This is a genomic window from Cytobacillus spartinae, assembly GCF_042865285.1.
In the GTDB taxonomy this organism is placed as follows: domain Bacteria; phylum Bacillota; class Bacilli; order Bacillales; family Cytobacillaceae; genus Robertmurraya_A; species Robertmurraya_A spartinae.
Genome location: NZ_JBIACK010000002.1, coordinates 113,977 through 171,647 on the forward strand (window position 1 = coordinate 113,977; position 57,671 = coordinate 171,647).

A 57,671-nucleotide genomic window follows, 5' to 3' on the forward strand; every position below is an offset into this window, starting at 1 on the left:
TCGGTATGAAAAAAGCAACTCCAGCACCAAAAAACAAGGATAACAAAGCAGAGAAAAAAGGGATTTTTCTGACACCAACCACCGGTTTAGAATCACTTGTTGAGGCTGTTGAGAAAAAGCTTGAGCCTCATTCAGTCATTAAAGGTTACCGAATAGAAAAAGTTAGAAAAACACTAAAAGGGTATGATTTAGAACTTAATAGTGGCGAGGTATTAGAGGCAAATTGTATCGTTTCTACAGTACCTCATCATATTTTACCAAACATGTTTTCAAATCATTTCTTTGATGTATTTAAGGATGTACCTGCGACTTCTGTTGCAACTGTTGCAATGGCATTTCCAAAGGAAGCAATTGAAAAGGATATAGACGGTACTGGTTTTGTTGTGTCAAGAAACAGCGACTATACCATCACTGCTTGCACATGGGGACATAAGAAATGGCCTCATTCATGTCCAGAAGGTAAAGTGTTACTGAGATGTTATGTAGGTCGTGCTGGTGATGAAGCGGTTGTAGATTTGTCAGATGACGAAATCGTTAAGATTGTGCTAGAAGATCTAAACAAAACGATGAATATTACCATGGATCCTGATTTTTCGATTGTTTCTAGGTGGAAAGATTCTATGCCTCAATATACGGTGGGGCATAAAGAGAGAATTGCAAAGGTGAAACAACATGTAAAAGAGGAGCTACCAGGTGTGTTCCTTGCAGGAAGTTCTTTCGAGGGACTAGGACTACCGGATTGTATTGATCAAGGAGAAGCAGCAGTAAAATACGTTTTAGACTACATTAAATAGAACATTTAGGGGACTCTACTTTTTAGTAGAGTTCCTTTTTGGTGAACCGCGGAAAGCAAGCTCTTGGAGTGTATATCTACATCCGAGATAAACAGAACCATAGTAAAAAAAGCAGCCAGTCGTTTATACCTACGACTGGCTTTCAAAGTTGCACTAAAAGTGCGTTGGAAGGGATTTTCATGGGATTAGAAAAAAAGTCTAATCCCATAACAACATGGAAAATATCAAAATTATTAAAATAAGAGATTAGTAAGTTAAATATCTGTTACACCAAGGCAACTATCGCATTTATTTCCATAACATTCATGCTGCTCTTCCATTTTGTTTCCACAATTGACACATTCTTTTGGCGGCAAATTTTTGAAAAACTCAACGATGTTTTGAATCATAGTAAAACCTCCAGTATGTTTGTGTGTTATAAACAGATTTAATATTAATGTAATTGTATTATAACAGATTAATAGTGTCAATCCCTGTTTTTAAAAAAGGGCTTTTCCGTCTTCTTGTTTTAATTTATCTTTTAAAAATGAAAAATTAGGCATAATCTAATACAATGAATGTATGTATTATATTTCTATTTTCGGAGGGATTTTATGAAGCTAACAACAGTTGGTTTTTGGGGAGGATACCCTAAGGTTAACGAAGCGAGCTCAGGCTATTTATTAGAACACGATGGGTTCAATTTATTAATTGATTGTGGGAGTAGTGTATTAGCTAAGCTACAAAATTTTGTTCAACCAGAAGAATTAGATGCCGTTATTCTCTCTCATTACCATCCTGATCATATTGCTGATATTGGAGTCCTACAACATGCAAGATTAATTCAAGGCTTTCTAGGGAAGGAAATGAACACGTTACCGATATACGCTCATTCCTTAGATCAACAAGAGTTCGCAAAATTAACTTATAAAAATATAACGCAAGGCATTGCTTATGATCCTAATCAAACTTTAAAGGTAGGGCCTTTTACCGTTCAATTCTTATTAACCGTGCACCCAGCACCTTGTTATGCCATGAGGTTTGAGGTAGACGGGAAAAGTTTTGTGTATACTGCTGATACTGCCTATAAAGAGGAGTTTATTGGATTCTGCCAAGATGCAGACTTATTATTGTGTGAATGTAATTTCTACAGTAATCAAGATGGCAAAGGGGCTGGGCATATGAATAGTTTTGATGCAGGAAATTTGGCTACACAAGCTAATGTAAAGCAGTTAGTGTTAACCCATCTACCTCACTACGGCGAATTAACAAATTTAGTAAATGAAGCTTCTCAAAAATATGCAGGACCTATCTCATTGGCATCATTTGGACAATCGGTGAATTTGTAAACACAAAAAACTAAGCTGGGGAGAAACTCACATGTTATTTATAGATAACCAAGGTATTACAGACCCAAGGATTAATTTAGCCATAGAAGAATACGCGCTGAAAAATTTAGATATTAATGAAACTTATTTATTATTTTACATAAACGAGCCATCCATCATTATTGGCAAAAATCAAAACACAATAGAAGAAATTAATACAGATTACGTGGAGGGGAATGGCATCCATGTAGTTCGTCGACTATCAGGAGGCGGAGCCGTTTACCATGATTTAGGCAACCTCAACTTTAGTTTTATTACAAAGGATGATGGGGAAAGCTTCCATAACTTTGCGAAATTTACGGAACCTGTTATATCAGCCCTAGAAAAGCTAGGTGTAAATGCTGAGCTAAGTGGGCGAAATGATATTTTAGCTGAGGGTAGAAAAATTTCCGGAAATGCACAATTTTCTACTAGGGGTAGAATGTTCAGTCATGGAACATTGCTTTTTGATTCCGAAATTGAAAGTGTTGTATCTGCACTAAAAGTTAAAAAGGACAAGATTGAGTCAAAGGGAATTAAATCAATTAGAAGTAGGGTAGCCAATATTTCCGAATTTTTATCAGAAAAACTGACCATTGAACAGTTTAGGTCTCTTCTTTTAAAAAGTATCTTTGGGGATGAAGAAAGTATTACCGAGTATAAGCTAACAGATAAGGATTGGGAGAATATACACGCTCTATCAAAAGAGCGCTATCAAAACTGGGACTGGAATTACGGAAAATCTCCAAAGTTTAATCTTCAGCATTCGCACCGCTTTCCTGTTGGTCAAATTGATGTAAGGCTTGAAGTTAATAAAGGTGTAATTGATAACTGCAAAATCTATGGTGATTTCTTTGGAGTAGGAGATATTAGTGAAATAGAACAGAGATTAGTGGGCATTCGCTATGAAAAAGCAGAAATTGAAGCGGCATTAGATAGTGTTCAAATTCCACATTATTTTGGAAACGTAACAAAAGAGGAGTTCATCCAGCTTATCTATTAATTGAAATATGCTATATAAGAAAAACAACAAATATTAAATTGAAATAAAAATGGTACCTTGAAAAGGTACCATTTTTTTACTAAAACACTTGTGTTCAAAAGAAAATTTAGAAAATTCATTAATGTATGCGTTTTCTCTTGAATCCATATCTTTCTTTCAATATAATATATTTAGAAAATATTATATTTTAAAAACTGAATGACTATTCATTCAATACCAAAGGGGATGGCATGATGAATTTATCTTCTCAGTTACACGAGACTGCTAAAAGATTGCCTCAAAAGCCTGCATATTATTTTATGGATCAATCAAGTACATACGCAGAGCTAGATGGAGCAATTACGAAATTTGCATCAGGTCTAGAGCAATTAGGGGTTAAAAAGGGAGATCATGTTGGATTATTATTAGGGAATTCACCTTACTTTATCATTGGAATGTACGGGGCACTTCGTTTAGGTGCAACAGTTATTCCGATTAATCCAATTTATACTCCGGATGAGATTGGGTATATTTTAAATAATGGTGATGTAAAAGTAGTTGTGGCACTTGACTTACTACTACCTTTAGCAGAAAAAATGCATGGGGCATTACCGAGTGTTGAAAACTTTATTGTTTGCGAAACACCTCAAGGAAAAGAGGCTAATACTGACCTTTCTAAGTTAACAGTTGCTCCAAAATTAAAAGCGTTTACACAAGTATTGGTATCTGGTGATTTAAGCTATAAAGGACCGGAATTAGATGAAGATGATGTTGCCGTTATTCTTTATACTTCCGGAACAACAGGAAAACCTAAAGGTGCCATGTTGACACATAAAAATCTGTTTAGCAATGCACGAGATGTAGGTCAATACTTGCACATGAATGAAGATGACCGTGTTATTACAACGTTACCTATGTTCCACGTGTTCTGTTTAACTGTTGCCTTGAATGCACCTTTCATGACTGGTGCGACCATTTTAATCGATCCAAAATTTAGTCCACAAGAGATTTTCAGACTTGCTAAGAAGTTTGAACCAACTGTATTTGCAGGGGTTCCAACGATGTACAATTTCTTGTATCAGTATCCAGAGGGCAATCCGGAAGATTTAAAGTCTCTTAGACTTTGTATCTCGGGCGGAGCATCTATGCCTGTTTCTCTTTTAAAAGCATTTGAGGAAAAATTCAATGTGCTAATTTCTGAGGGATATGGACTTTCTGAAGCTTCTCCAGTTACATGCTTCAATCCACTAGATAAACCAAGAAAGCCTGGCTCAATCGGGCAGTCTATCGTTAATGTTGAAAATAGAGTGGTTAATGAGCTTGGTGAGGAAGTACCAGTAGGTGAAGTAGGAGAATTAATTGTTCGTGGTCCAAATGTTATGAAGGGCTACTATAAATTACCTGAGGAATCAGCAGCGACCATTCGTGATGGTTGGCTTTATACTGGAGACTTAGCAAAGGTTGATGAAGAAGGCTACTTCTATATTGTCGATCGTAAAAAGGATTTAATCCTAGTGGGTGGCTATAATGTGTACCCACGTGAAGTAGAAGAAGTTCTTTATGCGCATCCTGATGTAGTCGAGGCAGCTGTGTTAGGCGTACCAGATCCAAATCTAGGAGAAGCGGTAAGAAGTTATGTGGTTAGTAAAAATCCAGAATTAACAGCTGAGCAACTTCATGAATATTGTAGCGAGCATTTAGCAAAGTACAAGGTTCCTAGTTCAATAGAATTTTTAGAAGAGCTTCCTAAAAATACTACAGGGAAAATTTTAAGAAGAGCACTTAAACAGCAGGTTCTTCAAAACTAATAGATTGAAAGAGCAGACTTTTGTAGGTCTGCTCTTTTTTTAGTAGAAAATTTTAGAATTCTGAAAGGGTTTTCAAGAAGAATAACGAAATTGATATAGAGAGAAGAGAAGTAAGAAAAGTAATGACTTATCGTCTTTATTGAAGGTTATTTACCTAATGCGATAAAAAGGAGAGTTGATCATAAGTGAGTTCAATTTTATTTGAAGTAAGAGATCACATTGGAATTGTAACATTAAACCGACCTGAGGCTTTGAATGCCTTTAATTTCGATACATTGGTGGAGCTACAAGGAATTGTTGAGAAAATCCGAACAGATTCAGAAGTTCGCGTAGTCATTTTTACTGGAGCTGGTGAAAAAGCATATAGTGTTGGTGCAGACTTAAAGGAGAGAAAATCACTAACTCCCGAAGAGGTAAAACGAAATATATTCAAAATAGGTGATGTGTTTACAGCTATTGACCAGCTTCCACAACCGACTATAGCTGCTATTAATGGCTTTGCATTTGGCGGCGGAATGGAATTAGCCCTATCCTGTGACTTTCGAGTTGCAGTCTCTGGAACGTTAATGGGGTTGACGGAAACGAGTCTAGCGATTATTCCAGGAGCAGGTGGAACACAAAGACTTCCAAGATTAATTGGGCAGGCTAAGGCATTGGAATTAATCCTAACTGCCAAACGTCTAACATCAGAAGAAGCGTTAGATTATGGAATTTTAAATAAAGTTGTTGAAAAAAATTCCTTGTTAGAATCTAGTATAGAACTAGCCCAACAAATGCTTGCAAACGGGCCAATTGCATTACAACAAGCAAAATTTGCGGTAAAACATGGGATGAACGTAGATTTGCAAACAGGATTAAATATTGAGCGAAAAGCGTATGAAGTAACGATTCCTACAGAAGATCGAGTGGAAGCCCTAACGGCATTTAGTGAAAAAAGAAAACCTAATTTTAAAGGCAAGTAAGAGCACACGGTGATATTTCACCGTGTTTTTTTAGTTTGGTTAAGAATCAAACTAAAAAAATACTTGATATTCCCCCTAATATAATTATATAATCTTATCTATAGAAAATGTTTTAGTGCATAAAAGCATAAAAGCTTAAAAGTGTAAAAGTGAAGTAGTTACATATAAAGAGGGGGATTTAAATGTTTAAGAAAATGAAATCGGTGGCTATAGTTGGCTTAATGGGGACGATGCTACTAAGTGGTTGTGGAACATCTGAAAGTACAGGTGGAGACGAAGGATCTTCATCAGGAGGAAAAACATATAAAGTGGGTGTCACGCAGATTGTAGAACATCCTTCCCTTGATGCAGCGTTAGAAGGCTTTCAGAAAGCGTTAGAGGATGAAGGGTTAGAGGTAGAATTTGATGTTCAAATCGCTCAAGGAGATCAAAACAACTCAAAATCAATTGCTGATAATTTTGTTGGAGATAAAGTGGATCTAATTTTTGCAAACTCTACTCCAAGTGCTTATAGTGCTTTAAACGCAACAAAGGAAATTCCAATCGTATTTACTTCCGTTACGGACCCAGTTGGGGCAGAACTTGTGAAGTCTATGGAAGAGCCTGGGGCTAATATTACGGGAACAACGGATACACATCCCGATGCTATTCCAAACATGGTGAAGTTTATCGATGAGCAATTTGACGGGAACAATGTAGGAGTTATTTATAACTCAGGAGAACAAAATTCCGTTGCTCAAATTGCCCTTGTAGAAGAAGCTTTAAAAGGAACGGATCTTAACCTAGTTGAAGCAACGGTTTCAACTTCGTCTGAAGTAAAGCAAGCTGCAGAGTCCTTAATTGGCAAAGCTGACTCAATCTACATTATCACAGATAATACCGTTGTATCTGCCTTAGAATCCGTAATCCAAGTTGCAAATGAGAACGATTTACCTCTATTTGTAGGCGAGTTAGATTCTGTTAAGCGTGGAGGATTTGCAGGGTACGGCTTTGATTACGGTGATATTGGTTACGAGGCAGGATTAATGGCTGCACAAATTTTAAAAGGTGAGAAAACTCCAGCAGAGCTTCCAGTTCAATATCCGCAAAACTTAAAACTTTTAATTAACAAAAAAGCAGCAAGTGAAATGGGTGTGGAAGTCAAGGATGAGTGGGCTGACCTTGCTGAGTTTCTAGAATAAAAAGTAGGTAAGGGCTTCTACTTATATAGAGAGGCCCTTATTTTTCCGAGATAGTAGAAAGGAAGTTTTATTATGTTTTTTTCAATTTTTAGTTCTGTTGAAGCGGGTGCTATGTATGCACTGATGGCTTTAGGTGTCTATTTATCTTTTAGAATCTTAGACTTCCCTGATTTAACGGTTGACGGGAGCTTTGTAACGGGTGCATCGGTAGCGGCCATATTAATTGTAGGGGGAACCAATCCTTTTATTGCTACAATAGCGGCGATGATTGCCGGATTTTTAGCAGGATGTATGACTGGATTATTGCATACGAAGGGGAAGATTAATCCTCTTCTCTCAGGGATATTAATGATGATTGCTTTGTACTCTATCAATCTTAGAATCATGGGGAAATCGAATGTTCCTCTCCTTCAGGAGTCAACGGTTATTACAATGATTAATGACTTTTGGCAAAAGATTAAGGTTGATCAATTTCTAGAAACCATACTTACATCGGTCGGGTTGTCAGGCTATATCCCTAAAACATGGGGGATTCTTCTGCTAATGCTTCTTCTAGCTTTAGTCACTAAAGGATTAATTGACTTTTTCTTAAAAACAGACCTTGGATTGGCGATTCGGGCTACTGGTGACAATGAAACGATGATTAGAAGTTTTTCTGCTGATACTGATTTCTTAAAGATACTAGGTCTTGGTTTATCCAATTCTCTTGTAGCTTTTTCCGGAGCTTTAATTGCTCAGTACAATGGTTTTAGTGATGTTGGTATGGGAATTGGAATGATTATTATTGGCTTAGCATCTGTCATTATTGGTGAAGCCATTTTTGGAGCCAAGAATATTGTTCGTGCAACACTTGCTGTAATCGGTGGGGCAATCCTTTACCGAATTATTATTACACTTGCATTAAGAGTCGAGTTTTTGGAAACGGGTGATATGAAACTTATCACAGCATTCATTGTTGTTTCAGCATTAGTTATACCAAAGATCATAGATCAGCAGCGTGAGAAACGGAAAAGGAAGAAGAGGCTCCTCGCAACGAGTCAATTAACTATCAACAAACAGAAGAAAAGTGGTGAAAGCCTTGCTACAATTGAATCAGATTTATAAAGTATTTAACGAAGGTACACCAGACGAGAAGGTGGCTTTAGGGCATGTTAACTTGTCCCTGAGAGCTGGAGACTTTGTTACAGTAATAGGAAGTAATGGTGCCGGAAAATCCACCTTAATGAATATCATATCAGGTAAAATGTTTCCGGATATCGGAGAAGTAGTAATAGATGGTAAAGATGTCAGTCATATAAAAGAACATAAACGGTCGAAGCTAATTGGACGTGTTTTTCAGGATCCAATGGCCGGTACCGCTCCTTCTATGACAATTGAAGAGAATTTAGCAATTGCTTATTCACGAACCCAATCACGTGGGTTGAGCAAAGGTGTTACTAAAAAGAGAAAAGAGCTTTTCCAAGAAAAGTTAGAGTCACTACATCTAGGGCTTGAAAATCGACTCCAGGCGAAAGTAGGGCTTCTTTCTGGGGGAGAGAGGCAAGCACTTTCCTTGTTAATGGCAACATTTACTGAACCAAAAATATTATTACTTGATGAACATACTGCTGCACTAGATCCTTCTAGGGCTGAGTTAATCACAAATTTAACAAAGGAAATCGTTAATGAATACAAATTAACGACACTTATGGTAACGCATAATATGCAACAGGCTCTAGAGCTTGGAAATAGATTAATTATGATGGATAAGGGCCAAATCATATTTGAAGCAAATGAAGACGAGAAAAATGAGTTAACGGTCGAAAAGCTACTACTAGAATTCCAAAGAATTCGTGGAGAGAAGATGAACTCCGACCGTGCTGTTCTTATATAATTGAGATAAAAAAACACATGGTTTAGTAGACCATGTGTTTTCCCTTGTTGTTTAGAAAATTATAAAATGCTAGCCTATGTATAACTCTCAGTTAATTATACACGTCCAGCTCCAGCGCCCAGCGCCTAGTAAACTTCCCCCCCTCTCCTTACGATAAGTCAACATCGAATCGCTAACGCTCTTCGTGTTTCCTTTATCTCATACGAAGGGAGTCCAGTTTATACGTCGCTAAACGGGCGATTGCGCTTTTGGTCTTAAGGATAATACATAACCGCTTGATAGGTTGTTTTTCCGTGACCGGTGTTTCGATAGGTATGAGTCTTATTTGCCAGGAACCTGATAGAATTACCAGTCTCTACTTTAAAGCTTTCGTCACCGATAATCATTTCTAGTTCACCTGTCATGACGGTAATATATTCTTCTACGCCTTCGTTATGTTTCTCAGAAGTGTGTTCACAGCCTAATTCCATTTCAACAGTAAAAATCTCAAACTTTTTTCTAGGATCAAAGGGAAATATGGAATATACACGGTATTCACCATCATTTTCAATGATTGGAATGGTATTTCTCAATTTTACGTAAACAACATCAGTTGCTTCTTCATTAATAAGAGATGAAAAAGAGACTTGAAGCCCTTTAGCTATTTTCCAAAGGGTTGTAACAGTAGGGTTCGACTCACCGCGTTCAATCTGACCGAGCAAGGCTTTGCTTACACCCGTTATTTCACCTGTTTGATCTAGGCTGTAACCTCTTGATTTACGAATGTTTCTTAAGTTTTCTCCAATATTTTTTTGAATATTTTCCATATTTCCTCCAAAAATATTGTGTATTATAGTGCACGGATGTATAATATGTTATATCAAATATCCGTTATGGTATACATTTGTTTATTATATTATACTTTTTTGTTTCGGTTTCTACAAGGTCATTCATAAATGGTTAAGGTGGTGTGTTTGTAATGTCAGAGCTAGCATTAGGGAAGGTTTCCTCAGAGTTTAGGAAAGGTATTCAAGCAGGAATTAGTATCGGGATAGGTTATTTTCCAATTGCTATTACATTCGGTTTACTTGCTAAAACTACAGGACTAACAGTAAGTGAAACGGTTTTGATGAGTTTACTAGTTTTTGCTGGAGCCTCTCAGTATATTTCATTAAGTTTACTAACATTAGGAACTGGGGCTTTTGAAATTATTCTTACAACACTTATTGTTAACATTCGTCATTTCCTCATGTCTGCTTCATTAAATGAGAAGTGTGAGGATGAACATACGCCAGTCAAGATGTTGTATTCATTTGGGATAACAGATGAAACGTTTTCTGTTGCAGCATTAAGGGAAGGAAAGGTATCTACTGGCTTCTTGTTTGGCGTTATCCTCATGGCTTACTCAAGTTGGGTAGTGAATTCTGGCTTAGGACATGTTATTGGAGGCAGTTTACCGAGGATGCTTCAAGAAAGTATGTCAGTGGCGTTGTATGCGATGTTTGTAGGGTTATTAGTACCTTCAATGAAAAAAAGTGTGAAGGTTGTTTATTTAGCTGTGTTAGCTGCTAGCTTCAATACGATTTTTACATTTACTAGCCTATTATCGACAGGTTGGGGAATTGTCGTAGCGACGCTATTATCTGCAGTAATTGTAGAACTTGTTGAAGGGGTAAAACGGAAAAAAGGGGGCGGAGAGTTTGCATAGTGAAATGGTTTGGATGATTATTGGAATGGCCGTTGTAACCTATATCCCGAGAATGCTGCCTTTTGTTCTTTTTAAAGGGAAAGAACTTCCTGCTTTCTTACAAGGGGTATTAAAAAATGTTCCTTACGCAACTTTAGGTGCTCTCATTTTTCCAGGGATCCTCTTTATCCAAGAAGATATATGGTACGGACTGCTTGGCGCTGCAGCAGCATTTATTGCTGCCTTCCTTGGTGCAAATGTAATTGTCGTAGTGTTAGGGTCCATTACTGTATTATCCATTTATTCATTTTTCTTTTAGTTTTTATATAAGTTGACAGTCCTTGGGTTACTTATTGCCTAGCTAAAATATATTTCTCTAAAAGTGCTGGTTCTTTAAGAATCAGTATTTTTTAATGTGGAATCCTTCATTTTGAAGAGTAAACTATAACCGCTAAATTCACACGAAATACTGTCCATATTTGTGAAACCCTTTTTGGGTGGTAACCTTGAATGTAAATAATGAAGAGAGACAAGATATAGTTCTAAATACTAATTTTTTTACTAAACTAAATATAGAGGGGTTGTACAAAAATAGTAGGCAGTTTAGTGGGTTAGACCGTAATAAAGTTAATTCTTAAGGGGGGGTTCGATGGCTAGAAAGATAGGTTTTTATGGGGTATTGGCCTATATTATATACGGATTATTTTTCTACTGGTATTTATTTTACTTTGCAGACACAAGTTTGCCATTTGAATATGATGGCTCTACAGCTGATCCTGCTACATTTTTAAATGGACGAGAGTTAACGCTTAGTGAGGAATATTCTAAAATAAGAAACCTTCTATTTTTCCTGGCAACTCCATTTGAATGGATATTTTATTTATTAATCCTACTATTTGGACTATCTAAAGCTTTCAAGCGTTGGGGTGAGCAATCTTCCAAATATAAGGTCCTTCAAACAGCCATTTATTTAATTTGGTTATCTTTCTTTGCATTTGTGGCAACATTTCCATTAAGCTACATTAGCTTTTCACTATCAAAAACCTATAATATCTCAACACAATCTTTTGCTTCATGGATGAAAGATGAGCTAATTGACTTCTGGGTTAATTATGGAACCATGTTTGTTATTGTTTCAGTATTATATTGGTTGATGAAAAAAAGTACAAAAAGATGGTGGCTCTATGCATGGCTGCTATCAGTACCTTTTACCTTGTTTATGATGTTCCTACAGCCTGTTATCATTGATCCTCTATATAACGATTTTTATCCGTTGAAAAATAAAGAGTTAGAAGCAAAAATTTTAACGCTTGCCGAAGAGGCGAATATTCCAGCTGAACATGTGTTTGAAGTGAATATGGCTGAAAAGACAAATGCCTTAAATGCATATGTAACGGGGATAGGTTCAAACTCAAGAATCGTTCTTTGGGACACTACCTTAAATAAATTAAGTGAAGATCAGATTTTATTTATCATGGCTCATGAAATGGCACACTATGTTGAAAAGCACCTTTATATAGGGATAGGGGGCTACTTACTTTTATCACTACTCGGACTTTATTTAACATATCGTATCATGCATTATGTGATCGACAGGTGGGGAGAGGCGTTTAAGATTCCTTCGGTTCATGACATAAGATCGCTTCCATTGTTCCTAATGATCCTTTCCATGCTTATGTTTGTGTCAAGTCCTTTATCTAATACAGTTTCTAGGTATCAGGAAACTCGGGCAGATCGATATGCTATCAACATGACAGACGATTCTGAGGCAGCTATTCAAACATTCCAAGAACTAACGAGAGCCGGTTTAAGCCAAGTAAACCCACCACTATTGGTCAAAATTTTTAGGTATGGCCACCCAACCATGCTCGAACGGATATCTATGATTGAAGATTATGAGATGGAAAAAAGAATAAATCATAATAAGTAATGAGGTCCAGTTTGGGCCTCTTTTTCTCTTGAAAAAAATAAAAACCCTCCGCTATTATTGGAGGGATAAGTTCTATCAATCTTGAATTTTCTCTATGTTCCAAAACGCTTCGTTAATTGGTTGTATTCTTTGGATAACTTCATAAAAGTTGGTTTGTCTTGGTCATCAATGGCTTTGTCAATTCGTTTAGTCAACTTTTCTCTTTCAGCCTTTAATAAGGATTCTGACAATAGCATCTCAATGTACAAATCTAACACGAACGATTCTTTTGCCTTCTTTCGATTCAATGTACCGGATTTCATTAATTCTGAGTAAGATTTTTCCTTCATGGGAATCACCTCTGATGCCTTTTTAATATTATATGGAATGATGAAGAAATAATCAACAGAATTTTTAAAAAATTTAAATAATTATTTTGTATGCAGGTAAAATTTTGAATAATTTCCGAAATTTTTACAATTGTAATCCAAAAACGATTAAGAACTGATATGATATGAAGCATATCACGTAGTAAGGAGTGAAAAGATGGTTATGCAGAAGAGGCATATAATAGAGGAATATGAAATTACTCCTTTGACAATGGTCGTTATGCCAATTACCTATGGGAGTAAAACCTATTCTAAAATTATTGAATTTGAAGAGGAGCTTATCTCTCCGTTTAAACCATTAGAGATTATTAAAAAGAGCTGTCAATTCTTTGGATCAAGTTTTGAAGGAAGGAAAGACGGAACGAAAGAACTCATTGGAATTACACACAAAGTTCCTATATCTATCTCCCCACCAAACTCTATTTATTTCTTTCCGACTACATCTCCAGAAAAACCTCAATGCATTTGGATTTCTCATGAACATATTGCAGACTATATGAAGGGAAGTGAGAATGGCACAATCGTTACCTTTAACAATGGACATGTATTAGACATTCCAATCTCTCCAAGTTCATTTCAAAATCAACTCATTAGAACAGTTATGCTTAAATCTAAGCTGACTCAAAGAATTGAGGAAACCCATAAAAAGTTTAAATATATGAACAAGCCAAGATTGTTGAAAGCTTCTGAAATGAGATCATCCTATTAAATTTAACTCTGCAGAAGCATTGGTGAGTGCTTCTGTTTTTATGTTGTAATGATAAAGAATCAGAATCATGTTGACTTAGAACCACTATGTCTCTTATATAGATAAAAATCCATTAATTCTTGGACCTTGTTTCGTATTCTAGGGTTAAAATAATTATGGTGTTCTTCGTATCCTTTATATAAAAAAGTAAACATGGTAAAAGCTTCATCTCTTTTGGACTCAAATACTTGGAGCTTATTTTTCTTCATATAGCGTCTTACCTCTGCTAACTCCTTCTGGATCGCCTTCATCGTTTCTTCTACAAGATTTAAATAAGGCTGTTGTAACTTAAAGGGGCTCTTTTTAAAGACAGCTAAGTCCTTATTTAAAACAGTTAACACCATGGGCAAATAAATGGCTTGTTCCAATATGTTTCGATCTTCTTCTGGAATTCTTGTCATAAGCACCTTACCCCTATTGAATAAAATAGGAACATCTGTTCGTTTATATCTTACAAAAATTAAAAGGATATATCAAGTCATATCATTAACTTTTCCAGAGAAAATCTAATAATATACTTGAGTGACTAAACTGGTAGGATGTTTAACACGATAAGGATTTCCAAATGAAAAAATTAACAAATACAAAAATTCTGAAAAGAAGGCGGAAAAGTATTTCTATTATCGAAATAAAAGAGTAAAATAGGTTTGTATATAATAATTTGGCAGTTACTATACTGGGAAGGATGAGATGACTTGCAAGCAACTAGAAACATAAAGTCTGATGATTTATTTAAATTAAAATCTGTAGCAGATCCTCAATTAGCAGCAAACGGGAAGGATCTAATCTACGTTGAAACATTAATTTCTGAAGAAAAGAATGATTATGTCTCAAATCTTTTTTACATAAATGTAACGGAAAAAAGCAAGGCAGTTCAATGGACCTTTGGGGAGCACCGTAACCACTCTCCGCGTTGGTCTCCCAATGGCCAACAAATCGCTTTTGTTTCAAACAGAAGTGGAAAAAATCAAATTTATGTTTTAAACAACAATGGTGGGGAAGCTCAACCAATTACCAATTGTGTAAACGGGGCAAGCAATCCTGTGTGGTCACCAGATGGTACCAAATTGGCATTTAATGTATCTTTAGGCAAAGAAGAAGACCTATATTCAAAAGAGGAAAAGAAGGACGAAAAGAATAAGAAGTTGACTCCTCTTGAAGTAGATAAAATGAAGTATAAATCAGATGCAGTAGGTTTTTATAACGGCAAGTTTAAGCAAGTAGCGATTGTCGATTTAGTATCAGGTGAAATGGAACTTTTAACAGAAGGTGAATCGGATTATCATCTTCAAAGTTGGTCACCGGATGGAAGACATCTTGCCGTAACAGCAGACTTAAGTGAAGATTTAGATTTTTCCTTTTTAAATGATTTGTATTTGCTAGATGTGCAGACGAAACAACTACAAAAAATTACAAATGGAACAGGTTATTTCGGGAATGCTACCTGGTCCCCAAATGGTAAATATATTGGTTTAATTGGGCATGAGCGCGAATTCGCCAATGCTACGTTGAGCAAGATTTGGGTATTTGACGTTGAGGAAAATGAACTGAAGTGTTTAACAAGTGATTCAGAGCTTTTGGTCGGAGATTTTGCAATAGGAGATTTCCAACAAGGAACCGTAAGTCCAGGTTTACTTTGGTCAGAAGATAACAACAGTTTCTATTTCTTAGCGACAGACCACGGGAATACAGTTGTTTATTATGGAGCTTTAAGTGGTGAGTTGTACCCTGCTTTGTTAGATCAGCAACATGTTTATGGTTTAACAACTGGTGGAAATGTAAATACGGCAGTAGTTGCAGTCAGTAAGCCAACCCTACCAGGAGAGCTTTTCTTATTAGATGTTCCAACTGGGGACCTACAGCAGCTGACGTTTACAAATGAGGCATTCACTAAAGAAGTAAAACTTGCTGGAGTAGAAGAAATTGAATTCAAATCTAAGGATGATTGGGATTTACATGGCTGGCTAATGAAGCCTGCAAATTATCAAGAAGGGGAAAAATATCCTTTAATTCTTGAAATACACGGTGGTCCACATGCTATGTATGCAAATACATATTTCCATGAGTTCCAAACACTAGCTGCCCAAGGATATGCAGTCCTATTTATCAATCCAAGGGGAAGCCATGGCTATGGCCAAAAGTTTGTTGATGCGGTAAGAGGGGACTATGGTGGAAGAGACTATGCTGACTTAATGGAAGCAGTCGATTATGTCCTTGAAAACTTTGACTTTATTGACGAGAGTCGACTAGGTGTTACTGGTGGAAGCTATGGTGGGTTTATGACAAACTGGATTGTAGGTCACACAAACCGATTCAAAGCAGCTGTAACACAACGTTCAATCTCAAACTGGATTAGCTTCTACGGTGTAAGTGATATTGGATACTACTTTAATGAATGGCAAATCAAAGCTGAGTTGGAAGACATCGAAACACTATGGAAGCATTCGCCATTGAAATATGTTAATGAAGTAGAAACACCGTTGCTTATCCTTCATAGTGAAAAAGACTACCGCTGTCCAATTGAGCAAGCTGAGCAGCTTTACATTGCATTAAAGCATAGAAAGAAAGAAACGAAATTTGTTCGCTTCCCTGAATCTAATCATGAATTATCTAGAAGTGGGAAACCAAATCTAAGAATTGATCGATTAAATTACATTGCAAATTGGTTTAATGAGTATATTAAATAATAGTAAGAACGCCGCAGAACATTGTTTTGCGGCGTTTTTACATAGGAATATTTTTGGATACATATTCTTTAACATCTTTGTTCTAAAAAACAATCTTACTCTTAACCAATATTTTTTACTATCTACGGTGTTGATAAGTAATAATAAAGAAAAGAGGAAAATGGGACAAAATGTCGAAAAGTGTCTCATAAAAAGAAACTTTTCTAGTGAAAACTAAGTCTTATACAAGAGGGGCTTTTCATTAGATTATGTTGAATTTAAAGATTGTTTGATCTTTCCAAAAAAGAGCCTTCAGGAAAGAAATTTTCTAGATCGGAAGGTATGTAATAATGAGATTCGAGAGACACCAACAAAAAAAAGATAAGAAAAAGAAGCGATGGAGAAACTTCTTTTTATTGATTTTCTTACTAGTCGGTAGTGGCTTTGCTTACACATATTATCAATTTAAGCAGGGAGAAACACAGTCACTAGAGAAAGTGGAAATCAAGAAAGAAACGTATGCCTTCAATGGAGAGGTTGATGAATACGGTGCAATGAATATCCTCCTTTTAGGAAGTGATTCAAGAGGAGAGGATAAGTCTCGTACAGATACGATTATGGTTGCCCAATATCACCCTGATAAAAAAAGTTACAAAATTATCTCTTTTATGAGGGACATGTATGTAACCATTCCAGGCCATGGAGAAAACCGAATAAATACTGCATTTGCAAAGGGTGGTCCAGAGCTTTTACGGCAAACGATTAAAGAAAACTTTGGGATAGATTTACAGTATTATTCTATTGTAGATTTCGAAGGTTTTGTACAATTAATTGATGAAGCATTTCCAGAGGGAGTAGAGGTAAACGTTGAAAAAAGGATGTCAGCCAACATTGGTGTGACGATTGAACCAGGACTACAGAAGTTAGATGGTAAGCATCTTTTAGGATATGTTCGCTTTAGACAAGATGCAGTTGGTGATTTTGGTAGGGTAGAAAGGCAACAGGAAGTAATGAAACAGATAGGAAATCAATTAAAAAGCTTTCAAACCATCCCAAAACTCCCTAAATTACTAGGTGTTGTTTCGCCATTTATCACGACAAATATGGATGCTGGAGATATGCTTTATATCGGTAAAGACTATCTTTCAAAGAACAATCGGGATATTGAAACGATGAGGATACCGGTAGATGGAGCTTGGGAAAATGCTAGGATGAATGGGGCATCTGTATTGCTTATTGATACTGAAAAGAACAAGGCAGCCATAAATGAATTCCTTGGCAGATAAGGAGTCAAAAGTTCTCTTTTACTAAAAGGGAGTGTACAATATAAAAAAGAGGTAAAAATAGACTAAATAGGATTTTGTAAAAAACGTTGCTTTTTTTAATCAAGGAGATATTTAATGGACATAGAATTAATGAGAGAATGGTTTACAATTGAAAATATAATGGAGTTAATTGGTAGATATAAAGCGTTAGGTCCTATTCCTGGAATATTGCTTCCAATGCTTGAGGCGTTCTTACCGTTCTTACCTCTGTTTTTATTTGTGATGGCGAATGCAAATGCTTTTGGGCTTTGGTTTGGATTTTTGTTCTCTTGGATTGGAGCATGTGCTGGAGCCTTACTAGTTTTTTTCTTAGTCCGAAAATATGGGCAAAAACGTATTTTGAATTTTGTTAAAAGACATCCTCAAGTACAAAAATTAATGACTTGGGTAGAGCGTCGTGGTTTTGGTCCGTTATTTGTATTATTATGTTTTCCATTTACGCCGTCGGCTGTTGTAAATATTGTTGCAGGCCTATCCAAAATTAGTATGGCCCAATATATGCTAGCAGTACTAACAGGAAAAATGGTCATGATTTTTACAATTAGTTTTGTTGGCTATGATATTAGGGCTTTAATTACTCAACCAGTTAGAACAGCCATAGTAGCGGTCGTAATTTTTATCTTGTGGTTTGTTGGAAAAAGAATTGAGGTACGAATGAATTTGGCGGCTGAGCATAGTCAAGGTAAATAGATAATAGAGTGATGTGGAGGAGATTGCGTTGAATGAACAAATTAAAAAAGAAGGTTTAGAGTGGATTAAGGCACTTGGAATAGGTCTCATTATTTTTGTTTTTATACGTACGTTTTTCTTCTCCAACTATGAAGTAGAAGGTGAATCTATGATGCCAACACTACAAGATGGAAATAAGCTTGTAGTGAATAAGATTGGCTATCAAATAGGCGATTTAGACCGATTCGATGTGGTCGTTTTCCATGCGAATAAAGACGAGGATTATGTTAAAAGAATCATCGGGCTACCTGGGGATACAATAGAGTATAAAAATGACCAATTATTTATAAATGGTAAAGCCGTACAAGAACCTTATTTGGAAAAGCACAAACAACAAATATTCGGAGCACAGTTAACAGGTGATTTTACTTTAAGCGAGATGACAGGCGAAGAGGTAGTTCCAGAGGGTCAAGTCTTTGTCCTAGGAGATAATCGTCTTGGAAGCTGGGACAGTCGACATTTTGGCTTTGTTCCAGTAGATCAAGTGGTAGGGAAAGTTAACCTCAGATATTGGCCATTTGATCATGTTGCTGTATCATTTTAACATTTTTAACAGATGTGTATTCATATATAAAATGCTAAGGACTCGACTTAATTCGAGTCCTTTTTTTGTAATTATATGATAGAATAGTAGAAATATTATGTAAAATAAGGAAAAGGAAAGGAGGGTAAACAGTTGAGAAAACCTATGCCAGTCATTAAGACGAAGCTTATTGCTCCGAAATTGAAGGATGAAACGATTCGAAGAGCAAAATTGTCAAAGAAAATGAAAGCGATTTCTAATTATCCTTTGACTCTTGTTCATTCAGGGGCAGGTTACGGAAAGAGTACTGCTTTATCACTCTATGTGACAGATGAGAAAAATAAATGTTGTTGGTATTCCATATCTTCTTCAGATGATGATATTATTCCATTCTTAACCTACATAATTTCATCTATCCGTACTGTTTACCCCACTTTTGGTAGGGAATTATCCCAATTTATAGATGAAATGGATCGGTATATTCGTGAAGAAGAACTTAGTACACTGTGTTCGTTATTTATAAATGAAGTTTTATCAATAGAGGAAGATATTACACTTGTGTTCGATGACTTCCACCAGGTTGAGCATTCATACAATGTGAACCGCTGGATGGAAAAGCTACTTGAACATATTCCAGAACAACTACATATTATTGTTTCCAGTCGAAGTAGGCCTTTGTGGAAATCGTTAACGAAAATGAAGTTAAGCAATCAATTACTAGAAATTACAAAGGAAGATCTCGTCTTAACAAAAGAGGAAATTGAACTTTTATTAACAGATTTCTATGATATATCTATTGATGAATCACAGCTTGAGCAAATATATAAATTAACAGAAGGTTGGGTAATTGCCTTAGGAATGATTGCTCAACAGATTATAAATCGAGAGGATTCTGCCCTTTTTTTAACGGAGTCTGATTTATCCTTACATGACCTGTTTGATTATTTAGTCATGGAGGTTTTTTCAAAGCAGTCACCCATAATCCAACAGTTTTTAGAGCAAACAAGTGTGTTAGAGGAAATGGACGATGAAATTTGTGACACTGTACTAGGTATTACGGGGTCTGCAGCAATGCTAGAGCAGTTGACAGAAAAAAATATTTTTATCCAAAGAATAGGGGATAAACAGTATCGATACCATGCGTTGTTCAGAGAGTTTCTAGAAAAACAACTAAAACAAAATCAGCCAAGAAGTGTGGAGGCGCTCCATGAAAGAAGTGCTCGTTATTTCGAGCGCATTTATAAATGGGAGGAAGCGTTGTCTCATTATGAACAGATTGGAAGGTTTGAGGCAGCGGCTGCCCTGTTACATGACTATGGCTTTGCAATGCTTGAGAGTGGAAAGCTTGAAAGTCTAGATGAACGACTAAAGAAAATACCTGAAAAGGAAAAAGATCTCTTTTTTACCCTATGGTTCTTACAAGGGGAAGTACTAAGGTATCGTTCTATGTATAAAGAAGCTGAAGCTTGCTATGACCGGGCAATTCATGGTGCAGAAAAGAAAGGGAATCAACATGAAATTAGTAAAGCGCTAGAAGGAAAAGCAAAAATTTATCTGGATACGATTCAACCATTTAATGCAGAGAGACTTTTGTATCAGGCTATCGAGCTTCGTGAGAAAAGTAATTTAAGTTCAGAAGAAGAAACAGGAAAGCTTTATCGATTATTAGCAGAGAATCTGATAAATTCCGGACAAGCGATAAAAGCGGAAAAATGGATCAAACGAGCAAGGTCGTTTAAGGCGAATCTTGTTGATGGAAACTTAGAGGCAAGACTATATTTGCGTACAGGTAGATTGGAGCAGGCTAGAAATATTTTATTAGAGGCTAGAAAGAATAATATTTCTCAAGATAAATCTGTACTTCCGCAATCCCACCGAGAGACTGATTTACTTTTAGCACTAATAGAAGCTATTAAAGGAAACGGAAAATATTCAAAGACATTGGCCCAAGAGGGAATCCAAAATGGGATAGAAATTCAATCCCCTTTTGTAGAGGCATGCGGTTGGATAAGGCTGGGGCATGCTGTACAGCTAATTAATAAGTATGATATCTCGTTAGCTAAAAAATGTTATGAGACAGCATTGGAGATCATGGATCGAATTCGAGTAGAAAGAGGAAAAGCAGAACCATTAATGGGGCTATGTATTCTTTTTGGAAGCAAAGGAGAATACGAAAGGGCTATTGAAGCAGGGAATATAGCCTTACAGGAAACAGAGAAGGTAAAAGACCTATGGCTGTCATCCCTTATTACTCTTTGTATGGGAATTGCCTCAGTGTACAGTGAACGCATGGTGGATGCACTCGCATACTTAAATAAAGTAGAGAGAATGTTTACACAGTGTAATGATGATTTTGGTAAAATGCTCACTTATTTATGGAAGTCTTATTGCTATTTTCTAGATGGCAGTCATGAGGAAGAATTTAACGAGTATATGACTTTATTTTTAAGGCAAGTCCAAATAGGCGAGTATGAATTTATCTTCCATAATCGAACCATTTTTGGACCAAGAGATTTACAAATGTTCGCTCCACTATTAATTGATGCTCAAAAGCGGAATATCTATTCTCACTATGTGACCAAAATTTTACAGGATATGGGCTTTAGTGAGCTTGAATCTCACCCTGGTTACACATTAAGAATCCAAACTTTGGGGCAATTCAGAGTATGGCTAGGGGAAAAAGAGGTTGAAGAACGTGGTTGGCAGCGCGGAAAAGCAAAGGAGTTATTACAGCTTTTTGTTACGAATCTACAACAGCTTTATCCCAAGGAAGAAATTTTTCAAATATTATGGCCTGACCAGGATGATAAGAGTGTAGGAAGGGACTTTAAGGTAGCACTGAATGCCTTAAACAATGCTTTAGAACCGAATCGAAAAGCTAGATCTAATTCATTTTTTATTATTAGAGATGGAGCGTCATATGGCTTAAACCCAAATGCGGGAATTGAGCTAGATACTATCTTGTTTGAAGATTGGATGAAAATGGGGTTAGAAGAACAGGATAGGGAGCAGGCAATCCAATGCCTTGAAAAGGGACTTAGTCTCTATAAAGGGGATTACTTGCCTGATCGAAGATATGACGATTGGTGCTTAAATGAAAGGGAGAGATTGTTAGTCTTCTTTTTAAGAGGAGCAGAAAAGCTAGCACAATTAAGTGTAAGAAAAGAAGATTATGATAAAGCGATTTATTGGTGTCAAAGTATTTTGGATAAGGATCGCACATGGGAGGAAGCTTACAGATTATTAATGTATTGCTACTATCGAAAAAACAATCGCCCGTTTGCAATCAAGTGGTATCAAAAGTGTTGTCAGGTGCTTGAAAAAGAACTAGGGGTCACCCCTCTTGAACCTACACGCCATATGTATGAAATGATTATTGAAGCTGGGAAGAAAATACACACCATATAGCAGCCATAGTGGTTGCTATTTTTTACTAGTACTAAGGCGATTCCGCTTTTCAGTGTCTAGCTCCATCGCCCAGCAACTAGTGTGCTTCCGGTCATCTCCCTACGATAAGTCAACATCAGAACGCTAGCGCTCTCTGTGTTTCCTTTATCTCAGTCGATGCCCTCCAGCCCATACGTTGCTAAACGGGGCGATTCCGCTTTTCTTTGTCTAGTTCCATTGCCCAGCAACTAGTGTGCTTCCGGTCATCTCCCTACGATAAGTCAACATCAGAACGCTAGCGCTCTCTGTGTTTCCTTTATCTCAGTCGATGCCCGTCCAGCCCATACGTTGCTAAACTGGGCGATTCCGCTTTTCTAATTTGTAACTGGTTTGTAACCTTTGTTTTTTAAGATGAAATCAAAGCTTTACCAGCTTTTCTTAAAAATTTTAAGGGGGAAAGGAAATGAAAGCGTTTAATCGCCATTTTGCATTTATTTGTTTGTTGATTTTTATGATGGTTTTCACAAGTGCTTGTAGTTCTACCGAGCAGACAGGAAACGAAAATAGTAATGAAGACAAAGGGAAAACAGAGGGTACTGAAGAAGTAGAAAACAGTGAGCCCGTAAAGATTGGTTTACTTGTTTCCCAAACGGGTGGTTTAGAAGCTTATGGGGAGCAAACATTAAGAGGATTTGAGCTTGGATTAGAGTACGCAACTGACGGAACGAACGAAGTTGCTGGGAGAAAAATAGAAGTATTTATCGAGGATACACAAACAAAACCAGAGGTTGCGGTTCAAAAAGCAACGAAACTTCTTGAAGAAGATGAAGTAGATTTCTTAGTCGGATCTTCAAGTTCAGGTGACACGCTTGCTGTATTACCACTAGCAGAAGAATACGAAAAAATCATGGTTGTAGAACCAGCAGTAGCTGATAGTATTACAGGTTCTGAGTTTAATAAATATCTATTCCGTACAGCACGTAACTCTTCACAGGATGCTGTAGCGGGTGCTGCTGCTATCGCAGGTGAAGGAGTAAAGATTGCCACATTTGCACCGGATTATTCATTCGGATGGGACGGTATCGCAGCATTTAAAGAAGCTGCTGAAAAGCTTGGTGCTGAAATTGTTCATGAAGAATACGCAGATCCTGCTGCAACAGATTTCACATCTAACATCCAAAAAGTAATTGATTCAGATCCAGATTATTTATTCGTAGTTTGGGCGGGAGCAAACTCTCCTTGGAATCAAATCGCTGACATGAAGGTTCAAGAAAAAGGGATTAAAATTTCTACAGGTGCTCCAGATATCGCTGCTTTAGCAACAATGGAACCACTGGTTGGTATGGAAGGATTCACAGTTTACTATCATGATCTACCAAGCAATGAAGTTAACAATTGGTTAGTAGAAGAACATAAGAAGAGATTTGACGGAGCTGTTCCTGACTTATTCACTCCAGGTGGTATGAGTGCTGCTATCGCAATTGTTGAAGCTTTGAAGAAAACAGAAGGCGATACAAATGCTGATACATTAATTGAAACAATGGAAGGAATGAGCTTTGAAACACCTAAAGGAAAAATGACTTTCCGACCAGAAGATCATCAAGCCCTTCAATCTCTATATGCTATTAAGCTAGAAAAGAAAGATGGAGTTCCTTATCCTGTTCCAGTATTAATTCGTGAACTAACTCCAGAGGAAACAGCTCCTCCAGTTAGAAACTAGTAGGTAAAAAGATGAACTTCGGTAAACCTTTACCGAAGTTCATTGTGTATAGAAAAGAGGAGTAAGTTTTAAATTTTGAAAAGCGTGGTGAGAGAAATGACTTCAATAATTGAAACTCAAGATTTAACGATTGCTTTTGGAGGACATACGGCAGTCGATGGTGTAAATATTGCTGTTCCTGAGAATCACTTTAAATCCATCATCGGTCCAAACGGTGCTGGAAAAACAACCTTTTTTAACCTTTTAAGTGGTCAATTATCTCCAACAAAGGGGCAAATCAAATTCCGTGGGGAAGATATTACAAAGCTATCTCCAACCATACGTACTCGAAAAGGAATCGGCCGTTCCTTTCAAATAACAAATGTATTTCCTAATTTAACAGTGTTAGAGAATGTCAGATTAGCTGTTCAATCTCAAGCAGGTATACGCTATCAAATGCTATCTCATTTTAAAAAACATAAGCATTTAGAAGAAAGAGCAACGGAATGGCTAGAAATGGTTCTTCTTAACAACAAAGAAGATACGCTAGCTGTAAATTTAGCGCATGGTGAAAAACGAAAGCTAGAGATTGCCATGCTATTAGCGCTTAATACGGAAGTACTTCTACTAGATGAGCCTACGGCAGGAATGTCTTTAGAGGAGGTACCCGCGATCTTAGATGTTATTCGAAAAATTAAGCTTAAGGGTGACCGTACCATCTTATTAATTGAACACAAAATGGATATGATTATGGATCTATCTGATTCCGTCATGGTTCTATTTAACGGGAGATTGCTTGCTGATGGAACTCCTGAGGAAATCATGAAAAATGAAACAGTGCAGTCCGCTTATTTAGGAGGTCTTTACGATGAGCGTACAGTTGAAGCTTGATAACGTTGAAACATATATTGGTCAATATCATATTTTACAAGGCATTTCTTTTGAAGTTAGAAAAGGAGAGGTAACGGTTCTACTTGGAAGAAATGGAGCAGGTAAAACAACAACACTGAGAACCATCATGGGTTTAAACCCCGCGTCAAAAGGGACTATCCTTTACAATGATGAACCCATTCAAACGCTACCCACTTATACGATTGCTCAAAAAGGAATTGGGTTTGTTCCTGAAGATCAAGGAATCTTTTCAGAGCTTACAGTGGAAGAAAATATGAAGGTAGCCATAAAAAAAGATAATGATGAAACGAAAGAACGTCTTCATTATATTTTAGATTTATTTCCAGATTTAAAGAAATTCTGGAAAAAACATGGCGGCCTACTAAGTGGTGGACAAAAGCAAATGCTCTCTATTGCTAGAGCATATGTAAATGATAATGATGTACTACTAATCGATGAACCGAGTAAAGGTCTAGCGCCAATTGTAGTTGAGAAGGTTATGGAATCAATCATGCAAATGAAAGATAAAACAACCATTGTTCTTGTTGAACAGAATTTTATGATGGCGAGTACAATTGGGGATCGTTTTTATATTATTGATGACGGAAAAACGGTTCAGAATGGACCGATGGAAATTTTAAAAGAAGACCATGATATGAGAAGAAAGTATTTAGGGATTGCTTAAAGGGAGGAGGAGTAGAAGTGGATTTGTTTTTTAGCTTAGCTCTAAATGGATTAGCTACCGGTATGCTGATTTTCTTGCTCGCTGCTGGGCTTACCTTAATCTTTGGGTTAATGGACGTTCTTAATTTTGCACATGGTGGCTTGTTTGCATGGGGGGCCTACAGTGGCATTTGGATATATTCAACTACAGGAAGCTTTCTAGTGGGAATTGCAGGTGCAATCATTACTGGATTAATCTTAGGTATTGTCACGGAAAAATGGATTATAAAGCCTGTTTACGGAAATCATGTTCAACAAATCTTAATTACATTAGGTCTTATGCTTGTTTTATCGGAAATGTTAAAAGTAGTTTGGGGACCAAACCAAATTTCGGCTGTTCCACCTGAATACTTAAAAGGTAGCTGGGAAGTTGGTGGGGTCATCATTATTAAGTACCGTGCATTTATAATAGCTGTTGGTTTACTAGTGTTTTTTGCTGTTCAATACGTACTAAAGAACACAAAAATAGGGTTAGTTGTACGTGCAGGAGTTATGAATAAAGAAATGGTTCAGGCTCTTGGAATTAATATACAAAAGGTTTTCATGCTTGTGTTCATGATTGGAGCTGGAATGGCGGCTCTAGGTGGAGTATTGCTTGGGCCATATTCGGGTGTTATTCATGCGGATATGGGAATGGAATTTGCGATTTTGGCATTCATCGTGGTAGTTATTGGAGGAATGGGAAGTTTCCCAGGCTCTATATTAGCAGCCATATTAGTTGGACTTTCAGGTTCATTCATGGCTTATTACGTTCCAGATCTTTCACTAGCAGTTAATATGCTTCTAATGGCTGCCGTATTAATTTTCAGGCCACAAGGTTTATTCGGATTGAAGGGGTGAGGAAAAATGAAAGAGATCGTGAATAATAGAAAAAATGTTCTTTATGCAGTAGTGGCTCTTTTGCTCCTCATATTCCCATTTGTATATGATTCCAGAACCATGATGATTCTGTTTACGCAAGTTTTCATCTTTGCCATATTAGCCATGAGTTATGATATATTGCTTGGTTATACTGGAATCGTTTCGTTTGGCCATGCCATGTTTTTTGGGATTGGAGCTTATTCCATAGGGATTTTTATGAAGCGGTTTGAACCAACAGTTCCTTATTTCCTATTAGCTGTTTTAACAACCATTGTACTTACAGCTATTTTGAGTTACATTGTTGGGCTATTAACACTTCGCTTAAAAAGTCACTTTTACGCCATGCTTACATTAGCCTTTGCTGGTTTGTTTCTAGTTTTAGCTGAAAAGTGGAGAACGATGACTTATGGAAATGATGGATTTACATTCCGAACACCAGATATTTTTAAAGACAGAATGGATTTCTATTTGATTTGCTTAGTTATGATGATTGTTGTCTTTCTATTTTTAAATCGATTTACAAATTCTCCACTTGGAAGAGTTCTACAAGCCATCCGTGAAAATGAGCAGAGAACAGAATCACTTGGATATAGCGTTCTTCAATATAAAATTGTAGCGAGTGTTGTTTCAGGAGTTATTGCCGGATTGGCAGGAGTTTTATACGCTGTGTCGTTAAGATTTGTAAACACAAGTGTTTTTACAATGGACATTACATTAGATGCACTTCTAATGACCATTATAGGTGGGGTTGGCACACTTGTTGGAGCGATTATTGGAGCGGGACTCATCGAATTTGCTCAGCATTGGTTAACCGAATTAGCTAAAGTTCATTGGATATTTGAACGTTGGATTATCTTCTTTGGAATTATCTATATATTGGTCGTCATGTTCTTCCCACGTGGTATTGTTGGGACGCTAAGAGATTTAAGGTTTAAATCAAAATCTAAAAAACAGGATGTTGTAAAATCTGAGCAGAAAAAGGCAGCTGGTTAGGAGGAGTCGAATTGGAGCAAAAACAAATTGCGTCATTTGTGATTCGATTTCATTTAGCCGATGTAGACAAAGATACAAGTGAAAAACATTGGCGTATTAAAGTTACCCATGTACAGGACGACAAAGAAACACTCTTTGAGACAACTGAAGATGCTATGACTTTTATGAAAAGTATTGTTGAAGATCAATAGTCCTCAGATTGTGTTTGTCTTGAAAAATCAAGGGCAAGTTATATGCAGGAATCATAACTAGTTTTGTTGAAGAAATAGGACGAAGAAACACCTTAGAAGGTTAAAAGGAAGATATCTTGTGGATGAAGGAGTGGGTACGTTGACAGTAGAGGAAAAGGTTCAATTGAAAAAAGTAGATTTGCCGAATGGTGAAACGATTGCATACCGAGAAAGAGAAGGTGGATCGAAGAAGCTTCTACTCATACACGGGAATATGAACTCTTCAAAACACTGGGATATTTTATTTGAAAACCTTGCTCCAGAATATAAAGTGTATGCTATGGATATGAGGGGATTTGGAGAGTCTTCCTACTACAATCCAATCTATACCATCAAAGATTTATCAGATGATATAAAACTATTTGTTGAACAAATCGGGTTAAAAGATTTCTCAATTATGGGATGGTCGCTAGGAGCACCTGTCTGTATGCAATTTGTAGCCGATTACCCAAGTTACTGTAATAAATTGATTCTGCTTGCCCCTGGTTCAACAAGAGGATATCCGGTTTACGAACTAACTTCAGAAGGGTTACCTGATATAAATAAACGCCTTAAAACATTTGAAGAAATTAAACATGATTCCGTAAGAGTAGTACCAACTGAGACAGCTTATGCAAATAAGAACCGAGATCTCTTAAGATATGTATTTAATGCAACTATTTATACAAAAAATCAACCACAGCCAGATCGATACGAAGAGTATATTGATGATATGCTCACACAAAGGAACTATGCCGAAACGGTTCATGCTTTAAATCAATTCAATATTAGTGATGAATATAATGGATTAGTTGAAGGAAATGGTCTTGCTAAAACGATTCAAATCCCAAGCCTCGTTCTAAGAGGAGACCGAGACCTTATCGTTACACAGGAAATGGCGGAAGAAATCATCACGGACATTGGAGAAAATGCAAGATTTGTAGAACTAAAAGACTGTGGACATTCTCCTTTAGTAGATGACATCACTCAATTAGTAGAAGTTGTTTCAGATTTCTTAAAGTAGTCGAAGGTGCTTCCAACTATTATAATATAAATTAGATTTATAGTTTTAAATAAAGGGGAGGCGTCTAGATGAGAAATGTAGTAATTACATCAGCTGTAAGGACTCCAGTTGGAAGTTTTGGTGGAGCGTTCAAAGATCTTCTACCGACAGACTTAATCGTTCCTGTTATTCAAGAAGCAGTTAAAAGAAGTAACCTAAACCATGATGAAGTAGATGAAGTCATCTTAGGTCATTGTATTCAACGCACAGACCAACCCAATACAGCAAGAACGGCAGCTCTTTTAGCAGGTCTGGCTGATACGACAACTGGGTTTACTGTTCAAAGGCAATGCGCATCTGGAATGCAAGCAATTATCTCTGCTGCATTACAGATTCAAGCCGGTATGTCCGATGTGGTCATTGCAGGTGGGGTTGAAGCAATGAGCTCAAGTCCATACGTATTAAAGCAGCATCGCTGGGGTGCCCGAATGCAACATGGTCAAATAAATGATACTGTGTGGGAAGTGTTAGAAGATCCTATTCACAACATTATGATGGGAGAAACAGCAGAAAACTTGGCAGACTTACACGAAATCACTAGAGAAGAGCAAGATGAGATTGCTTTATTAAGCCATTCTAGAGCAATTCATGCAATTGAAAATGGCTACTTTGATTCACAAATTGTACCGATTACAGTGAAATCTAGAAAAGGTGAAACAGTTGTTGCTAAGGATGAAAGTCCACGATCTGATATTTCAAAAGAGAAGCTAGCGTCATTAAGACCAGCTTTCCGTAAAGATGGTACTGTTACAGCTGGTAATGCATCTAGTATTAACGATGGCGGTGCGGCGTTAGTGTTAATGTCAGAAGAGTTAGCAAAGGAAAAAGGTCTTACACCTTTAGCTAAAATTGTTGGCTTTTCAGTTGCTGGTGTAGATCCGAAAGTCATGGGGAGAGGTCCAGTTCCGGCTGTTCAAAAGGGCCTGAAAAATGTTGGTTGGTCTATAGAAGATGCTGATTTAATTGAAGTGAATGAAGCATTTGCAGCTCAATACCTTGCAGTGGAAAAAGAACTTGGTTTAGATAGAGAAAAAGTGAATGTAAATGGAAGCGGTATCAGCATCGGGCATCCTGTTGGGTGTACTGGTTCAAGAATTGTTGTAAGTCTTGTTCACGAATTAAAAAGAAGAGGTTTGAATAAGGGGATTGCTTCTCTGTGTGTAGGTGGCGGAATGGGAGCAACGGTATTTATTGAAACTCTATAATAATAGTAGTAAACACTTGGAGCCATCCAGGTGTTTTTGTTTTAACCACAGATCTGTTTTTAAAATAGTAAATGTAACTTCGTTGTAACTTTTCTTTTTTAAAATGAGAACATCATGAACGAGGGAGAGATTACAGTGAGGTGGGAACTCGATTGGATAGAAAATAGAGCGAGGTTAACACCAAATGCAGAAGCTATTATTGATGCAGAGCTAAATACAAGCTGGACATACCTAGACATTAATAATCGTTGTACCGCGACTGCTAACTGGTTAACTAAACAGGGAGTCAAAAAAGGGGATCGCATTGCACTTCTTTCTCCTAATCATATAAGCTACTTCGACTTACTTTTTGCATGTGGAAGAATTGGAGCAGTTTTTGTTCCAATTAACTGGAGGCTGTCGATAGAGGAGATAAAATTTATTATTGAGGATTGCTCTCCTAAACTAATTGGCTATCATTCCAATTTTAAGGATAAAATCGATAAACTTATTTTTTCAGAAATTGACTTTTTTGAAGTAGATTGTGAAGTGGAATACTTAGAGAATGGTAACCTGACAAATGAATTTACTGGATCAATTGATGATGTTGATCCGTTAGCCATTATATATACTGGTGGTACCACTGGAAAACCAAAAGGGGTTGTCCTGTCACATCAATCCATCCTTTGGAATGGAATCAATACAATCGTAAGCTGGAGCTTAACAAGCGAGGATACAACTTTAACCTATATGCCTTTATTCCATACAGGGGGACTAAACGCGCTATCTATCCCTATCCTAATGGTAGGAGGAAAAGTGGTGATTGCTAGTGACTTTGATCCTGTAACTGCTATAGGATACTTGAATGACTATCATGTTACCATCGTTCTGTTTGTTCCAACCATGTATCATATGATGGTGGAAACGAACGAATTTAAAGACTCTACTTTTCCATCCATTAAAACATTCTTATCCGGGGGAGCTCCTTGTCCACTAGAAATCTATGAGGAGTTCAAGCGGAAGGATTTGTTATTCAAGGAAGGGTACGGATTGACGGAGGCAGGACCTAATAACTTTTTCATTGATCCGGAAGATGCAAATCAAAAAAGAGGCTCTGTAGGTAAACCTATGCTTTTTAATGGAATAAAGCTTCTCAAAGATGACGGTAATGAGGCAAACACGAATGAAGTTGGAGAGGTACTCATTAAAGGTAAGCACTCTTTTGCTTATTATTGGAACAATGAGGCTGCCACTTCAGAAACTCTAATTGACGGCTGGCTTCACACAGGTGATTTGGCAAAAAGAGATGAAGATGGCTATTACTATATCGTTGGTAGAAAAAAGGATATGATCATTACAGGTGGAGAAAATGTCTATCCTTTAGAGGTTGAGCATTGGATTTCCTCTCATCCACAAGTTAATGAAGTGGCGGTTGTTGGATTACCAGACACGAAATGGGGGGAGATTGTAGCAGCCTTTATTGTTATGAAGGACGGAAATTTATCTATCGATGATATAAAAAAACATTGTTCATACAAACTAGGAAGCTACAAAATTCCTAAAGAAATATTTATGATGACAGAGTTACCTAAAACCCATGTAGGAAAAATTGATAAAAAAGAGTTAAAAAACTATGGGATTAAAGTAAGAAGTGAAAAAGGGAAAACGAGGGTTAGTAAAGAATAATACAGCTTAGAGGTGACGAATATGTTAACGAATAAGCTGTTATCTAGTAAAAATATAAAGTTAAGCCATTTCTCACAAGAGGATCTGGACACCATTCAAAGCTGGTACGGAAACGAACAGACTATGAGGCATTTTGATGCCATTCCGATGAAACCTAAAACGGAAGAAGAAATCAAAAACTGGTTATCTTCTACCTCAAAGGACACTTATCGTTTTGCCATTCGTCTGAATGGAACAAACGAATTAATCGGGTTAGCAGAATTGGACGGCATTTTATGGAGCCACCGAACAAGTTGGGTTTCCATTTTGATTGGAAACGAAGGTCATTGGGGAAAAGGATATGGCAAAGAAGCGATGAGATGCATCATTAACTATGCCTTTAACGAGTTAAATTTATTTAGACTCCAACTGACGGTGTTCTCATACAATGAGAGAGCTATTCCTTTATATGAGAACCTAGGGTTTAAAAAAGAAGGTTCTTACAGACAGTTTCTTGAGCGTGACGGTGTAAGGTACGATATGCATTTATACGGTTTACTTCGAACTGAATGGAAATAAGATGAAAGCGCGAGAACCTCGCGCTTTTATAATTAATAAGTTGAAAAGATAAATAGTATCCATGTTTAAGAGCGCTATTCCAAGTAGATCTATAAGTCAATCTCTTTTCCTAACAAATAGCTTGATAAGAGGTTAAAGAAAAAGAAACAAATTAACAGGAATAGCAAATGGTTGAAGTTTAACGCTACCGCAATAGGGGAGGCTAAACTTGCTCCAGCTAAAAGGATAAATGAATATAAAGACAGAGCCTTAGCACGATGATTACCTCCTAACGTTCCGATCAAGGTGATTACTGTAGGAATAAGCAGAGATATTGAAGCGACAAATAATACAGATAAAGCCATTAATGAGATCCAATCCTTAAAAATAGTCATGAATGATAAGCTGACACCCCCGATCATTAAACCCGTTTTCAATGTAACTCCGACACCAAACTTTTCAATAAGCCTCCCTGTGAATAAAGAAAGGGTGGCACCTATTAACCCAACTGCGCGAAGGACGAATAACTCCTCTTCTGATCCAGTAAAAAACCTTCCGATCCCATCATACAGAGCAACAAATGACAACAAAAGAGTAACTGCAATTCCGTAACATTTTATCAAGCTCCTATTTTTTAAGAGACGAATAAATATCTTTAGTAACGAGGTTTTGTTTTTTTGAGGTCGTGCCGTTTTTGGTAAGACGAAGTAAGAAATAACAAAGAGAGAAATATAGCATAATGAAAAGAAATAAAAAACGTATTCCCAAGGGTAATAGATGTTAATGGAGGAACTGATAAGTTGCCCAATGATTCCGGCCATTAGAAAACCAGTATTTATGAACACTAATAAAAGTGTTCTATTTTTGGGAGAGTATAAGTCAAATGCATATGCGAACGCAACAGGTGCAAAGCTCCCAAGTGTTATACCCTGAATAGATCTTGAAACATATAGGCTCATGAGAGTATCTGAAAATCCAACAGCTAGAGTTGAAAGTGCGGATACAAACATGCCTAAAACCAATATTCTTCTCCTCCCAAAAATATCTGAAGCGGGACCGAAGCTTAGGAGTCCAAAAGCATAAAATAAAGTAAATAAGCTTCCCGCAATCACTACCTGATTTTCTGTAACACCTAAAGAATCTGAAATAGAAATATAGATTGGGATGAGCGTGTATATATTACTAGCTACGAAGATGCCGGTAATCGTTAAAATCATTGCCGTTAACTGGAGAATTGATTTATTTGGATGCACTTTAATCACCTACCTCCTTTAAAATATGCCAATTGGATAAAGAAGGAAGTTGTTCCAATGGCATTAAGCGTGATGATAAAGCTTGGTACTTTCGTCATGAAACTTAAAGGAATATTACAAAATGTATCGAATATTAAATTATAGAATCTATAGATTAAAAGGGGTATTAAAATGACGGTAAGAGATGAATTGAATGTACTCGTTGAAAAAATGAACAATAATCCAGAACACATTAAAGATGAAAAAGATCGAGTATTTCAGGTTGATTTAGAGGAAAGTGGATCATTACAGATTATCCTTAAGAGTGGCCAGGTTGAAGTAACGGAGGATACCACACAAGAACCTGCAGTTACATTAAAGCTGAATGAGAAGAATTTCTCTAAGCTATTAAAGGATGATTTAAATACAACGATGGCTTTTATGACCGGTGGACTTAAAGTAGATGGAAGTATTGGGTTAGCATTAAAATTACAAGAGATTGTGAAGAAATACCAATAGCCAAAACAACGGTAGGCAGATCATCTAAAATGGTGGTCTGTATTTTTTTGAAATTATAAGTTAAGTAATCACCTTAATCATCCAGAGGTGATTTTTTTTATGACTAAAGTCACTTATGGAAGATGATTTGATTTCTGTACAATAACATTTGTTGGGATGTGGAAAAGGTTAACATTATGTACTTAAATTGTAAAAATATTTAATTTTTGGAAAAATGTATTCCCAAGTTGAAAATGTAATGATAAGATTCACTTCGGAGAAATTAGGTTAATTTTACTAAAAAAGGAGACTTATACAAATGTCTTGGATTACGAAATGGTCATTTGGAAATAAAGCGGCTGTTACATTGGTGACAGTGCTTACGTTAGTGATTGGGGTGTTTAGTTATTTTACACTTCCAATGGAGTTTTTACCGTCCGCAGACAACCCACAAGTAACAGTCGTGGTAGTTGGTCAAGGAACAGATTCAAAAACTATGGAGAGCGAAGTAACTTCTCCTCTCGAAAGGGCAGTAGCAGGTGTAAAAGGGAAAAGTAATCTCTATTCTACTACTGGAGACGGATTCTCTAAGATTGATTTATTCTTTGAGTCTGGAACGGACATGAAGGAAGCAAAGCAAGAGGTACAGGATGTTGTAAACAGTGTTCAGTTACCACAAAATGTATCAAAGCCTTCGATTATACAATTAAACACATCAATGATTCCAATCTCTCAAGTAGCTCTAACTTTTGAGGATGGACTTACTGCAGACAACTTAGAGATGGTTGAGAATAAGATATTATCAATTTATAAGGATGTTGATGGAGTTTCAAGCGTTCAGCTATATGGTACAGATTCCTCCTATGTATCTATCCAAATTGATGATGAAAAAATGGCAGCAAACCAGGTTTCACTAGAACAAGTTATGGGTGTTATGAATGGACAAAATACAGCTTTGTCCATTGGAGAAAAAGTAATTGACGACAAAACAAGTAACATTAAAGTTATTGGAGATATGACTAGCTTGACGAGGTTAAGTGAATTACCTATAACTCCAGCTGTAACACTTGGAGATATTGCAACGGTTGAAGAAAAGAAACCAGATAATGTTATTAGTAGAATGAATGGAAAAGAAGTTATTGCTTTAAGTATCGCAAAGGATAGTTCCTCTAACGCAGTTTCTGTTAGTAAGGATATTGCAAAAGCAACAGAAGAAATAAATAATGATTACGATAACTTGGAAGCGACGGTTTACTTATCTACTGCAGATATGGTTGAGTCATCTGTTACGTCAATGGTTAAAGAGGTATTATTAGGTGCATTATTTGCAACCATTGTCATCATGGTATTTTTAAGAAATATTCGTTCTACATTTATCACAATTGTTTCTATTCCATTGTCTCTATGTTTTACGTTGTTCCTACTATCTAAATCAGGTATTACGTTAAATATTTTAACTCTTGGAGGAGTTGCAGTTGCTGTTGGCCGTCTTGTGGACGATAGTATTGTGGTTATCGAGAACATTTTCCGAAAGATGCAAAAGGAGAAATTCTCTATTCAGCTAGTAATTGATGCAACGAAGGAAGTGGGAGGAGCGATTACAGCTTCTACCTTAACTACAGTGGCAGTATTTTTACCTATAGGTTTATTAGGTGGTAGTCTTCAAGAATTCATCCTGCCATTTGCATTAACAGTAACGTATTCATTGCTAACATCATTACTTGTTGCGATAACAGTAGTACCATTAATGAGCGCTGGTCTTTTAAAAAGAACCAAACTACCTGAGCATAAGCCGGGAGTGCGCTTTAAGAATTTCATTACTTGGTCTTTAAACCACAAGTGGATTGTTCTATCCTTAGCATTCTTATTGTTTGCTGGATCTATAGGTACCTACTTTGTTATGCCAAAAGGTGCGACTGATAATTCATCAGCAGATTATGTAGGCATTTCACTTAGTTATCCAAATGAGACTCCAATTGAAGAAGTTAAAGAAAATGCATTAAAACTAGAGAAGTCTATACTTGAAATGGATGAGGTTAAGTATGCTGTTACACAGCTTGGTAATTCAGCAGAAGCAGCTCAATACGGTCAAGTAGGGTCTCCGACAGAGGCAATGTATAGCATTCTTTTAAAAAATAAGGATGAAACAGACAAGGTAATGAAGGAGCTAGAAAAATTAAAAGAAGATTATCCGAATGCAGAGTATACAGTTATGGCAAGCTCCTTTATGTTCGGTGGTTCTGCTACTAATATTACAATTGATATTATTGGTGAGAACACAAGCGATTTAGAAGATACAGCTAATACAATAAAAGAGGAGATTAGCAGTATTGATGGAGTCGAAGAGGTAACAACGAACCAGGAAGAGAAGAAAACAGTCTATTCTCTAACGGTTGATCCAACGAAGGGCAATACAGAGCAAGTGGCTAGACAGCTTGCTGTTATGTTAAATCCAACACCTATTGGTTCCATGAAATTAAATGAAAAAGAAACAATGGTTGTTCTTGAACCAATTTTAGATACAAACAGTCAAGAAGATCTGAAAGATATTCCGGTCTTCACTCAAGCAGGTTTCGTCCCAGTTTCAGAAATCGCAACCCTTGTAAAAGAAGAAAAGCCAACTAGTCTTTTTCATAAAGATGGTGAAACCTACTTACAAGTTACTGCAACAATAGATCCAGAAAAGCTTTCTTCTATTAATAAAGAAGTTCAACTTAGTATTTTTGGAGATAACAAAGAAGATAAAGGCTTAGAGCTTCCAGAAGGTGTTGAAGTATTTGTAGGTGGTGCTGGTGCTCAACAAGCTGAAGACTTTACTGACTTATTTATGACAATGATTATTTCTATAGGTTTAGTTTTCTTAATCATGGTTATTACCTTTAAGTCATTTAGAGCACCAATTGCTATCCTATTCTCATTGCCTTTAGCTGCAATCGGAGCAATTCTAGGATTACTAATTAGCAGAATCCCTGTAGATGTTACTTCATTATTAGGTGCTTTAATGCTAATTGGAATCGTAGTAACAAATGCGATCGTTTTATTAGATCGTGTAAAACAAAATGAAAAGAAAATGATTATTCGTGATGCGATTGTAGAAGCTTCAGTAACAAGAATGCGTCCAATCATCATGACAGCTGTTGCAACGATCTGTGCTATGCTCCCATTATTGTTCAAAAAGGCTGAGACAGGAAACCTAGTTTCTCAAAACTTAGCGGTTGTAGTAATCGGGGGATTAGCAATGGCAACATTGTTAACATTGGTTGTTATTCCGTGTATTTATGAGTTACTTCACTTTAAGAAATCAAGAAAACAAAGAAGAGAACAATTAACTACAAATACAGAACAAATTGCTGGATAGTTGTATAGAAAAAACGGGCCTCGGCCCGTTTTTTTATGTTAATTCTTATAATTAAAACCATGCCTCCGTTTGCATGAATGTCAATTTCTATTCAAGCTTAATTCGCTTTTATCTATCCTTAAAGATCAATTAGTATATTCCTTTAACTTCTCATACCAATCCAAAATTTCATCAGAATTTGACGTATTTATAAAAATATCTTTATGATTCTCTAGTTTTATATACAAGTAAGGGGAAGAGTCCTTATGAATAAATAATAGGCTACTTCCGTGTCCATCAACGTCAAAGTGTCCCTTCGCCCTTGTTGATAACCCGAAACCATTCTCTTTCCACTTTATGTTGGGCATTTCTTCTAATAGTTCTACCTGGACAATGTCGTTATAAGTCCATTCATCACCGTACATGCCTGACACTTCAAAGGAATCTTCTCTCAAAACTAAATCAAAATCTCTGTACCCGTAGGAATAGAGGATTGATACACCAGAAATTACAACGCAAAAGAGAATCGTGCTAAAAATATAGCTGCGTTTTCGCTTTTTTTCAACCTCGTATTTAGACAAATAAATAGTTCCACCAAGCAAATAAACGAGCAAAAAACCAAATTGTACTTCTATAGAAAAAGGAAAAGGTGTGAAGCTTAATGGAAGCAGAATCAGCATGCCGATTCCTGTTGTCATTAAAAGCATTGTCGCCTTCTTCACATATCCATTATTAATCAATTCTTCTTGTTCTTCCCGTGGTCGAGTAGCGAATCCAGAAATAAGGTCATAAGTTTCTTTTTTTCTAATTCCCCAACCAATTAGAAAAAGCAATAGTGCTATAAATAATTGAATAAAAAACACTGCTGACATAAAGTAACCCTCCTAAAACCAAGTTGGAAGTTTCATACAAATATATACGAGCCATAAATCATTAAGTTCCATTTAATTTGTAAAAAGTGTCATATGCCTTTTCAAAAAATTTACATACTTCTGTGATAAGATAGATGAAGTATAATATGTTAATCAAATGTGATTTACAGTACTCAATATAGAGAAACATTAAATATAAAGTCCTTAGTATAAAGGAGGTAAATACATGTCAGTTCGTTTACTCGTAGGACGGTCTGGTACTGGTAAGACTACATATTGTCTAAATGAAATACAGGATAAAATGCTAAACAACCCTGATGGGGACCCAATCATTTATCTTGTTCCAGATCAGATGACATTTTTATCTGAATACAAATTAATTACTGCTCCTGAAATAGGTGGGATGATACGTACACAAGTTTATAGCTTTACTCGGCTTGCATGGAGAATTCTTCAAGAAACTGGTGGGATAAGCCGTTATCATTTAAGTAATGTTGGATTAAGTATGCTTATCCGAAAAATTATTGAAGATAAGAAGGATGAGTTAACGTTATTTCAAAAAGCTGCTGATAAAAATGGCTTTATTCAACAAATGGAACAAATGTTAACCGAGTTTAAGCGTTACTGTGTGAGTCCCGAGGAGCTAGCGGTGAAGAAAGCTAGTTTTGTAGATGGTGAAAACCCATCAAAGGCACTTCATGATAAGCTTCATGATTTAGAGCTAATTTATAAAAACTTTGAAGAATCTTTATTGGACAAATATATAGATTCAGAGGATTATTTTAGGCTACTAACTGAAAAAGCGGTTTCTTCAAATTATTTAAAAAATGCTGAAGTATACATTGATGGGTTTTACAGTTTCACCCCTCAAGAATATATGATTATTGAACAATTAATGAAGCTATGTAAGAACGTCACGATTACTTTTACGTTAGATAAACCTTTTAACGAAGTAGCACCTGATGAACTACACCTATTTCGTATGTCTGGTGAAAATAGCCAAACGATTTATGAAATTGCTAGAACGGAAGGGATTCAAGTTGAAGAGTTTCTTCTAAATGAGCAAAAAAGATGGCAACACCCATCTTTACAGCATCTAGAAAACCATTTCAATAGTCGTCCGACTATTCCTTATAAAGGTGATACTGTTATCTCAGTTGGACAAGCTGTTAATCGACGAGCTGAAATAGAAGGGTTAGCACGAACCATTCAAAAGTTGGTTAGAGAAAAAGACTATCGTTATCGTGATATCGCCTTATTAATGAGGAATGGCAACGAATATCGCGATATTATTGAAACGGTTTTTCATGATTATGAAATCCCATATTTTATTGATCAAAAGCGAACGATGTTAAATCACCCGTTGGTTGAATTAGTGAGATCAACTTTAGAAATTATTAATGGGTATTGGAAATATGACTCCGTTTTTCGAGCAGTAAAAACAGAGCTTTTATATCCTCTAACCTCAAACAGCTTACAATTACGTGAAAAAATGGACCACCTGGAGAACTATGTTTTAGCTTACGGTATACAAGGGGATAAATGGATTAAAAAAGATCGCTGGATCTATCGAAGATTTAGAGGTCTGGAGCTTGAATCGGTACCGCAAACAGATAGAGAAAGACAGTTAGAACAACAGCTTAATGAATTAAGGCTCATGATTACCGCACCAGTTTTAAGATTATCACGAAGACTTAAGAAAGCTGATAACGGCAGAAAGTTAAGTGAAGCACTTTATTTGTATTTAGAGGAGTTGGACATTCCTGCGAAACTAGAAAAATGGAAGTTGGAAGCTGAAGAGAAAGGTAACCTTATCCAGTCTAGGGAGCATGATCAAGCTTGGAACAGCATGATGGAAATGTTAGATCAGTTTGTTGAAATGCTTGGAGATGAACAAGTCACTTTGAAGCAATTCGCCTCTATTTTAGATGCGGGGATGGAATCACTTCGTTTTTCATTAGTTCCGCCTGCCATTGACCAAGTACTCGCAGCAGATCTCGAGAAGTCAAGGTTATCAGATGTCAAAGTTGCTTTTATCATTGGCTTAAATGAAGGTGTGCTACCAGCAAAATTCTCAGAAGATGGACTTCTTGCTGACGAAGATCGTGAGAAGTTAATTAATAGTGGATTAAAAATTGCAGCTAGTAGTCGAACTCGCCTTTTAGATGAGGAATTTATAGCCTATAAGGCATTCACAACTCCTGCAGAACAATTATTCATTAGCTACCCATTGGCAAATGAGGAGGGTAAGGCATTGATTGCATCTTCTTACATTAAGAGGATGACGGATATGTTCCCAGACGCTAACATCCAGTACTATATGACAGAGCCTTCAGAGCTAACAGAATCAGAGCAGCTTCAATACGTAGTAAATGAAAATACGACACTCGCCCATTTGACATCACAGCTTCAGTTAAAAAAGAGAAACTATCCAATTTATGACTTCTGGTGGGATGTATACAACTATTATTTAAGCAACCCACGCTGGAACGATTTAACAAAGAAAGTTCTATTAAGCTTAGATTATAGTAACCAATCGAAGCAGCTTCCTGAAGAAATTAGTAAAGAATTGTATGGGGAAGAAATTCAAACTAGTGTATCTAGAATGGAACTGTTTCATAGCTGTCCGTTCTCTCATTTTGCTCAACATGGCTTAAAACTTCGAGACAGACAGATATTTAGATTAGAGGCACCGGATATAGGTGAGTTGTTTCACGGAGCTTTAAAATATATAGCTGAAACTATTACGAATAAGAACCTTTCATGGAATGACATTTCAAAAAGTGAAATAGAGAAGCTTGCTAAGGAAGCAGTTGAGGTGTTGGCACCTAAGCTTCAAAATGAGATTCTATTAAGCTCTAATAGGCATCATTATATTAAAAGAAAGCTTGAGCAGATCATAAAAAGAGCATCGTTCGTTTTAAGTGAGCATGCTAAATCAAGTGGTTTTGTACCAGTAGGGTTAGAGTTAGGTTTCGGACCGAAGGAGAAAATCCCGCCGCTATCCTTTTCGTTACGAAATGGTACAAAAATGGAGCTAGTCGGTAGAATTGACCGAGTAGATAAAGCTGTAGATGAAAGTGGAGTTTACTTAAGAGTCATTGACTATAAATCAAGCTCGAAAGACCTAAATGTAAATGAAGTTTATTATGGGTTGGCTCTACAAATGTTAACGTACCTAGATATTATTATCTCTCACTCTAGCTCACTAATTGGTGCAGCAGCTAATCCAGCAGGTGTGTTATACTTTCATGTTCATAATCCAATGATTAACACGACAAAAATGCTTGGAATAGATGAGATTGAGGAAGAACTTTTTAAGAAGTTTAAAATGAATGGTCTACTACTTGGTGAAGAAAATGTCATTAAGTTAATGGATAATACACTTGATACTGGTGATTCACAAATCATTTCTGCTGGGATTAAAAAGGATGGGTCGTTATCAAAACGTTCGAAAGTAGCAAGTAAAGAAGAATTTGAGGGATTAAGGAAGTTTGTTCGAAAAATGTACGTTCAGACAGGAGACTCTATAATAGATGGAACGGTCAACATTGCGCCTTATAAAATGAAGGACCGTACACCTTGTACGTTTTGTTCATATAAGCCTGTTTGTCAGTTTGATGAATCCTTAGAGGCAAATAAATATCGATCCCTTCCAGTCCAATCAAAAGAAGAAGTATTAGATCTAATTAGAAAGGAGGCAGACGAGCTTGGCTAAAATGACCATTCCACCAAAGCCAGAACATGTTACATGGACAGATGACCAATGGAAGGCAATTATGGCGAAGGGACAAGATATCCTTGTGGCGGCGGCAGCTGGTTCAGGGAAAACAGCTGTTCTTGTTGAACGAATGATCAATAAGATCTTGTCAGTAGATGAGCCGATTAATGTTGATGAGTTGTTAGTTGTTACTTTTACGAATGCATCAGCTGCGGAAATGAGGCATCGTATAGGGGAAGCTCTAGAAAAAGCAATAGATAAAGATCCTACTTCAAAGCATCTTAGGAAACAACTAACGCTCTTAAACAGAGCATCTATCTCAACACTTCACTCCTTTTGTTTAGAAGTAATTCGGAAATATTACTATAAGATTGATGTGGATCCTGGATTTAGAATTGCTGATGAAACCGAGGCTCAGCTTCTTAGAGATGAAGTAATGGACGAGCTATTTGAAGAAGAATATGGGAAAGAAGGAAATCTTGCTTTTTATCAGTTAGTAGATACTTTTACGAACGATCGAAGCGATAGTGCATTACAAGACATTGTCCGTGAACTCTATGATTTTGCACGATCTAATCCTTCTCCATATGAATATTTAGATTCAATTGCAGAAATGTATAATGTTGAGCCGACAACTACGATTGAACAACTACCATTTATTGATGCTCTAATGTATGATGTTGAGCTTCAGCTTGAAGGAGCTAAACATCTTCTACAAAGCGGATTGGAGCTAACAAAAATTCCAGGTGGTCCAGCACCAAGGGCAGAGAACTTTTTAGATGATATCCGTATTATTGATAGCTTAATAGAAGCAAAAAGTGACTCATGGGAAAAGCTTTATGAAGCAATTCAATCGTGGTCTTTCTCTCGTGCGAAAACATGTCGTGGAGATGAGTTTGACAAAGAACTTCTCGACCGTGCACAAAAGCTAAGAGATAAGGCAAAAAAAATCGTACAAAAAATACAAAGTGAACTATTTTCTAGAAAACCTGAAAGTTTTATTAAAGATATGATGGAAATGAGACCACATATTGAAACACTCGTTCAGTTGGTAGCAAGCTTTTCAGTAAAGTTCTCACAAGTGAAAAAAGAAAAAGGGCTTGTTGACTTTGCAGATTTAGAACATTACTGCCTCGAAATATTGTGTGATGAAGAAAAGAGTAGGGAAGAGAAAAGGCTTATTCCTTCTCTAGAAGCTTTTTCTTATCGTAGTCAGTTTAAAGAAGTCTTAGTGGATGAGTATCAAGACACGAATATGGTACAGGAAGCCATCCTTAAGCTCGTAACTAAGGATGCTGAAGAAAGTGGAAATCTATTTATGGTTGGGGACGTCAAACAGTCCATTTATCGATTCCGTTTAGCAGAGCCAAACCTTTTTTTAAGTAAATACAATCGTTTTGAGGTAGAAGGTGAAAACTCAGGCTTAAGAATTGACTTAGCTAGAAACTTCCGAAGTCGAAAAGAAGTATTAGAGGGGACTAACTTCCTTTTTAAACAGATCATGGGAGTGAAAGTGGGCGAAATTGAATATGACAAAGCTGCAGAGCTAGTCAAAGGTGCGCCTTATCCCGAGAAAGAGGCATACCCGATTGAGCTCTTGTTAATCAATCAACAGGGAAAAGATGAGACTGAAGAAGTAGAAGATGAGGAAGCTTCTTCACCATCTGAGTTTGATCTTGAAGATTTGGCTCAATCACAACTAGAGGCAAAAGTGATGGCTCGTAAAATCAAGGAGATGGTTGAGCAGCGTAAGCCTGTTTTTAATCCAAAAACCAACTCAAGTCGTCCGATCGAATATAGAGATGTTGTTATTCTTCTTCGTTCTATGACTTGGGCTCCGCAAATTATGGAGGAATTTAAACAGCAAGGAATTCCGGTATATGCGAACCTTTCTTCTGGTTACTTTGAGGCAACAGAAGTAGCCATCATGATGTCTCTCTTAAAAATAATAGATAATCCGTACCAGGATATTCCGTTGGCATCTGTTCTTCGCTCCCCAATTGTTGGGCTAAATGAAGAGGAACTAGCTTTAGTGCGATTGGAGAATAGAGGAGGTTCCTACTACGAAGCTTTAAAGGCATTGTGTCAAAAAAACCCTACGGAGAAAACCGAGCAGCTTTATGATAAGCTGCGTCCCTTCTATGACCAATTAACGAATTGGCGAACGAAAGCGAGACAGGGAGCTTTAGCAGAATTAATTTGGCAGCTGTATAGAGAAACAAGATTTTATGATTTTGTCGGTGGGATGCCTGGTGGAAAGCAAAGACAAGCCAATCTCCGTGCACTTTATGACCGAGCCCGCCAATATGAGGAAACCTCCTTTAGAGGCCTATTCCGATTCCTTCGATTCGTTGAACGGATGAGAGATCGAGGGGATGATCTAGGAGCAGCTAGGGCTCTAGGCGAGCAAGAAGACGTTGTACGGATGATGACCATTCACAGTAGTAAAGGTCTAGAATTTCCAGTTGTTTTTGTGGCAGGTTTAGCCCGTCAATTTAATACAATGGACTTAAAGAAGTCCTATTTACTAGATAAGGAATTTGGGTTCGCGGCGAAGTATGTAAATGCAGAGAAGCGAATTTCATTTCCATCACTTCCTCAGCTTGCTTTTAAAAGAAAAAAGAAGCTTGAAATGCTAGCGGAAGAGATGCGTGTGTTATATGTAGCATTAACACGTGCAAAAGAGAATTTATATTTATTAGCAACTGTTAAGGATGCTAGTAAGAAATTAACGGAATGGGCCCAGCATTTAGAAAATAACGAATGGCTTATTAAAGAATACGATCGCTCTGCAGCAAAAGGGTATATCGATTGGATTGGTCCAGCCCTAGTTAGGCATCAGGATTGCTTTGATTTAAGGCAGGATCAGGAGGTTCACCCTTTAGTCCCATCCGATATCACCTTGCACCCATCTTGTTGGAAGGTTAGTATGATACAAGCAGATGAGATTAAGGAGCAATCCGAAACTCAAATATTAGAACAGGACAATATGATGGATAAAGTGTATAACGCTGAGCTTGTGCCAATAGAATCATCCTTTAAAGAATTAGTTCATCAACAGCTAAGCTGGCAATATCCATATACACATGCTTCATCACATCGTTCTAAGCAGTCTGTTTCAGAAATAAAGAGACAGAGGGAAATAGCTGCAGAAGACAGTGATACGATGATCCTTAGGAAATTTAAAAAACCATTGTTAAATAGACCGAGATTCATGCAGGAAAAAGCTTTAACTCCTGCTGAGAGAGGAACAGCTATGCATATGGTTATGCAACATGTCGATTATTCTGAACCAATTACGGTACTTGCTGTTGAACAACTACTGGAAGATATGTTGAAAAGGGAGCTCTTAACAGAGGAGCAAAGAGAGGTTATTGATGCTTCACAAATTGTTAGCTTCTTTGATTCCGAATTAGGACAAAGAATGCTTCGTGCAGACAATCTAAAAAGAGAAATTCCATTTAGTGTTTCTTTCCCAGCAAGTGAGGCCTATGATAACTGGAAAGGTACCGATGAACCTATTTTAATTCAAGGGGTTATAGACTGCTTCTTTGAAGATGAAGAAGGGGCAGTTCTTCTTGACTATAAAACGGATGGAATACATGACAGATTCAAAGGCGGATTTGATGAGGCAAAACCTGTGTTAGAGGATCGCTACCGGGTGCAGATTGAATTATATACAAAAGCACTTCAAACGATATTAAAACGTAAGGTTGATGAAAAATACTTGTTCTTTTTTGATGGTGCACATATTATCAAGTTCGATTAAGATTATTTTAGAGCCGGCATGGGAAACTTATTTCTTAGCCGGTTTATTTTTATTTTTCACAACAACAGCCTAGAAAATGCTTACTTTAGTAAACTCTTTCAAGGAGACTATAATGAAGAAAAAGAAAGGAACAACAGGGACCTGTGAATTATGTTTGAGAGAAGGTGTTGAGATAACTGTACATCATCTTACTCCAAAGGAATTAGGAGGAACCTTTCTTCCTACTGCTAATTTATGCTTACCTTGTCATAAACAAATTCACGCATTATATACGAATGAAGAACTTGCAATAAGGATGAATACGATTGAGCGGCTTCGCGATGATGAAAAGATTAGAAGGTTCATTAAATGGGTTCAAAAACAGCCATCATCGAAGCTTACAAGAGTGACAAAATCGAATGAAAGAAGAAAAAAAAGGTGAAGCAACTCACCTTCTTTCAAAAAGCTTACAATTCGTTTTTGCTATATCTACCAGACTCCTAGTTATTGCCAATAGTAGGCTGATCAATTAAATTTGTATCAAGTACATTACTAGCACTTAACCCGTTGTTGGTAATGACAAATCCTCCTGTATTTGCAGCCCCAGCACCAGTAACTGATTTTGTATTGCTTTTTGGAGAAATAAAGAGAGTATCTCCAAATTGAATCGTTCCTCCTCCGACGTTAACAATCTGTACGGGTCCAACAATTGATGGCATGTAAAACATCCTTTTCTATACTTTTTTACATCACATTAGCCTCATTAAGATTATCTCTTCCGTTAGAATTAAGCAGCTGTCTAATATGCTTAATTCTTGTTTCCATATAAACATTTTTGCTGTTTCCAACGTGAATGATGGACGAAGATGAAACACCTATTACATTAATGTTATTCACTTTTATGATTGGGTTTTTATTCGTAGTCGCTATAGAGATTGGCTCATCTATCGGGAGTAAAGGAATTTCTCTATTAAAAACTGGATATTTGGACAAGTTCCCCTCGTTTCCAAAGAAAAGTTCCTTCTCCCTCTGTACAGCCAACGCACGGCTATATCCATTTATGATGGAAGAATCACCTAATTGAACAATAGAAGAAAATGCAAGGGTAGTTACATGCAAATGATTTACAGAAGATGTTCTTTGAAGCATGCTTAACCCACATCCGGAGTTAGTGGTACAAATGGTCCAATTATTAGGGATTCCGGTGGGGTGTCAAATGCAGAGGCCAATTGGATGGTTTCTGTATCTCCAATCATTAATATCGAAGAACTGGAAACACCCACCACCCTAATACTTCCGACATTAAGGTCTCGATTATAAACTTGAAAGTTCATTCCTGTTTCATTCCTTTCACATTATCAGGAATATTATTAATGAAAGCATGCACTCCATTATGAATTTCTGATTTAATTTGATTTAGAATTTTTTCGTTAATCTCCTCGTTACTTTCTCCCGAGCGATCATTCCTTGAGTATTCCCTTAAGTAATGCTCTATTCTCTTAGGTATTTGCTTTCTAATATCTTCCCCTATAAAAGTTAGGTAAGACTCATCAATGTTCTTATTCAACTTCGTCAACGTATCATTATAGATTTGTTGTAAATCGCTTTCTAAAAACTGGTATACGCTGTCTTCAAGTTCCATTACTCTATGCATATGCTCTTGAGGAGTATATGGCACCTTCATTCCTTGGTTTTGAACAGAGAAGTCCTCTACACCTTGGAGGTCAGAAGGATTTAACCCAATATTTAGCGTCCCTTCTAGAGTTTCAACTTTCAACTGATCGAATTTGTACTCAATTTTATCCACTCTAACAGGAGCTCTTTCCTTTATGGATACCATTTCGTTTGTTAGTGACTGTAACTTATTTTCTAAAGTTCGAATTCTTTTATCTTGTTCATTCACATATAGATGTAGCTTTCTTAAATAATCATAAAATTCGTGATTCATAGGATCACCTCGCTCTTTTCTCCGACTTCCTAACGAAGGCTCTGTTCGTAGACGTTGTTGCTATATTGATACTTCAATTGCCTTTATACGGATTATGATACTGTATTCTATATTTTAAAAAGCAGCATAAAATCCATGTTGGGGCAATACTCCGATAGCCACAATCTATGCGAAAACAGCCTCAATAAATTAAACAGGAGGAGTTAAAGGAACGGAAGGAGTTTCAATCGTATCAAGGTCTTCAATATTTTGAACTGCTTCAGGAGCAGGACCTGTAAAACCACCTGAGTTATATAAATAGGAAGAAGGTTTTATCATTCCGGCACTTCCAATTTGTAAAACTGATGAGTTTGTTATTCCATCCACTCTTAACATATTTATATTAATGGATTGTTGAATATAAAAATTCATTTAAACCACCCTTAAAATTAAACATTTAGGATATTGCCTTGGTCAATCATGTCTTGATCGAATGTATTCGTTGCACTTTGTCTGTTATAAACCTGTAAACCGTCACCTGTATTAAAAGAACCTGCTCCAGAAAACGTTTTTGCAGTAGAAATAGGCATGATTTTATATGTGTCACCAATATGAAAAACAGAACTACTACCTATTGATATTACTTGTGCGACTCCGACAATTGCTGGCATATATGACACCCTTTTCTTTAAGATTCTTTTATATCGTATGTGTAGGAAAAAGAGATGTGATTAAAAAGCCCAAATTTAAACGTAAGGGTAACTGTTCACAAAATCTTCACCTTTAATGTTATACAACAGACAAATTTCGATATTCATCTGTTCTATAAATGTGATAATATTAAGTATATTTAGAATATTAAAGTAATTAAAAGGGGGAAAGAAGATGAACGTACCTTTAGTTCTTACTCAATTTTTAGACCGAGCTGTGTCTTTATATGGAGCAAAAAAAGCCATCCACTGTGATGATAGAGTTTTTACATATCAAGAATTAAATAATAGAGTTAATAAATTGTCTCATGGATTGAGGTCGTTAGGAGTTCAAAAAGGGGATAGAGTTGCCTTCCTTGCACCTAATTCAGTTGAGATGCTTGAGGGTTTTTATGGAGTATTCCAATTAGGAGCAGTAATGGTGCCACTAAACATTCGTTTAAAGCCAGATGATTACTTATTTATATTAAATCACAGTGAAACAAAGGTTTTGTTTGTTGATCAAGAACTTTACCATTTAATCCTACCTATTAAGAATCAGCTTAAAACGGTTGAAAAAATTATTGTTCATTATATAGAGAGTGAAACGGATGAAGTAGGTTATGATCAATGGTTAGATAGCCAGGATGATCGACCATTTAATCGTGAGCCATTAGATGAGAATGATGTTTGTAGTTTGTTATACACGAGCGGGACAACAGGGAATCCAAAGGGAGTTATGCTAACTCATCGAAATAATTACATCCATGCATTGAGTACGATGCATCACTTGCGAGTAAGTGACGAGGATGTTTTATTACATGTACTACCAATGTTCCATGTGAACGGCTGGGGCTCTCCTTTTTACTACACAGCAAATGGCGCAACACAGGTATGCTTAAGAAAAGCAACGCCAGAAGCTATATTCGCAAATTTAGAGAAACATAAAGTAAGTGTCATGCATATGGCTCCTACTGTATTAAATTCCCTTTTACAATATTACGAGCAAAATGTACCTGAACTGGATCAAGATGTTAGGGTGATTATTGCTGGATCAGCACCTCCGCCAGCATTTGTCACTAGAGTAGAAAAAGAATTAGGGTGGGAATTTATCCAAGTATATGGGATGACGGAATCCTCGCCATTAAGTCTTGTTTCGACAGTTCGTTCTCATTTGAAGGATATACCGATGAAGGATCAGTATAGAATGAAAGCGAAAGCTGGTCACTCAATGATTGGCTGTGAAGTGAAGGTTGTTAACGACAATGGTGAAGAAGTAGAACATGATGGGATTGAAATTGGTGAGGTTGTCACTAGAAGCAACGGAGTTATGAAGGGGTATTGGAAAAATGAAGAAGCTACTATGGAAACCATCCGTAATGGTTGGCTCCATACCGGTGATATGGCCACTGTAGACGAATATGGAAATATTGATATTGTCGATCGAAAAAAAGATATTATTATAAGCGGTGGTGAAAATATATCGTCTATTGAGGTTGAAGGAGTTTTATACGATCATCCAGCAGTTCTAGAGGCTGCTGTTATAGCTGTCCCGCATGAAAAATGGGGCGAAACTCCACATGCCTATGTAGTAATAAGAAGCGGTGGAACCATAACAGAGAAGGAGCTAATTGCTTTTTCGAGGGAAAAACTAGCACATTTTAAAGCAATAACAGGAGTAACCTTCGTCGACGAACTTCCTAAGACCGCATCTGGGAAGATTCAAAAAGTCCATCTAAGAAATGAGTATTGGGAAGAGAAGGGGAAGTCAGGTAGATTTGTAAATTAATAGGATGTAAGGTTTAGTGGGTCGCTTCTTGGGAGCGACTTTTTCTATGAAGGGGGAGATTGGAATCATATTGGATTAGTACCCAAAACTTTATGAAAACTAGATATGAGGGAACTAAGAGACCGTCTAAGTGACAAGAATCTCCAAAAACGTAGAAGGATAGTAACTAAGAGACCCTGTTAAAACAAGAAGCGCTATACTTCTTTAAAAATGGTGACTAATCACCCCTATTAATGCACAGATTTAATGAAATCAACAAAAAAAGGTAACTAAGAATGCCAAAATTTATCTAGTCCCCTAACTTTTAGTGTGCTGATCCTCATTTTCATGTATAATGGAATTTACATTATTTTGGTAAAGGCTTTCGTGAATTTTGTTGCTATTTATATCTTTTTTAACTTGTAATGAAACGGCATGTGTGAATACAAAATACATAGCAATAATCTATGCGAAAACAGCCTGGTAAAAGGGGAAAAGAGATTTGATTCCAGAAATTAAGGCTTCACATAATAAGAGAATAATTTCGATTGATATCATGAGAGGATTCTCCATATTAGGGATTTTTCTCGTAAATATGCTCTCATTTCATTCACCCATACTTTATTATAATCCTCTCGATTGGTGGGAAGGACCATTAAATCAAGGGGTGTACCAGTTTATTGATGTTTTTGCTCAAGGGAGCTTCTACCCTCTGTTTTCCCTGTTGTTCGGCTATGGAATTGTGATCTTACGTGAAAATACTTTAAATAGAGGATTAAGTTTTACGGGTATAGGTGTAAGAAGGTTATCGCTCCTACTGCTTATAGGAGGATTACATGCTACTTTTATCTGGCATGGAGATATCCTCGTAAACTATGCCTTACTTGGATTTTTATTAATGCTTTTTTTGAGATTTTCTGGAAAAGCATTGATTATTACTGGCAGTTTACTTTATATCATTCCTAATATTCTTTTATCACTACTTTTCATTGTGACTGTATTATTTGTACCTGCAGGCGAAATTGATATGTATAACATATACGAGGCACAAGAGTCTGTCGAAGTTTACCAAGAAGGAACTTACCTTGAAATTACTGAAAGACGTTTGAAAGACTGGTATGCTGTTAATAACGTTGCTGGTATGTTTTTTATGTTGGTGACGATCTTTCCGCTATTTTTAATAGGAGCAGGTGCTGCTAAATTAAAGTGGCTTGAGCAGTATGATCGAAATAAAAGAAGGTTTTTGATTATGTTTATTGTAACTTTCAGTCTTGGATTGCTTATGAAACTGTCTCCATATGTCATTGATAAAAACTTTGCTTCCGAATTTATTCAAGATTCGATAGGTGGACCTTTATTAGCCATTGCTTTTGCAATGGGGATTGCACTACTCTCGGAGAATCCTCTATTTAAAAAGTCTTTATCAGTCCTAGCCCCAGTTGGGAAATTAAGCATGAGTAATTATTTGCTACAATCAATAGTATGTACACTGATTTTCTATTCGTATGGATTAGGATATTATGGTCAAATATCAGCATTTACTGGAACACTGTTAGCACTAGGAATTTTTACGCTTCAGATCGTTTTGAGCCATTTTTGGATTAAGTATTTTGCGTACGGCCCATTTGAATGGGCATGGAGAAGCTTTACCTATTGGAAAATCCAAAGGTGGAAAAAAAGTTAACGATATTCTGCACAGCTAGAAACCCCTTTCGTAGGGGTTCTTTTTGTTTTATACGATGTTTGACAAAGCTACCAATAAGAAAGTTTGGGAGTATTAATAGATTTGTTATCATGAAATTGTATATTATAATAGCTCTAAAAGAATGAATGATTAGGAGGAGTGGCTATATGAAGTTTGTTACTGCGCAAGATCACATAGGTACTTTTGTGGGTGTAATGCATCAAGACGATACTAAGGTTCTTCCACTAAAAAGAATGGAAAAAACGCTTAAAGGGACCAGTAGCTTACCTGATACGATGATAGATTGTATCAGTATGGGAGAAGCTTTCTATAATAAAGTAGTAGAGTTAACAAACTTATCGAAGAATGAAGAGTTCTACATACCGAACGATGATGTGAAACTTCTAGCACCTATTCTAAGACCTGCAAAGAATATCTTTTGTGTTGGGAAAAACTATGCCGAGCATGCCATTGAGATGGGAAGCGCGGATGACATTCCAGAGCATGTAATGGTCTTTACAAAGGCTCCAACAGCCGTCATTGGACCTAACGAACAAATTCTGAATCACGCAGAAGTAACAAATCAATTGGATTATGAAGGCGAATTAGCTGTTATTATAGGAAAAAGAGGGATAGGAATAAAGAGAGAGGAAGCCTTAGATTTTGTATTTGGCTACACCATAATAAATGACATTACGGCTAGAGATTTACAGTCAAAGCATAAACAGTTTTTCATTGGAAAAAGTTTAGATACAACATGTCCGATGGGACCGTGGATTGTGCACACATCTTCTATTAAAAACCCTAACCAATTAAACATTGAAACACGTGTGAACAAGGAGGTTCGTCAACAATCCAATACAGAGCATTTCATCTTTCCTATTGAAGAGGTAATAGAGGTTCTTTCAAAAGGGATGACACTAGAACCAGGAGATATCATTGCTACTGGTACTCCAGCTGGTGTTGGAAAAGGATTTAAACCACCTCGTTTTCTAAATGCAGGAGATCTTATTGAGATAGAGATTGAAAGTATTGGGACACTTTCAAATCAAATCTCTAAATAGTTCTGTATCCGATTACCTCAGTTAAGGGGAACATAAATGGGGTACCAGCCCGGAATTACAAGAATCTATTTGGATGCATGAATTAACACTTTTATAAAGGTGAATATCTTAATTTACTTTTATGTTTTTCTTTTAATATGTGGTATGATGTTATGGAATTTATGTTAGGGAGGATTTTTAAATAATGACGTATACGACACACGCCCACATTACAGCATGGGTTCTGACACTTGTATTATTTATCGTTGCATATGCTTTAACTAAGAGTGGAAGAGCAAAGGCAGCAAAAATTGTACACATGATTTTGAGACTGTTTTACTTACTAACATTAGCAACAGGTGGTGCCCTTGTTCATACATTATTCACGGTTAGCCCTGTAGAATATATTTTAAAATCGTTAGTAGGTCTTTGGGTACTTGGAGCAATGGAAATGGTTCTAGTACGTACGAAAAAGGATAAAAATACAAAAGGTGCTTGGATACAACTTGTGGTAGCCGTGATTATTGTTCTATATTTAGGATTGAAATTACCACTTGGTTTCCAAATATTTTAAGAAAAACAACAAATTGTCTACATCTTGTAAAAAAAGCTGCCTAAATAGCAGCTTTTTTTGTTTTATAATTCAAATGATAGGGGTAATTGTGGTATTTTAGAATATAAGGATATTATTTACATACATAACTTATAATGGTGGTTGCCATGGCCAAAACAATTTCTTGTATATATACAAATAAAAGCCAACTTAATAGTTTTATTGAATCTCATGAGTTATATGAATACCCAGACTTACTCATCCAAGTGTTTTCTGGAATGGGCGAAAAGGATACTTTAGTGAGGATTCAAAATGACATAGCTAGCTTATTACCCGAATCTACCATGATTGGTTGTACATCAGCGGGTGGAATTCAAGATGGACAATTGCTTGAACAAGATGTGGTAATTTCTTTTACTATCTTCGAACGTACTCAACTTTATTCTGCTCTGTTTGAGATGGATCAATATCAAGATAGTTATGCAATGGGGAAGAGTTTGGCAGCAAGATTGATTTCTTTTGATACAAAAGCTGTCATTGTTTTTCCTTCCGATCCTTCTATTAATGTTCCGCTATTGCTAAGAGGTTTACATGAGCAGAACAGTGAGGTTGTTATTGTTGGTGGAGTTGCAGGGGACAATGACCGCTTTAAAGAAGGCTTTGCATTTACAAACCAACAAATTACCAATAGAGGGGTAGTTGCTGTTGCGCTAAACAGCGAATTCTTGAAAGTTGAAACATTTACAAACTGCAAATGGCAAGAGATAGGGAAATCTTTTAAAGTAACAAAATCAAAGGATAACTTTATTTATTCTATAGATGGTAAAAAGCCCATTCAAATCTTAAAGCATTATTTAGGAGAAGATTTTGTAAAAGAGCTTCCTCAATCAGGAATTGAATTCCCTTTCATAATGGAAGACGATGGTGAATTAGTTTCTATATACATTACTAGAATATTGAGTAATGGCGCTGTACAGGTAAATCGTTCTATAAGCGTTGGTGAGAAACTTACTTTTGGCTATGCGAATGTAAAAGAAATGATCAGTGACTCTTTACACGAAATAAAAAGACTATCCAGGTCTAATGTAGAAACCATTTTTCTTTATAATTGTTTGGCAAGAAAACGTTTTATGAATGATTTTGCCAGTAAGGAAGTAAAATTCCTTAATGAAATAGCTCCAACAAGTGGATTCTTCTGCTACGGGGAAATTGCGTATGAAAAAGGACAATCTCCGAAATTGGTTGGACACTCTGTTGTCTATTTAAGTCTAACGGAAAATAACGAAAAAGTTCCTCCTAGGGAAGTTAACATATCTTATGAATTTCCTGAGGAAATGAATACAGTGGTCTCATTAACTCATTTAATTCAGGCTTCACAAAGTGATATTCGAACATTAAATGATCACTTATCAGTTTCAGAGCAATACTACCGTTCTCTATTTGATAATAATGATGATTTTGTCTATTCAACAGACTTAAAAGGACAGTTTACGTCCGTGAATCGTGCTTTTATTGAGACGTTTGGATACTCTGAAAATGAGATTCTCGGCAAATCAGCATTAAAATACATTAACAGTGACGATATTGCTAGAGTTCGTATGCATTATTATCGTGCATTAAAAGGTAGAGAGCAGTATTACAATATTGAGATTCCTACAAAAACAGGAGAAACGTTCCTTTTTCAAATTAAAAATATTCCTATCATTGTTAACGGCGAACGAGTGGGGATATATGGGGTCGGAAGGAATATTACTGAGCAAAAGAAAATAGAAGAAAAAATTATTCAGCTTGCTTACTATGACCAAGAGACAGGTTTACCAAACCGTCTGAAATTCGTAGAAAAGCTAGGTGAGATGGTCTCAAGAGCTAAGAAGAAAAAAAGAATGCTATCTGTCATGGTCGTGGACATTGACCGTTTTAAAATTGTTAACGACAGTCTCGGGCACGAAGCAGGTGATGCTATTCTTAAAGAGTTAAGTACTAGAATTAAAAGCATTCTACCTACCGGTTCCTATCTTGGGAGATTTAGTGGTGACAAATTTAATGTGGTACTAACTAAAAATATTGATATCGAAGAAGTAATGAAATGTGCAAAGCTACTGTTGCAAACTGTAGCTAAATCAATCTTTCATGCAAATCAAGAATTTTTTGTAACAGCTAGTATTGGGGTAAGTATGTTCCCGAATGATAGTTTAGACGAAGATACGTTGATTAGAAATGCTGATATCGCTATGAATCGATCTAAAAATTCTGGTGGTAACCGAATCACGTTCTTCTCAACTGAAATGAATGAGCAAGCGTTAATACGCCTCGAGCTTGAAAGTTATTTACGAAAAGCGCTTCAGAAAAATGAATTTCATTTATGCTATCAACCATTAATTGATTTATCAACTGGGAAAACATATGGAAGTGAAGCTCTTATACGCTGGAATCACCCTAAGTTGGGACTAGTGTCACCAGGAGAATTTATCCCGCTAGCAGAAGAAACAGGGTTAATTGAAGAGATTGGTAGTTGGGTCTTGAGAACAGCTTGCATTCAAAATAAAAAGTGGCAGATGATGGGTTCAAGAGATTTAACAATATCAGTCAATGTATCAGCACATCAATTTTCACAGCCTAGCTTTATTCAAGAAGTGACAAATGCATTGAGAGATTCAGGCTTGGAGCCCCAATATCTCACACTAGAGCTAACCGAAAGCACGATGTTACGTAATATTGATTATAGCATTTCCGTCATGAAGGCCTTGCAAAAATTAGGAGTAAGGGTGTCCATCGATGATTTCGGTACGGGATATTCTTCTTTAAGTTACTTAAGGAATTTGCCAATCAATACGTTGAAGATAGATCGTTCGTTTATAAATAATTTAAAAGTAGATACGACTGACATTGCTATTGTAAAAGCCATTATTACTATGGGGCATGGTCTTTCTGTAAAGGTTGTGGCTGAAGGGGTAGAGACGAAAGAACAAATAGAACTCCTAAAGCAATTAAATTGTCACTATGCTCAAGGATTTTATATCCATAAACCATTGATGATTAGTGATTTTGAAAATAACCTATTGCAAACGATATAGTCTAGCTAAATTAGTCTTTAATTTTGGTATGAATAGGAAATGAAAACATATGTTTAATTAAAGTAGTTCAGAGAATCTAGTTTTCTAGTTGATGGAGGTTTTGGAATGACAGGGGCTTGGGTACTAGTCATTTTAATTGCTGTTATGATTGTATTTGTAATAACTGTTCATGCCATTTCAAAGCATAGGGAACGTCCCATCCTAACACAGAAAGACGTAATGGAAGCTTTGAAAAATAGAGACGACGATGAACATTAATAGAAAATGGTAAAAAAGTCTGTCGTTTGAGACAGACTTTTTTATTTAGGTTGACTTCGATAAATTGTAGTTTTTCCGTTTAGTGAGTAAACTTAACTTTTCTTCTTGGATCCTTCTTGTCTCAAAGATAAGATGTCTTTAAAAGCAACAAAGAGTTTATGAAATAAGCCCTATTTCAATAAAAACATTGACCAATTTTACCCACTTTAGTAAGTTTATTTCAAATGGTTTTACACACTAAAGGACTAGACTTGATGTACATTTCAATAATTGATCTAATTTATTTTAAAAATTTGCTATATTTAGGTGGGAAATGATGCTTCCTTTTTATGTAAGACTTTTCTTGGTTTTCATTATTTGGCTCTTTATTATTTCTGGCCCTAAAGGGGACCCAGGCACTTCCATTTTATTCTATTGCTCTTTTTATATAGCCATCTATTTTTTAATGCCTATTATGAAAAGTAAGTTGTTAGGTAATCTCATATTAATTACAACACCTTTTTTATACGTGACCATGATTGATTCTTCCCTATTTTATTATTTACTATTAATAGTTCTGTTTTCGATATATGAATCAGCTTATTTTATTGAACCTAAGCTTTATAGATTTTTGGCTGCTGTCTTTGTTGGATTCTCTTTTATAACATACTTTATCGTAGGCAGTGACCAATTGAATATTATTAGTATTTCAATCTTTTACATTTTGATTTTGACCATTAGCTTACTATTTTTAAATTCTTACTTCTTCCTAGTTAAAGAAAAATCGGACTTATATGAGCAAGTATTAGAGGAGTATAGAAACGTTAAGCGGCAATCATTGAAGAACGAGAAAGTAGTAAGAACGGAAGAAAGAACTAGAATTGCACGAGAAATGCATGATTCTGTTGGGCATAAGTTGACCGCTTTAAGTATTCATTTAGAAATGCTTCTTATAGAAAAGAAGAATGAAACGTTTCAAAATATGAAAGAAACAGTTGATGAATGCTTAGAAGAAACACGAAGAGCCGTCAGAGCTTTAAAGTCTGAAGATATTGAAGGGATTGCGTCTGTTATCCAGCTTATACGAAAGTTAGAATCTGAAAGTCATATGAGGGTGAACTTCACTACGAAACAAGGAGTACTAGGAGCAAACT

The 57,671-nt window shown here is 36.5% G+C and carries 51 protein-coding genes (2 of these 51 only partly in view); 39 read left to right on the forward strand and 12 right to left on the reverse strand.

Going from position 1 to position 57,671, the window contains the following annotated elements; genetic code table 11:
- Window positions 1–794, forward strand: partial view of a protoporphyrinogen oxidase gene (gene hemY / locus ACFYKX_RS06570; protein WP_389359287.1) — the 3' portion only. 613 nt of this gene lie to the left of the window's left edge; 794 of the gene's 1,407 nt are visible here — the last part of the coding sequence; its start codon lies beyond the left edge, outside the window; the stop codon is at window positions 792–794.
- 254 nt (window positions 795–1,048) lie between these two features.
- Here hemY and yhfH read toward each other — a convergent pair whose 3' ends face one another.
- A complete protein-coding gene (yhfH, locus tag ACFYKX_RS06575) occupies window positions 1,049–1,183 on the reverse strand; it encodes a protein YhfH (RefSeq protein WP_389359289.1) in 135 nt (44 codons plus the stop codon).
- Between the two features lie 204 nt (window positions 1,184–1,387).
- Here yhfH and ACFYKX_RS06580 point away from each other — a divergent pair, with 204 nt between their 5' ends.
- From ACFYKX_RS06580 to ACFYKX_RS06610, 7 genes are all read left to right on the forward strand, one after another.
- On the forward strand, window positions 1,388–2,122 hold the full coding sequence (locus ACFYKX_RS06580) for an MBL fold metallo-hydrolase (protein WP_389359291.1): 735 nt from the start codon (window positions 1,388–1,390) through the stop codon (window positions 2,120–2,122).
- A gap of 31 nt (window positions 2,123–2,153) precedes the next feature.
- A complete protein-coding gene (locus ACFYKX_RS06585) occupies window positions 2,154–3,143 on the forward strand; it encodes a lipoate--protein ligase (protein ID WP_389359293.1) in 990 nt (329 codons plus the stop codon).
- A 233-nt stretch (window positions 3,144–3,376) separates the two neighbouring features.
- Window positions 3,377–4,930, forward strand: a complete 1,554-nt coding sequence (locus ACFYKX_RS06590) for a fatty acid--CoA ligase family protein (protein ID WP_389359821.1) — start codon at window positions 3,377–3,379, stop codon at window positions 4,928–4,930.
- Between the two features lie 185 nt (window positions 4,931–5,115).
- The gene (locus ACFYKX_RS06595; RefSeq protein WP_389359295.1) at window positions 5,116–5,892 is read left to right on the forward strand and encodes an enoyl-CoA hydratase-related protein; all 777 of its coding nucleotides are present in this window, start codon (window positions 5,116–5,118) and stop codon (window positions 5,890–5,892) included.
- 182 nt (window positions 5,893–6,074) lie between these two features.
- A complete protein-coding gene (locus ACFYKX_RS06600) occupies window positions 6,075–7,073 on the forward strand; it encodes an ABC transporter substrate-binding protein (RefSeq protein ID WP_389359297.1) in 999 nt (332 codons plus the stop codon).
- 72 nt (window positions 7,074–7,145) lie between these two features.
- Window positions 7,146–8,177, forward strand: coding sequence for an ABC transporter permease (locus ACFYKX_RS06605; protein WP_389359299.1), 1,032 nt, complete (start codon window positions 7,146–7,148; stop codon window positions 8,175–8,177).
- Window positions 8,152–8,946, forward strand: coding sequence for an ABC transporter ATP-binding protein (locus tag ACFYKX_RS06610; protein WP_389359301.1), 795 nt, complete (start codon window positions 8,152–8,154; stop codon window positions 8,944–8,946). The genes ACFYKX_RS06605 and ACFYKX_RS06610 overlap by 26 nt, the downstream gene beginning before the upstream one ends.
- Before the next feature lie 254 nt (window positions 8,947–9,200).
- Here ACFYKX_RS06610 and ACFYKX_RS06615 read toward each other — a convergent pair whose 3' ends face one another.
- Window positions 9,201–9,752: a helix-turn-helix domain-containing protein gene (locus tag ACFYKX_RS06615; RefSeq protein ID WP_389359303.1), complete on the reverse strand. Its 552-nt coding sequence runs from the start codon at window positions 9,750–9,752 to the stop codon at window positions 9,201–9,203.
- 152 nt (window positions 9,753–9,904) lie between these two features.
- Between ACFYKX_RS06615 and ACFYKX_RS06620 the strand changes: the two genes are divergently transcribed.
- From ACFYKX_RS06620 to ACFYKX_RS06630, 3 genes are all read left to right on the forward strand, one after another.
- Window positions 9,905–10,633: an AzlC family ABC transporter permease gene (locus tag ACFYKX_RS06620; RefSeq protein WP_389359305.1), complete on the forward strand. Its 729-nt coding sequence runs from the start codon at window positions 9,905–9,907 to the stop codon at window positions 10,631–10,633.
- Window positions 10,626–10,931 carry an AzlD domain-containing protein gene (locus tag ACFYKX_RS06625; protein WP_389359307.1) on the forward strand — a complete coding sequence of 102 codons (306 nt, stop codon included), beginning with the start codon at window positions 10,626–10,628 and terminating at the stop codon, window positions 10,929–10,931. The genes ACFYKX_RS06620 and ACFYKX_RS06625 overlap by 8 nt, the downstream gene beginning before the upstream one ends.
- 330 nt (window positions 10,932–11,261) lie before the next feature.
- Entirely contained in the window at window positions 11,262–12,542 is a 1,281-nt protein-coding gene (locus ACFYKX_RS06630) for a M48 family metallopeptidase (RefSeq protein ID WP_389359309.1), read from the forward strand.
- Between the two features lie 92 nt (window positions 12,543–12,634).
- Here the strand turns inward: ACFYKX_RS06630 and ACFYKX_RS06635 are convergent, their stop codons facing one another.
- On the reverse strand, window positions 12,635–12,871 hold the full coding sequence (locus ACFYKX_RS06635; protein WP_389359311.1) for an IDEAL domain-containing protein: 237 nt from the start codon (window positions 12,869–12,871) through the stop codon (window positions 12,635–12,637).
- A gap of 196 nt (window positions 12,872–13,067) precedes the next feature.
- Here ACFYKX_RS06635 and ACFYKX_RS06640 point away from each other — a divergent pair, with 196 nt between their 5' ends.
- Window positions 13,068–13,619: a competence protein ComK gene (locus ACFYKX_RS06640; RefSeq protein WP_389359313.1), complete on the forward strand. Its 552-nt coding sequence runs from the start codon at window positions 13,068–13,070 to the stop codon at window positions 13,617–13,619.
- A 65-nt stretch (window positions 13,620–13,684) separates the two neighbouring features.
- On the opposite strand, the gene ACFYKX_RS06645 is transcribed toward ACFYKX_RS06640, so the two are convergent.
- Window positions 13,685–14,059: a hypothetical protein gene (locus tag ACFYKX_RS06645; RefSeq protein WP_389359314.1), complete on the reverse strand. Its 375-nt coding sequence runs from the start codon at window positions 14,057–14,059 to the stop codon at window positions 13,685–13,687.
- Between the two features lie 294 nt (window positions 14,060–14,353).
- On the opposite strand from ACFYKX_RS06645, the gene ACFYKX_RS06650 reads away from it, so the two are divergent.
- The 15 genes from ACFYKX_RS06650 (at window position 14,354) to ACFYKX_RS06720 (ending at window position 32,155) form a co-directional block, all read left to right on the forward strand.
- On the forward strand, window positions 14,354–16,345 hold the full coding sequence (locus tag ACFYKX_RS06650; RefSeq protein WP_389359316.1) for a S9 family peptidase: 1,992 nt from the start codon (window positions 14,354–14,356) through the stop codon (window positions 16,343–16,345).
- A gap of 329 nt (window positions 16,346–16,674) precedes the next feature.
- Window positions 16,675–17,610 (forward strand): LCP family protein, encoded by a 936-nt coding sequence (locus tag ACFYKX_RS06655; protein ID WP_389359317.1) that lies wholly within the window; start codon window positions 16,675–16,677, stop codon window positions 17,608–17,610.
- A 114-nt stretch (window positions 17,611–17,724) separates the two neighbouring features.
- Complete coding sequence (locus tag ACFYKX_RS06660) at window positions 17,725–18,339, forward strand: TVP38/TMEM64 family protein (protein ID WP_389359319.1); 615 nt, start codon at window positions 17,725–17,727, stop codon at window positions 18,337–18,339.
- Between the two features lie 28 nt (window positions 18,340–18,367).
- Entirely contained in the window at window positions 18,368–18,922 is a 555-nt protein-coding gene (gene lepB / locus ACFYKX_RS06665) for a signal peptidase I (protein WP_389359320.1), read from the forward strand.
- 132 nt (window positions 18,923–19,054) lie between these two features.
- Window positions 19,055–22,309: a BTAD domain-containing putative transcriptional regulator gene (locus ACFYKX_RS06670; RefSeq protein ID WP_389359322.1), complete on the forward strand. Its 3,255-nt coding sequence runs from the start codon at window positions 19,055–19,057 to the stop codon at window positions 22,307–22,309.
- A gap of 442 nt (window positions 22,310–22,751) precedes the next feature.
- On the forward strand, window positions 22,752–24,008 hold the full coding sequence (locus tag ACFYKX_RS06675; RefSeq protein WP_389359324.1) for a substrate-binding domain-containing protein: 1,257 nt from the start codon (window positions 22,752–22,754) through the stop codon (window positions 24,006–24,008).
- A gap of 96 nt (window positions 24,009–24,104) precedes the next feature.
- The gene (locus ACFYKX_RS06680) at window positions 24,105–24,878 is read left to right on the forward strand and encodes an ABC transporter ATP-binding protein (protein WP_389359325.1); all 774 of its coding nucleotides are present in this window, start codon (window positions 24,105–24,107) and stop codon (window positions 24,876–24,878) included.
- Window positions 24,856–25,563, forward strand: a complete 708-nt coding sequence (locus tag ACFYKX_RS06685; protein WP_389359326.1) for an ABC transporter ATP-binding protein — start codon at window positions 24,856–24,858, stop codon at window positions 25,561–25,563. The genes ACFYKX_RS06680 and ACFYKX_RS06685 overlap by 23 nt, the downstream gene beginning before the upstream one ends.
- A gap of 17 nt (window positions 25,564–25,580) precedes the next feature.
- Window positions 25,581–26,441, forward strand: a complete 861-nt coding sequence (locus tag ACFYKX_RS06690; RefSeq protein WP_389359328.1) for a branched-chain amino acid ABC transporter permease — start codon at window positions 25,581–25,583, stop codon at window positions 26,439–26,441.
- 6 nt (window positions 26,442–26,447) lie between these two features.
- The gene (locus tag ACFYKX_RS06695) at window positions 26,448–27,455 is read left to right on the forward strand and encodes a branched-chain amino acid ABC transporter permease (RefSeq protein ID WP_389359330.1); all 1,008 of its coding nucleotides are present in this window, start codon (window positions 26,448–26,450) and stop codon (window positions 27,453–27,455) included.
- 11 nt (window positions 27,456–27,466) lie between these two features.
- Window positions 27,467–27,646, forward strand: a complete 180-nt coding sequence (locus ACFYKX_RS06700) for a hypothetical protein (protein WP_389359332.1) — start codon at window positions 27,467–27,469, stop codon at window positions 27,644–27,646.
- Between the two features lie 118 nt (window positions 27,647–27,764).
- Entirely contained in the window at window positions 27,765–28,688 is a 924-nt protein-coding gene (phaZ, locus tag ACFYKX_RS06705; protein ID WP_389359333.1) for an intracellular short-chain-length polyhydroxyalkanoate depolymerase, read from the forward strand.
- Window positions 28,689–28,756: 68 nt separating this feature from the next.
- Window positions 28,757–29,932 (forward strand): thiolase family protein, encoded by a 1,176-nt coding sequence (locus tag ACFYKX_RS06710; protein WP_389359335.1) that lies wholly within the window; start codon window positions 28,757–28,759, stop codon window positions 29,930–29,932.
- 135 nt (window positions 29,933–30,067) lie between these two features.
- A complete protein-coding gene (locus ACFYKX_RS06715; protein WP_389359337.1) occupies window positions 30,068–31,597 on the forward strand; it encodes an acyl-CoA synthetase in 1,530 nt (509 codons plus the stop codon).
- Between the two features lie 21 nt (window positions 31,598–31,618).
- Window positions 31,619–32,155 carry a GNAT family N-acetyltransferase gene (locus tag ACFYKX_RS06720; protein ID WP_389359339.1) on the forward strand — a complete coding sequence of 179 codons (537 nt, stop codon included), beginning with the start codon at window positions 31,619–31,621 and terminating at the stop codon, window positions 32,153–32,155.
- Window positions 32,156–32,244: 89 nt separating this feature from the next.
- Here the strand turns inward: ACFYKX_RS06720 and ACFYKX_RS06725 are convergent, their stop codons facing one another.
- Window positions 32,245–33,396 carry an MFS transporter gene (locus tag ACFYKX_RS06725; protein ID WP_389359341.1) on the reverse strand — a complete coding sequence of 384 codons (1,152 nt, stop codon included), beginning with the start codon at window positions 33,394–33,396 and terminating at the stop codon, window positions 32,245–32,247.
- 162 nt (window positions 33,397–33,558) lie between these two features.
- Here ACFYKX_RS06725 and ACFYKX_RS06730 point away from each other — a divergent pair, with 162 nt between their 5' ends.
- On the forward strand, window positions 33,559–33,885 hold the full coding sequence (locus ACFYKX_RS06730; RefSeq protein WP_389359343.1) for an SCP2 sterol-binding domain-containing protein: 327 nt from the start codon (window positions 33,559–33,561) through the stop codon (window positions 33,883–33,885).
- Window positions 33,886–34,183: 298 nt separating this feature from the next.
- Window positions 34,184–37,222, forward strand: a complete 3,039-nt coding sequence (locus tag ACFYKX_RS06735) for an efflux RND transporter permease subunit (protein ID WP_389359345.1) — start codon at window positions 34,184–34,186, stop codon at window positions 37,220–37,222.
- Window positions 37,223–37,347: 125 nt separating this feature from the next.
- Here ACFYKX_RS06735 and ACFYKX_RS06740 read toward each other — a convergent pair whose 3' ends face one another.
- Window positions 37,348–38,073: a DUF3784 domain-containing protein gene (locus tag ACFYKX_RS06740; RefSeq protein WP_389359347.1), complete on the reverse strand. Its 726-nt coding sequence runs from the start codon at window positions 38,071–38,073 to the stop codon at window positions 37,348–37,350.
- Between the two features lie 226 nt (window positions 38,074–38,299).
- Here ACFYKX_RS06740 and addB point away from each other — a divergent pair, with 226 nt between their 5' ends.
- From addB to ACFYKX_RS06755, 3 genes are all read left to right on the forward strand, one after another.
- Window positions 38,300–41,791: a helicase-exonuclease AddAB subunit AddB gene (addB, locus tag ACFYKX_RS06745; protein ID WP_389359349.1), complete on the forward strand. Its 3,492-nt coding sequence runs from the start codon at window positions 38,300–38,302 to the stop codon at window positions 41,789–41,791.
- Between the two features lies 1 nt (window position 41,792).
- Window positions 41,793–45,563 (forward strand): helicase-exonuclease AddAB subunit AddA, encoded by a 3,771-nt coding sequence (gene addA / locus ACFYKX_RS06750; RefSeq protein WP_389359823.1) that lies wholly within the window; start codon window positions 41,793–41,795, stop codon window positions 45,561–45,563.
- 112 nt (window positions 45,564–45,675) lie between these two features.
- Window positions 45,676–45,984 (forward strand): HNH endonuclease, encoded by a 309-nt coding sequence (locus tag ACFYKX_RS06755; protein ID WP_389359351.1) that lies wholly within the window; start codon window positions 45,676–45,678, stop codon window positions 45,982–45,984.
- Between the two features lie 58 nt (window positions 45,985–46,042).
- On the opposite strand, the gene ACFYKX_RS06760 is transcribed toward ACFYKX_RS06755, so the two are convergent.
- From ACFYKX_RS06760 to ACFYKX_RS06785, 6 genes are all read right to left on the reverse strand, one after another.
- A complete protein-coding gene (locus ACFYKX_RS06760; RefSeq protein ID WP_389359353.1) occupies window positions 46,043–46,261 on the reverse strand; it encodes a spore germination protein in 219 nt (72 codons plus the stop codon).
- Window positions 46,262–46,286: 25 nt separating this feature from the next.
- Window positions 46,287–46,691 (reverse strand): spore germination protein GerPE, encoded by a 405-nt coding sequence (locus ACFYKX_RS06765; RefSeq protein ID WP_389359355.1) that lies wholly within the window; start codon window positions 46,689–46,691, stop codon window positions 46,287–46,289.
- A 2-nt stretch (window positions 46,692–46,693) separates the two neighbouring features.
- Complete coding sequence (locus ACFYKX_RS06770; RefSeq protein ID WP_389359357.1) at window positions 46,694–46,876, reverse strand: spore gernimation protein GerPD; 183 nt, start codon at window positions 46,874–46,876, stop codon at window positions 46,694–46,696.
- On the reverse strand, window positions 46,873–47,490 hold the full coding sequence (gene gerPC / locus ACFYKX_RS06775; RefSeq protein ID WP_389359359.1) for a spore germination protein GerPC: 618 nt from the start codon (window positions 47,488–47,490) through the stop codon (window positions 46,873–46,875). Before gerPC ends, ACFYKX_RS06770 begins: the two co-directional genes overlap by 4 nt.
- 189 nt (window positions 47,491–47,679) lie before the next feature.
- Window positions 47,680–47,901, reverse strand: a complete 222-nt coding sequence (locus ACFYKX_RS06780; RefSeq protein WP_389359361.1) for a spore germination protein GerPB — start codon at window positions 47,899–47,901, stop codon at window positions 47,680–47,682.
- 17 nt (window positions 47,902–47,918) lie between these two features.
- Window positions 47,919–48,140, reverse strand: coding sequence for a spore germination protein (locus ACFYKX_RS06785; protein WP_389359363.1), 222 nt, complete (start codon window positions 48,138–48,140; stop codon window positions 47,919–47,921).
- A 214-nt stretch (window positions 48,141–48,354) separates the two neighbouring features.
- On the opposite strand from ACFYKX_RS06785, the gene ACFYKX_RS06790 reads away from it, so the two are divergent.
- The 7 genes from ACFYKX_RS06790 to ACFYKX_RS06820 form a co-directional block, all read left to right on the forward strand.
- Window positions 48,355–49,947 carry a long-chain-fatty-acid--CoA ligase gene (locus ACFYKX_RS06790; RefSeq protein WP_389359365.1) on the forward strand — a complete coding sequence of 531 codons (1,593 nt, stop codon included), beginning with the start codon at window positions 48,355–48,357 and terminating at the stop codon, window positions 49,945–49,947.
- Window positions 49,948–50,428: 481 nt separating this feature from the next.
- A complete protein-coding gene (locus ACFYKX_RS06795) occupies window positions 50,429–51,610 on the forward strand; it encodes a DUF418 domain-containing protein (RefSeq protein WP_389359367.1) in 1,182 nt (393 codons plus the stop codon).
- Window positions 51,611–51,777: 167 nt separating this feature from the next.
- A complete protein-coding gene (locus ACFYKX_RS06800; RefSeq protein WP_389359369.1) occupies window positions 51,778–52,674 on the forward strand; it encodes a fumarylacetoacetate hydrolase family protein in 897 nt (298 codons plus the stop codon).
- A 184-nt stretch (window positions 52,675–52,858) separates the two neighbouring features.
- Complete coding sequence (locus ACFYKX_RS06805; protein ID WP_389359371.1) at window positions 52,859–53,227, forward strand: YisL family protein; 369 nt, start codon at window positions 52,859–52,861, stop codon at window positions 53,225–53,227.
- 146 nt (window positions 53,228–53,373) lie between these two features.
- Complete coding sequence (locus ACFYKX_RS06810; protein ID WP_389359373.1) at window positions 53,374–56,280, forward strand: bifunctional diguanylate cyclase/phosphodiesterase; 2,907 nt, start codon at window positions 53,374–53,376, stop codon at window positions 56,278–56,280.
- Between the two features lie 105 nt (window positions 56,281–56,385).
- A complete protein-coding gene (locus tag ACFYKX_RS06815; protein ID WP_389359375.1) occupies window positions 56,386–56,538 on the forward strand; it encodes a hypothetical protein in 153 nt (50 codons plus the stop codon).
- Window positions 56,539–56,851: 313 nt separating this feature from the next.
- Window positions 56,852–57,671, forward strand: the 5' portion of a protein-coding gene (locus ACFYKX_RS06820; RefSeq protein ID WP_389359377.1) for a sensor histidine kinase. 302 nt of this gene lie beyond the right edge of the window; the window shows 820 of its 1,122 coding nt (coding positions 1–820); its start codon is at window positions 56,852–56,854; its stop codon lies beyond the right edge, outside the window.

Coding starts and splice junctions, on each gene's coding strand:
- yhfH (WP_389359289.1), bottom strand. CDS start 1,183: ATGATTCAAAACATCGTTGAGTTTTTCAAAAATTTGCCGCCAAAAGAA.
- ACFYKX_RS06580 (WP_389359291.1), top strand. CDS start 1,388: ATGAAGCTAACAACAGTTGGTTTTTGGGGAGGATACCCTAAGGTTAAC.
- ACFYKX_RS06585 (WP_389359293.1), top strand. CDS start 2,154: ATGTTATTTATAGATAACCAAGGTATTACAGACCCAAGGATTAATTTA.
- ACFYKX_RS06590 (WP_389359821.1), top strand. CDS start 3,377: ATGAATTTATCTTCTCAGTTACACGAGACTGCTAAAAGATTGCCTCAA.
- ACFYKX_RS06600 (WP_389359297.1), top strand. CDS start 6,075: ATGTTTAAGAAAATGAAATCGGTGGCTATAGTTGGCTTAATGGGGACG.
- ACFYKX_RS06605 (WP_389359299.1), top strand. CDS start 7,146: ATGTTTTTTTCAATTTTTAGTTCTGTTGAAGCGGGTGCTATGTATGCA.
- ACFYKX_RS06615 (WP_389359303.1), bottom strand. CDS start 9,752: ATGGAAAATATTCAAAAAAATATTGGAGAAAACTTAAGAAACATTCGT.
- ACFYKX_RS06620 (WP_389359305.1), top strand. CDS start 9,905: ATGTCAGAGCTAGCATTAGGGAAGGTTTCCTCAGAGTTTAGGAAAGGT.
- ACFYKX_RS06630 (WP_389359309.1), top strand. CDS start 11,262: ATGGCTAGAAAGATAGGTTTTTATGGGGTATTGGCCTATATTATATAC.
- ACFYKX_RS06635 (WP_389359311.1), bottom strand. CDS start 12,871: ATGAAGGAAAAATCTTACTCAGAATTAATGAAATCCGGTACATTGAAT.
- ACFYKX_RS06640 (WP_389359313.1), top strand. CDS start 13,068: ATGGTTATGCAGAAGAGGCATATAATAGAGGAATATGAAATTACTCCT.
- ACFYKX_RS06645 (WP_389359314.1), bottom strand. CDS start 14,059: ATGACAAGAATTCCAGAAGAAGATCGAAACATATTGGAACAAGCCATT.
- ACFYKX_RS06655 (WP_389359317.1), top strand. CDS start 16,675: ATGAGATTCGAGAGACACCAACAAAAAAAAGATAAGAAAAAGAAGCGA.
- ACFYKX_RS06660 (WP_389359319.1), top strand. CDS start 17,725: ATGGACATAGAATTAATGAGAGAATGGTTTACAATTGAAAATATAATG.
- ACFYKX_RS06675 (WP_389359324.1), top strand. CDS start 22,752: ATGAAAGCGTTTAATCGCCATTTTGCATTTATTTGTTTGTTGATTTTT.
- ACFYKX_RS06680 (WP_389359325.1), top strand. CDS start 24,105: ATGACTTCAATAATTGAAACTCAAGATTTAACGATTGCTTTTGGAGGA.
- ACFYKX_RS06685 (WP_389359326.1), top strand. CDS start 24,856: ATGAGCGTACAGTTGAAGCTTGATAACGTTGAAACATATATTGGTCAA.
- ACFYKX_RS06695 (WP_389359330.1), top strand. CDS start 26,448: ATGAAAGAGATCGTGAATAATAGAAAAAATGTTCTTTATGCAGTAGTG.
- ACFYKX_RS06710 (WP_389359335.1), top strand. CDS start 28,757: ATGAGAAATGTAGTAATTACATCAGCTGTAAGGACTCCAGTTGGAAGT.
- ACFYKX_RS06720 (WP_389359339.1), top strand. CDS start 31,619: ATGTTAACGAATAAGCTGTTATCTAGTAAAAATATAAAGTTAAGCCAT.
- ACFYKX_RS06730 (WP_389359343.1), top strand. CDS start 33,559: ATGACGGTAAGAGATGAATTGAATGTACTCGTTGAAAAAATGAACAAT.
- ACFYKX_RS06735 (WP_389359345.1), top strand. CDS start 34,184: ATGTCTTGGATTACGAAATGGTCATTTGGAAATAAAGCGGCTGTTACA.
- ACFYKX_RS06740 (WP_389359347.1), bottom strand. CDS start 38,073: ATGTCAGCAGTGTTTTTTATTCAATTATTTATAGCACTATTGCTTTTT.
- addB (WP_389359349.1), top strand. CDS start 38,300: ATGTCAGTTCGTTTACTCGTAGGACGGTCTGGTACTGGTAAGACTACA.
- addA (WP_389359823.1), top strand. CDS start 41,793: ATGACCATTCCACCAAAGCCAGAACATGTTACATGGACAGATGACCAA.
- ACFYKX_RS06755 (WP_389359351.1), top strand. CDS start 45,676: ATGAAGAAAAAGAAAGGAACAACAGGGACCTGTGAATTATGTTTGAGA.
- ACFYKX_RS06760 (WP_389359353.1), bottom strand. CDS start 46,261: ATGCCATCAATTGTTGGACCCGTACAGATTGTTAACGTCGGAGGAGGA.
- ACFYKX_RS06765 (WP_389359355.1), bottom strand. CDS start 46,691: ATGCTTCAAAGAACATCTTCTGTAAATCATTTGCATGTAACTACCCTT.
- ACFYKX_RS06770 (WP_389359357.1), bottom strand. CDS start 46,876: ATGAACTTTCAAGTTTATAATCGAGACCTTAATGTCGGAAGTATTAGG.
- gerPC (WP_389359359.1), bottom strand. CDS start 47,490: ATGAATCACGAATTTTATGATTATTTAAGAAAGCTACATCTATATGTG.
- ACFYKX_RS06780 (WP_389359361.1), bottom strand. CDS start 47,901: ATGAATTTTTATATTCAACAATCCATTAATATAAATATGTTAAGAGTG.
- ACFYKX_RS06785 (WP_389359363.1), bottom strand. CDS start 48,140: ATGCCAGCAATTGTCGGAGTCGCACAAGTAATATCAATAGGTAGTAGT.
- ACFYKX_RS06790 (WP_389359365.1), top strand. CDS start 48,355: ATGAACGTACCTTTAGTTCTTACTCAATTTTTAGACCGAGCTGTGTCT.
- ACFYKX_RS06800 (WP_389359369.1), top strand. CDS start 51,778: ATGAAGTTTGTTACTGCGCAAGATCACATAGGTACTTTTGTGGGTGTA.
- ACFYKX_RS06805 (WP_389359371.1), top strand. CDS start 52,859: ATGACGTATACGACACACGCCCACATTACAGCATGGGTTCTGACACTT.
- ACFYKX_RS06810 (WP_389359373.1), top strand. CDS start 53,374: ATGGCCAAAACAATTTCTTGTATATATACAAATAAAAGCCAACTTAAT.
- ACFYKX_RS06815 (WP_389359375.1), top strand. CDS start 56,386: ATGACAGGGGCTTGGGTACTAGTCATTTTAATTGCTGTTATGATTGTA.